The following is a 57,671-nucleotide window of genomic DNA, read 5'->3' as shown; positions in this document are numbered from 1 at the left end:
GTGCAGCTGGCTCTGCGCATGGTGAAAGCGTCCAGCGCTGGCCCAGCCGTAGGAGCCGCCGTAGATCGCCTCATTGCCGCAGCGCGCCTTGACCGAGCGCAGCTCGCGCGCCAGCAGGTCCAGGGCCACCTCCCAGCTGACTTCGACAAAGGGCTCTTTACCTCGCCCTTCTCGTGACGCCGGCCCGTGCTGGAGATAGCCGGCGCGCACCGCCGGACGGCGAATGCGCGTTTGGCTGGTCACCGCGTCGGGAAGCGACTGGCCGATGCGTGAGGGATTTTTATCCCAGGGCACCGGCTTAACCGCCACGATCTCGCCCTCACTGCTCTCCACCTGCCAGGTTCCCCAGTGCATCACCGTATAATTATGCTGTTTCTTCATAGCGCCCGCGTTCTTCTCAGCTTAAGGTTCATTACAATAAAGCGGGGAAATAGGGTAATAATCCTTACCCGGCCAGACATTGCTCTGCTAAAAAAAGCTTTAGCCCGCGCAATCTTCTTTTTTTCTCTGTAGACGCCGTATTTCCCATGCACTCACAATATTAAGAAAATTGTCTTTATCCGCTAAATAAACACGGAATAAGTCAAAAATAAAACCACAAAATAAAAAGGCCTATCCGCCATCATGAAATATTTTCAGGTTCCTCATGACAAAATAAACTTTTTCTCTGACGTTTCTGCGATATAACATTCCTGGCATAACTTAGACTTATTTTGTATTTGAGGTGGCGAGGTGCTTCTTGTCATGCTACCGGTCCGCAACCACCTTCATCACAGGATCATAATAACAATGTCGCAGAAAAGAAAATTATTGCCTGCCGCGCTGGGACTGCTTTCCCTTGCCTCGCTGAGCGTCGCTGCCGCAGACGCCCTCTCCTTACAGGGAAAAACCATTGGCGTTGCCGTGGTCGGCACTCAGCATTTCTGGGATCGCGAGGCCTTTAAAGGCGCGACAGAGGAGGTGGAGAAGCTGGGGGGCAAAGTCATTGGCGTCGATGGCGGCCGCGATAATCAGGTGCATGCCAATAACCACGATATTTTACTGTCACGCAAGGTGGACGCGGTAATTAGTATTCTCGGCGATAGCGCCGTCGAACCAAAATTTAAAGCATTGCGTGATGCCGGTATCCCGGTATTTACCGTAGATCATGTTTCTCAATATTCGGTCAACAATACTACTTCCGATAACTACACCTTAGGCTCAACCATCGGCCGCTACATGGCGGATGAATTAGGCGGCAAAGGCAACGTCGCCGTATTTAACGCGTTCTCCAGCGCGCTGCGTATTTGCGGAATTCGCTACGATCAGTGGAAATATGTCCTTAAGGATTATCCGGATATTCATATTATCCAGCCCGAGCTCGCGGAACAGTTCGCCAACTCGCCGGAAGACGCGCGCAAGAAAACCCTCGAATTACTCAGCCAGTATCCGAAAGGCAAACTGGACGCCATCCATGTCGCCTGCTGGGATCAACCGGCCATCGGCATCGTCCAGGCGCTGGAAGAGACAGGTCGCGATAAAGACGTGAAAGTGACGGCCATCGACGCCGGTCCGGAGACCCTGGAGATCATGGCGGAGCCCGGCAGCCCGTTCGTGGCTAACGTCGCGCAGCAGCCGCATCTGATCGGCCAGACCTCGGCTGACAATGTGGCCCGCTACTTTGCCGGCCAGAAACTACCGGTGCAAACCTTTATTCCGGTGGTTCCGGTGAAAGGTCCGCAGGAAGCGAAAGCGGTGTATAAACAGTTGGGATACGGCGAGCTGCAGTGATTAATCAACATCCAGGCGGGGAACGCCCCGCCGCTGGTCTGGTCATGGAGCAGATCGGTAAACGTTTTGCCAGCGTCACCGCGCTTAATGCGGTTACCCTGCGCCTCAATCCGGGGGAGATTCATGGCCTGATTGGCGAGAACGGCGCCGGTAAATCGACGCTGATCAAGATCCTCGCCGGTGTCTATCAGGCCGACAGCGGCAGCGCCACCCTCGACGGTCACCCGCTGCCCCTCGGCAATCCGGCAGCCATCGAAGCCGCCGGCATCCGCGTTATCCACCAGGAGCTGAACCTGATCCCGCACTTTACCGTCGCGGAATCGGTGTTTCTGGGCCAGGAGTATCGCACCCGCTGGGGGGCGCTGGATCACCGACGGATGAAGGCCGCCACGGCGCAATTTTTCCAGCAAAACTGGCAGCTGGCGATCGACCCCGAACGGCTGGTGCGCGACCTGAGCCTGGCCGAGCGCAAGCTGGTGCAGATTGCCCGCGCGCTGATCGACGGCGCGGCGCGGCTGGTAGTGTTCGACGAGCCCACCGCCCCCCTGGAGGCGCAGGAGGCCAGTCTGGTCTCCTCCGCTATCCTGCGCCTGCGCGACCAGGGCATTGCCATTCTGTATATTTCCCACTACCTCAATGAGATAGCCACCCTCTGCGACCGCGGCACCGTGCTGCGCAACGGGGAAGTGGTCGGCTACCCGGACCGCGACCTGCTGCAGAATACCGAAGCGCTGATCGCCATGATGGTCGGCCGGGAAATCGACCAGCTGTATACTCCGCGCCAGCGCCCGGCGGCAGACAATGGGGCAACCCCGCTGCTCTCGGTGCGCCAGCTGAGCGACGGGCGGCAGCTGCAGGATCTTTCTTTTGATATTCAGCCGGGCGAAATCGTCGGCGTCGCCGGCCTGCTGGGCGCCGGACGCGATGTGCTGGTCGACTTACTCTACGGCTTACGCCCGGCGGAACGCGGCACCATCCACCTCGAGGGCCGGCCGCGGCGCATTCGTACGCCAAAGCAGGCGATCCGCGCCGGCATGGCGCTGGTGCCGCGCGACCGCCGCCATCAGGGGCTGATCCTGCCCTTCACCACCGCCGACAATATTAATCTCGCCTCGCTGCCGGAAACCGCCACCTTTGGCTGGGAGCGGCGGGGTATCGCCGAGCAGAAAGCGCGCGACTGGATAGAACAGCTGGCGATCCGCCCGGGACGACCGGGGCTGCCGGTACGCTACATGAGCGGCGGCAACCAGCAAAAAGCGATCCTCGCCCGCTGGCTGGGGACCGATGCCCGGCTGTTTATTCTCGATGAACCCACCCTTGGGGTCGATATCGGCGCCCGTCGCGATATTTACCAACGGACGCGCCAGCTGGCCGATCAAGGACGGGCGGTGCTGGTCTCCTCCAGCGATGCCCCCGAACTGCTCGGACTATGCGACCGGATCCTGGTCCTCTGGCGCGGCGCGCTGGCGGCCAATCTGCCCACCCGCGGGCTAACGCTGGACGCCCTGCTGGTGGCGATCAACGGCGGACAGGAGCCTTCACCATGAGTACTGCTATCCAGCGTCGCGGCCGTCCGGGCCTGGCGACGCTGATTGAAAATTTCCCCTGATCCTGTTTCTGGCGCTGCTGGTATGGCTGAGCGTACAGTCGCCCTACTTTCTCAGCTGGCAAAATATCAGCCTGATGCTGGTCCAGAGCGTTCCGCTGGCAATCCTCTGTTTCGGCCTGGTCTGCGTTATCGCCGTGGGCGGAGATGACGTGGTCTCCGGCGGCATCGACCTCTCCCTGCCGGCGACGGCGGTGCTCGGCGTCGCGCTGCTCAGCCTCGGGCTGGCCGAATGGCACACGCCATATCTCCTGCTGCTGGCGCTGCTGGCGGCGGTTTGCCTGCTGTGCGGGGCGATCAATGGCTTGCTGGTGCTGGCGGCCGGCCTGCCGCCGCTGCTGGCCACCCTCTCGACCTCGGTGGCGTTTACCGGTCTGACAGATCTGTTGACCGGCCAGCGGCGCATCGCGGTCAGCGATCCGCTGATGGTCGCCTTTCGCGACAACAGCGTGCTGGGCCTGCCCTGGCCGCTGGTCTACCTGCTGGGGGTGTTTATCCTGTTCCAGTTCCTGCTCCACCACTCCCGCTTCGGCCAGCATGTGCAGGCGGTGGGCGGCAATCGCGATATGGCGCAGATGAGCGGCCTGAACGTGCGCCGCTTGACCCTGCTGGTCTGGCTGTTAGCGGGCATTGCCGCCGGGCTGGCTATTCTGCCGCTGCTCAGCCAGGGCTCCGGCAGCTCAAGCGGGACGGCCACGCCGCTGCTGCTGGAGACCGTGCTGGCGACCTTTATCGGCGCCGCCTTCTCGCGCCGTCGGGTGGTCACCATCTGGGGCGCGCTGCTGGGGGCAATCCTGGTCAACGCCCTCTCTAACGGGCTCGGCCTGCTGGGGGTCAATATCTTCTGGATGGGCGCCATTAAAGGCGGCCTGATCCTGGTGGTGCTGGCGGCCTCGGCGGTCAGACACAAAGGAGGCGAGGCATGAGTCAAATCACTCTGAAAACCTCTGCGTCGGCGGAACAGACGGCCAGCAGCCCGCTGGCCTGGCTGTCGCGGGCCGGATTTGGCGTCATCATCCTGCTGGCCATCGCCCTGTTTGGCTGGGCGAATCCGGTATTTTTAACCGTGGATAACTGGGCCAACCTGCTGCAGGGCAGCGCGATCCTGCTGATTGTGGCGATGGCGATGACCCTGATCGTCAGCGCCGGGGCGATTGATCTGTCGGTGGGCGTCGCGCTCGATTTCGGCGCCGCCTTCGCCCTCGTCGCCCTGAAAACCTGGCATCTGCCGTGGCAGGCCGCGGTGGGCTGCGCTCTGCTCGGCGGCGTGCTGATTGGCCTGCTCAATGCCTTTCTGATCCTCATCTGCCGGATCCGTCCCTTCCTCGCCACGCTCGGCACCTGGTTTATCGCCAGCAGCGCCGAGCGCATCTATACCGACGGCGGCGGCGCGATAGCCTATCGGCGGATGGCCCCGGAGTATCACGACCTGGCGGTGGGCAACCTTGGCGGGATCCCCACGCCGGTAGCGATCGTGCTGGCGCTGTGGCTGGCGGCCTGGCTGGTTACCGAGCGCACCCTGTGGGGCAAATATGTCCGCGCCATCGGTCAGAACAGCGAAGCGGCGCGTATCGCCGGGATCCGCGATCGCCTGACCATGCTCGGCGTGCTGGTGGCCGCCTCGGCGCTCTGCGCCGTCGGCGGGGTGATCCTCTCCGCCAACCTGCGGCAGTTTACCCCGCTGGCCGGGCAGTCTTATCTGATGGACGCCATTGCGGCAGTATTTATCGGCACTGCCTTTACCCGTCTGGGCCGGGTCAGCACCCTCGGCACCCTCGGCGGCGTGCTGTTCCTTGCCATTATTGATAACGGCCTGAACCTGATGGGGCTCAATTATCTGGTGAAGGACGCGCTGGTCGGCGTGATTCTGGTGGTGGCCCTCGCCCTATCCTTCTGGCAGGCGCGCCTGCGCCAAACGCATCGCTAAACGGGAGAACGATGGCAACCTTTGACGCCGTATTTGTCGGCCTGACTATTCTGGATATCGCCGGGCGCCCGGTGGTGGCGATCCCGCCGCGCGGCGGCGTCGCCTTTATTGAGCAAATTCGTCTCAACCCCGCCGGCACCGCCGCCGGGGCTAATATCAACGCCGCGAAGCTCGGGATCCGCACCGCAGCGGTGGCCTGCCTGGGCGAAGATGAAAAGGCCGACTTTATCCTCGCCAGCTATGCCCGGCTGGGCATCGACTGCTCGCTTATCCAGCGCACCGCGCTGAAGGAGACCTCGGCGACGATCCTGCCGATTCGCCCCAACGGCGAACGTCCGGCCCTGCACTGCCGGGGCGCGTCTGACGCCCTGTTTGTCAGTGAAGCGGAATTTGACGCCGTCCTTGACTGTCGTTTCCTGCATCACGGCGGGACCGGGCTGCTGGCGGCAATGGACCAGGGACAGAGCGCGCGGCTGTTGCAGGCGGCCAAAGCGCGCGGAGTCACCACCAGCTTTGACCTTATCGCCCCGAATGAAGAGACCCTCGAACTACTGCGGCCCCTGTTGCCGTCGGTGGATTATTTCATGCCTTCGCTGGAGGAAGCCGCCTTTCTCTCCGGAGAGACGCAGCCGGAGGCCATCGGCCACTTCTTCCTGGCGCTCGGCGTGGGCACCTGCATTCTGAAAGACGGCGAGAACGGCTCCTGGCTTATCGGCCGCGATGGCGGGCCGCAGCATATTGCGCCGTGGCCGGTCGAGGCGGTGGATACCACCGGCTGCGGCGACAGCTACTGCGGCGGGTTTATTGCCGCACTGGCGCGCGGACTCAGCGTGAAAGCAGCGTGTGACGTCGCCTCGGCGGTGGCCGCGCTGGTGGCGACCGGGATGGGATCGGATGCCGGGGGAGTGGACTGGGAACAGACCCAGGCTTTTATGGCGGCCCATCGCCCCTGACGATGGACCCGCGCCGCTGCAGAACGCGGCGGCGCAAGCGGCTTAACGCCACTGGTACAGCAGCGGCTCCCCGGCGACATAGCGCTGAAGATCGGCGGCAATCATCGCCGTGTGTTTGGCGATACTCTCCCGGGTGGCTCCGGCGATATGCGGCGTGATAATCACGTTATCGAACTCGATGACAAAAGGATGATCGCGCCACAGCGGTTCGCGGTGATAGACATCCAGCGCCGCGCCGCCCAGCGGGCCGTGGCGCAGGGCATCAATCAGCGCTGCCTCGTCGACCACCGCCGCGCGAGAGGTATTGATCAGCAGCGCGCCGGGCTTCATACTGTTTAACAGCGCGGCATTCACCAGCCCGTCGCTGTGCGGCCCGCTGCTCAGGTGCAGGCTGACGATATCCGCCTCGCGGAACAGCGCCTCCAGGGTCGTTTTCTGTAGCCCTGGCTCATTGATATCCTCTGCGGCGACGAACGGATCCACCACCAACACCGCCATGCCGAACGCCCGGGCGATACGCGCCACCCGGCGGCCAATGTTGCCATACCCCACCAGCCCCAGCGTTTTATTGCGCAGTTCACTGCCTTTAAACACTTCATAGGGGCTTTCCGGGCTCACGTCCCAGACCACATCCCGCCGCAGACCCTGCTGAGTGGCGGCGGCGGCATTGTCAGCCTGCGTGAATTCCCCCCGCTTCAGCGCCGCATGGGATTGCGGAATATGGCGCGCCAGGCTGAGCATCAGGCCAAGCGTCAGCTCCGCGGCGGCATCGGCATTGCGCCCCGGGGTGTAGAGCACCCGGATGCCGCGCGCCTGGGCGGCCTGGGTATCAATATTCACCGGATTCGCGCGGGTGCAGGCGATCACCTGCAGGCGCGGACAGGCGGCCATCACCGCGTCCGTCACCTCATCATAGCTGGTCACCAGCACCTCGGCGTCGTGGGCCAGCTCAATCAGCTGACCGGCGCTGAGTTTCGGTTTGCCCAGCGCCCACCCCTCCACCAGCAGCTCGCCCAGCTGGTGGAAGGCGCTAAGGTCGCCAGCATGCTCGGCGGTAAAAACGATTTTCATGGTTGTAGGTCCTGAGGAAGAGGTTGAAGGGCGGCCTGTCTGGCCTGCCATACCGGCAGCATCTGCTCGCGCAGCAGGCGGTAAACGGGATACAGCGCCGCGTAGCGGGCATGCGCTTGAGGGCGCGGCTGATAGCGGGTCTGCGCCAGCGGAGGCGTCTCGGCCAGCGCCGCGACGCTACGGGCCGCCAGGATCGCCGCGCCGCGCGCGCTCAGTTCGTTAAAGGCGCTGGAGACCACCGTGCGTCCGGTACAGTCGGCGATAATCTGCAGCCAGGTCGCCGAGGCTGCGCCGCCGCCCGTCAGATACAGCTCGCCGCCCTGCGGATAACCCTGCAGCGCATCGACAATGGCGAAGGCCAGGCCTTCAAACACCGCGCGCTGCAGTTCGGCGCGGGTGGTGTGCGGGCTAATGCCGAAAAAGCCGGCCCGCGCGTCCGGGCTGTAAAACGGCGCACGTTCGCCATTGAGGTACGGCTGCCAGAAGACGCCGCCGCTGCCTGGCTCCACCGCCGCGATCGCCTGCTCCAGGCGCCCCAGATCGGCGTCCAGCGAAATATGCTGCTGCAGCCAGTCAATGTTTGGCATACCGGCCTGCATCGGAAACAGGGAGATCACCTGTCCGGCTTCGGTATGGGTGACAAAGCGCGTCGCCTCGTTCACCGTCTGCGGGCCGCGGCAGACGATCCCGGTGCAGCAGGTGGTGCCGAGGATCGTGTAGATATCCCCTTCGTTGACCGCGCCGCAGCCCAGCGCGGCGCTACAGACATCCAGCGCCCCGGCGGCCACCGGCGTCGCGGCGGGCAGCCCGGTCAGCGCCGCCACCGCGTCGCTCAGCGTGCCGGCCGGGGCATCCGGGGCCAGCAGCGGGGGAAACAGCGGCAGCAGTTCGTTCAGCCCCATCTCGTTCATCACCACCGAGGACCAGCTGCCGGTCTGCTGATTGAGTAACGAGCTGCTGGCGTCCGTCAGCTCCAGCGCCGCCACGCCGGTCAGGCGAAAGCGGATCCAGTCCTTGGCGAAAAAAAGATAGCGCGCGGCCGCCAGCCGCGCCGGCTGATACTGTTTCAGCCAGTACAGCTGCAGGCTGGTATTGCAGGGCTGCAGGTGGGTGCCGGTATCGGCGAAATAGCGGCGGTCGAAGCCGGGTCGGCGCAGCAGGTCGCTCATCAGCTCGTGGCTGCGGGTATCGCTCCACAGGATCCCCGGGCCCACCGGTTCGCCCTGATCATCGCTGAGCCAGACCCCCTCCCCTTGCCCGGCGAGGCCGATAGCCCGCAGCCGCCCCGCCTGTAGCGCCGGATGGCGGGCAATCTGGCGCAGAATAGCCAGCACCGAATGCCACAGCTGGGTCATATCCTGTTCCGCGTAGCCATTGGCCGACAGGCGGGGTGAGGTATTTTCCGCGGCGCTGGCGCAGGCGGTGAAATGCTGATCAAACAGCACCGCTTTCACCCGCGAGGTGCCAATATCGATACCAAGATAAAAATCCATACCTGCTCCGGCTCAGGGCTCGTAGCGGCGGCGCATCAGCTCGCACTCGAACAGGAACTCCAGCCCCTCCAGTTGACGGCGGGCCTCCTGAATATCTTTCCCCCAGCAGGTCAGGCCGTGGCCGCGCAGCAGAAAGCCGTAGCGCAGCGGGCGCGTTTGCGCATAATCGGCAATCCGCGCCGCCAGGGCGTCAATATCCTGGTCATTATCGAAGATGGCGATCGGAACAGTATCGAGATGGCTATGCTGCCCGCTAAGGGTTTTCTGCATTTCATACCCCTGCAGCGCCAGCGTGTCGCTTTTTTCGATGCGCGACAGCACAGTGGCGTTGACGGTATGCACATGCAGCACCACGTTGGCTTCCGGGAACAGGCGATACACCAGGGTGTGCAGACCGGTCTCGGCCGACGGCTTCCGTCCGGAAGGCGCCTGGTTGGTGGCGATCTCAACCTGCAGAAAATCCTCGGTTGTCAGGCTGCCTTTGTCGCGGCCCGACTCGCTTAGCCAGCACCAGGTATCATCCTGACGCACCGACATATTGCCGCCGGTCGCCGGCGCCCAGCCTTTCGCGCCGATCCAATGACAGGTGGTGACCAGTTGCGCGAGTCTTTCTTGCCACATAGCAGTTCCTTAGGTTAGCGATGATTTATTTAGCCGTCTAAATGGCTATTTATCCGATACTAACACCGCTAACCGGAGGGGACAATATTTCAGGAAACACACACAAGACAAATGGTTATATCATAAAAGCATATTAAATAACCTTTATTCACAGTGATTTAACCAACCGTTTTCAGTACACCACTATTCTCCACTACTCTCTGGCCAAAAACAGGCGGATCGTCCTGGCTAAAATTCTCCTCCGGCGCCAGGGATGCGCTCACCGCCCTACTCTGCCCTGGACTGGTGCAAAACCTGGCAGGATGCACAGTAGAATGGCATTACCCCTCCTGGATCCTTCAATAACTGTGCATGTTGCACACCGCGCGCTATTCCCCGTGCCCGGTTTTCCTGGCACATCTCTTGCTACTTCCGGCTATCACCGCCCATCTACCAGCCAGAGGTTCCAGGATGTCAAACAGCAATGATTTTCCCCTCGTCGAAGCGCCCGCCGCCGGACGCAAAGGCGTATTTTCCATCGCCATGGTGTTGTTCAGCTTTACCTTTTTCACCGGCACGATGTTCGCCGGCGGTAAACTCGGCGTCTCCTTTTCCATCGTCAATCTGCTGTGGATAGCCGTCATCGGCAACGCCTTGCTGGCCCTCTATGCCGCGTCGCTGGGCTGGATCGCCGCGCGCAGCGGCCTGAATACGGTGCTGATGGGCCGCTTCTGCTTCGGGGAGATTGGCAGCAAGCTGGCCGATTTTATTCTTGGCTTTGCCGAGCTGGGCTGGTACGCCTGGGGCACCGCCACGGTCGCTATCTCGTTGGTGAAGATCCTCGCTCTGCCCGAGGCGCTAACCCAGCCGTTGATGGTGCTGTTTGGTATTCTGTTCTGCGTCACCGCGCTGGTGGGCTACAAGGGGCTGGACGCGCTGTCGCGCCTGTCGGTGCCATTGATGTTTGTGCTGCTGATGGTCTCCATGTATCTGGCGCTGCACCACGCCGGCGGCTGGCAGGCGATGACCCGTATTGCGCCGAGCGACACCATGACCTGGTCGGCGGCCATCACCATGGTCTTCGGCACTTTCGCCAGCGGCGCCACCCAGGCGACAAACTGGACCCGGCTGGCCAACTCCAGCCGGACCGCCATTCTCGCCAGCATGGGCAGCTTCCTCATCGGCAACGGGCTGATGATCGTCGCCGGCGCCTGGTGCGCTATCGTCTATCAACAGGCCGATATCGTTGAAGTGCTGATCCTGCAGGGGCTGTCGGTGGCCGCGGTGATCATGCTCTGTCTCAACCTGCTGACCATCCAGGGCCCCACCATCTATAACGTCTCCGCCGCCGCCTGCCATCTGCTGCGCAGCGAACGTCGCCGGACGCTGACCCTCGCCGCCGCCGGGGTGGGCATTGTGCTGGCCATTGGCGGGATGTACGAAATGCTGATCCCCTTCCTCGTGCTGCTGGGCAGTATTATTCCGCCCATCGGCGGGGTGATCCTCGCCGACTACTGGTTCGCCCGCGGCGGGCGCTATCCCCTGCTGCAGAACGCCCGCCTGCCGCGTTTTAACTGGCTGGGACTCGGCGCCTACGCCGCCGGCGCGGTGGTGGCCTATCTTTCGCCGTGGATCGCGCCGCTGGTGGGGATCTCCGTTTCCGCGCTGGTCTATATCGCCCTGACTCTGCTAAGCAAACGCCAGCCTGCCGCCGTCGCGGAGCAGGAGCCATGAGCCTGACGGTCAGCGAACTGCTGGCCCTTGAGGGACTCTCCGCCCTGCGTCTGCGGGCGGGAAAGCAAGGGCTGCAGCGGGCCGTACGCTGGTACTATGTGGCGGAAAATGAACATATCGCCGAGTGGATCATGGGCGGCGAGCTGGTGTTTATCACCGGCATCAACCATCCCCGGGATGAAGCCAACCTGATCCAGTTGCTGATGGAGGGCAAACAGCGCGGCATCGCCGGGATGGTGATCCTCACCGGCGAGGCCTATATCCACGCCATTCCCGCCACGCTGATCGCCCTTGCCGACGAGCTGGGCATGCCGCTGATCGAGCAGCCCTACCTGCTGAAGATGGTGATTGTCACCGAGCGCATCGGCACCGCGCTGGTCCGCAGCGAAAACGTCCTGCAGTCGCAGCGCGACATTCTGATGCAGCTGGTCACCGGCGACTATCCGGACCTGCAGATGCTCCATCAGCGCGCCCTGCACCAGCAGCTCGATTTTACCCGTCCGCTGCGGCTGGCGGCGCTGCGTCTGGAGGGGTTGTCCCGCCTGTTTCGCCAGTTCCCGCCCGAGCAGGCCGAAGCCTGGCTGCTGCAGGCCCACCGCAGCGTGCGTCAGCAGCTGCAGCAGCAGCTCAACCAGCAGGGCAATTCCTTTCCGCTGCTGGAGCGCAGCAACATGTTCCTTTTCCTGCTGCCGGATGAGGAGGGGGAAGGCTTTCAGCAGAAAAAATGGCTACAGCAGTGGCTGCAGGCGCTGGCGGACGGAGAGGAGAGTTTGTCGCTGCTCTGCGGCCTCTCCGCGCCGGTCAGGCAGCTGCAGGGTTACCCGCGGGCGCTGTCGCAGGCGCGCCAGGCGCTGGATCTGTGCGATACCCTGCGGCCAACCCAGCGCATCAGCGACTATCAGCAGCTGGGGTTTATCAAACTGCTGTCCGCGGTCAGCGACCCGGCGCTGCTCAACGATTTTATGCACGACACCCTCGGCTGCCTGATCGAGCCGGGCCGTAAAGCGCCGTGGCTGCTGCTGGAGACCCTCGAGACGCTGCTGCAGGAGAACGGCAACGTGGTGCGGGCCGCCGACCGGCTGGGTCTCCATCGCAACACGTTGCATCAGCGCATCCAGCGCATTGAAAAACTGACCGGCTACCCGGTCAGCCACCCTCAGTTTCATCTCAACGCCTCGGTCGCGCTGGTGATCTGGCGTTTATCGCAAAACCATTTACAGGACCCACCATGAAAATTATTAACGCTCGCCTGCGCCGCCAGGAGGCGCTGTTTACCCTTGACCTGCAGGACGGGATAATTCACCGCATCACCGCCCAGGCCGCGATGCAGACTGCCGACGCCGGGGCTATCGACGCCCAGGGCCGGCTGGCGATCCCGCCCTTCGTCGAGCCGCATATCCATCTTGACGCCACCCTCACCGCGGGTGAGCCGGAGTGGAACCGCAGCGGCACCCTGTTTGAAGGCATCACCCGCTGGAGCCAGCGCAAAGCGAGTATTACCCCGGAGGACACCCGCCAGCGGGCGCTGAAAACCATCGGCATGCTGCGCGATTTCGGGGTCCAGCACGTCCGCACCCATGTGGATGTCACCGACCCGTCGCTGGCGGCCCTGCAGGCGCTGCTGGCGGTGAAACAAGAGGCCGCCGATCTCATCGATCTGCAGATTGTCGCCTTTCCGCAGGAGGGAATCGAATCGTATCCCAACGGCCGGGAGCTGATGACGCGCGCCATCGAGATGGGCGCCGACGTGGTGGGCGGCATTCCGCACTATGAGAACACCCGCGACAAAGGGGTCAGCTCGGTGATGTTTTTGATGGACCTCGCCCAGCGCTACGGCCGCCTGGTGGATGTCCACTGCGATGAAATCGACGATCCGCAGTCGCGTTTCCTCGAAGTGCTGGCGGAGGAGGCGCGGGTGCGCGGCATGGGGGCCCAGGTCACCGCCAGCCACACCTGCGCGATGGGCTCTTATGATAACGCCTACTGCTCAAAGCTGTTTCGCCTGCTGAAAGCCTCGGGCATCAACTTCATCTCCTGCCCGACCGAAAGCATTCATCTGCAGGGCCGGTTTGACAGCTGGCCGAAACGGCGCGGCGTCACCCGGGTGGCGGAGCTGGATCGCGCCGGCATCAACGTCTGCTTTGCCCAGGACTCGATTCAGGATCCGTGGTACCCGCTGGGGAACGGCAATATCCTGCGCATTCTGGATGCCGGGCTGCACATCTGCCATATGCTCGGCTATGACGATCTGCAGCGCTGTCTCGACTTCGTCACCGACAACAGCGCCCGGGCGCTGTGTCTGGGCGATAACTACGGCCTCGCCGAAGGCCGCCCGGCGAACCTGCTGATCCTCGATGCGGAAAACGACTACGAGGCCGTCCGCCGTCAGGCACGGGTGCTGACCTCCATTCGCCACGGCAAGGTGATTTTGCAGCGTGAGGTGGAGCACATCCGCTACCCGGCATAGGGCGCAAGGCGCTGCGCGACGACGCCTTTCTGTGATACCTTTTCAGGCAGTGTGCGTGACCGACGCCCGCCCGGGCGTCGGCATCCTGGAAAACAGACGGCGCGAAACGACGATGAGCGATAAAAAAATGGATTAAGGCCGAGGACGTGGCCAGACTGGCCGGCGTCTCGCGCTCGGCGGTCTCCCGCACCTTCACCCCCGGCGCCTCGGTGTCGGAGAAGACCCGGCAGAAGGTGCTGAGCGCCGCGGAAGCCCTGGGCTATCAGGTGAATATCATCGCCCGGACGATGATCACCGGCAGCAGTAATTTTATCGGCATCGTCACCGCCGGTTTCGACAACCCGTTTCGCAGCAAACTACTGGCGCCGCTGGTCCATCAGCTGGCGCTCAATGGCTTTATGCCGCTGCTGATGAACGCTGACGATCCGCAGCAGCTCGCCCCCTCGCTTAAACAACTGCTGAGCTATCACGTCGCCGGGGTGATCATCACCTCCGGCGCGCCGCCGCTGTCGCTGGCGGAAGAGTATCTGGCGCGCAAGATCCCCGTCACCCTGATCAACCGCCATGCGGACCTCGCCGGCTGCGACCGGGTGTGCAGCGATAACGCCCAGGGAGCGAAGCTGGTGGCGGATCTGTTCAGCCGCCGAGGCTGGCGGCAGGTTGGCTTTATTGGCGAAAATCGCGAGAACTTCAGCACCCGCCAGCGCTATGAGGCTTTTATCGCCCGGACGTCGGATATGGCGGTGAGCAGCCGCTTCTGCGACAGCGGCGGCTATCAAGCCGGCTACCAGGCTGCCAGAGAATTGGTTGCTGAAAACCCCGGGATGCAGGCGCTGTTTTGCGCCACCGATATGCTGGCGCTGGGCGCCCAGGACGGCCTGCGGGACGCCGCCGCCCCGCTGCCGGCCATCGTCGGCTTTGACGATATCCCGCAGGCGGACTGGCAGCCCTATCAGCTCACCACCGTTCAGCAGAATACCGCCCTGCTGGCCCACCACGCGGTGGATTTGTTAATGACGCGGATCGCCCGCTTCAGCCTGCCCTCGCGCCATCGCGAAGTGCCGGTGAAACTAATTGTTCGTCATAGTGCGAAATGAAAAAATCATTTTATGCTGGAGCGATCACAGAATCTTCTGCGAAACCCGGCCACACTCATTCGGCCCTTCGGGGCTGTTTTTTTCACGCAAAATGCACACGTGTGCAAAATAGGGAGTCACTATGCAATCTCAGGAATCAGAAGCGCTACAGGCCCGCTACCGTCTGGCCTGCGAGCTGGCGAAAGCGGGGGCTGAGCTGGCGTTTGAATACTATCAACAGCGCGAGGCGTTGACTGTCGACCATAAGGGCGACGACCTGCAGGATGTGGTCAGCGTGGCCGATAAGCGGGTGGAGGCCTTTGTCAAACAGCGCATTCAGAGCGCGTTTCCGGAGGATGGTTTTCTCGGCGAAGAGAGCGGCGCTCGCCTGCCCGACGCGCGAGTGCTGTGGGTGGTCGACCCCATCGATGGCACCAGCTGTTTCCTCAACGGCCTGCACACCTGGTGCCTGTCGCTGGCGATCGTCGCCGACGGCGAACCGGTCATCGGCGTGGTCTACGACCCCAACCATCGGGAGCTGTTTCACGCCCTGCGGGGCCATGGCGCCTGGCTCAACGACGCTCCGATCCGTCCGCACCCGGCGACGACGGTCAAAGAGGGCGTGATGGGCGTCGGCACCTCGCATCGCGTCACCCCGGCGGACTTTCTGCCGTTTCTGCAGGCGCTGCTCAGCGACGGCGGCATGTTTATCCGCAACGGCTCCGGGGCGTTGATGAGCGCCTGGGCGGCGGCGGGCCGGTTGATTGGCTACTACGAGCCGCACATGAACCCGTGGGACGCCCTGCCGGGGCTGGTGCTGATGCGCGAAGCGGGCGGCGCCAGCAACGATTTTCTGGCGCAGGAGGGGATCCAGCGCGGCAATCCGCTGCTGCTGGCCAGCCCAACGCTCTACCCGCAGCTGAAAAAGATGATCCCACAACCATTACATTAACCCTTACGGGTCAGGCTATTTCTGATTATGTACTCTACACAGTAACGATAACTTCATTCACGGACGAACCACATCAATCAGTCAGGCCTCCGACCTGCGGAGAACCACCTATGTCTGGAATTATCGCTTTTTTCCGGGCGTCGCCGCCGAAAGCGGGCGCCGCGTTTGATGAACACCGTTTTCGCCGGGTGCGCTGGCAAACCTTTATCGCCATGACCCTGGCCTACGTCACCTTTTACGTCTGCCGGTTATCCTTCACCGTCGCCAAAAGCGCGCTGGTGGAGCTGGGGATCACCCCGACGGAGCTCGGCATGATCGGCTCTACCCTGTTCTTCAGCTACGCCATCGGCAAACTGGTCAATGGTTTTATCGCCGATCACGCCAACGTGGTGCGCTATATGAGCCTCGGTTTATTGCTCAGCGCCGGGATGAACCTGATGATGGGGATGACCACCAACGCCCTGCTGCTGGCCATCTTCTGGGGGATCAACGGCTGGGCGCAGTCGATGGGCGTCGGCCCCTGCGCGGTCTCGCTGGCGCGCTGGTACGGCGTTAAGGAGCGCGGCACCTTCTATGGCATCTGGTCGACGGCGCATAATATCGGCGAGGCGGTGACCTATATGGTGATCGCCGCGGTGATCGCCGGGTTTGGCTGGCAGATGGGCTACCTGTCCACCGCCGCGCTCGGCGCCGCCGGCGTGGTGCTGCTGGTGCTGTTCATGCACGATTCGCCGCAGAGCAGCGGCTTCCCGTCCATCAACGTCATCCGCGATGAACCGCAGGAAGAGGTCGAAGCCCGCGGCTCGGTGTTTAAAAACCAGCTGCTGGCGCTGCGTAACCCGGCGCTGTGGACCCTCGCCCTCGCCTCCGCCTTTATGTACATCGACCGCTACGCCGTCAACTCCTGGGGGATCTTCTTTCTGGAGCAGGATAAAGCTTATTCCACCCTGGAGGCGTCCGGGATTATCGGCGTCAACGCTATCGCCGGCATCGCCGGGACCATCATCGCCGGCATGCTCTCCGACCGCTTTTTCCCGCGCAACCGCAGCGTGATGGCCGGATTCATCAGCCTGCTGAACACCGCCGGCTTCGCCCTGATGCTCTGGTCGCCGCACAATTACTACACTGATATTCTGGCGATGATTATCTTCGGGGCCACCATTGGCGCTCTGACCTGCTTCCTTGGCGGGCTGATCGCCGTCGATATCTCTTCGCGCAAGGCCGCCGGGGCCGCGCTCGGCACCATCGGCATCGCCAGCTACGCCGGCGCCGGCCTGGGCGAGTTTCTCACCGGGATCATTATTGATAAAACGGCTATCCTTGAAAACGGCAAAACGCTGTATGATTTCAGCACGTTGGCGCTGTTCTGGGTGGGTACCGGTCTGGGTTCCGCGCTACTCTGTTTTACCACTGCCGCCATCGTCGCCCGGCGCCATGCCGTCGAACGGCAGACCTCGTTCTCCTCATAACCGATTAACGAATAAGGAAGAAGATATGATGCCTGCAAGACATCAGGGGCTGTTACGCCTGTTTATCGCCTGCGCGCTGCCGCTGCTGGCGCTGCAATCTGCCGCCGCCGCGGACTGGCAGCTGGAGAAAGTGGTCGAGCTCAGCCGCCACGGTATTCGTCCGCCGACGGCCGGCAACCGGGAAGCCATCGAGGCCGCCACCGGCCGACCGTGGACCGAGTGGACCACCCATGACGGGGAGCTCACCGGCCATGGCTATGCCGCCGTGGTCAACAAAGGGCGTGCGGAAGGCCAGCATTACCGCCAGCTCGGCCTGCTGCAGGCCGGATGCCCGACGGCGGAGTCGATATACGTGCGCGCCAGCCCGCTGCAGCGTACGCGAGCGACCGCCCAGGCGCTGGTGGATGGCGCCTTCCCCGGCTGCGGCGTCGCTATCCATTATGTCAGCGGGGATGCCGATCCCCTGTTTCAGACCGACAAGTTCGCCGCCACGCAAACCGACCCCGCCCGCCAGCTGGCGGCGGTGAAAGAGAAGGCCGGGGATCTGGCGCAGCGTCGGCAGGCGCTGGCGCCGACCATCCAGCTATTGAAACAGGCGGTTTGTCAGGCCGATAAGCCCTGCCCGATCTTCGATACCCCGTGGCAGGTCGAGCAGAGCAAAAGTGGGAAGACCACCATTAGCGGACTGAGCGTGATGGCCAATATGGTGGAGACGCTGCGTCTCGGCTGGAGTGAAAACCTGCCTCTCAGCCAGCTGGCGTGGGGCAAGATCACCCAGGCCAGGCAGATCACCGCCCTGCTGCCGCTGTTAACGGAAAACTACGATCTGAGTAACGATGTGTTGTATACCGCGCAAAAACGCGGGTCGGTGCTGCTCAACGCTATGCTCGATGGCGTCAAACCGGAGGCGGATCCGAACGTACGCTGGCTGCTGCTGGTGGCCCATGACACCAATATCGCCATGGTGCGCACGCTGATGAACTTTAGCTGGCAGCTGCCGGGCTACAGCCGGGGAAATATCCCGCCGGGCAGTAGCCTGGTGCTGGAGCGCTGGCGCAACGCGAAGAGCGGAGAACGCTATCTGCGGGTCTATTTCCAGGCCCAGGGCCTCGACGACCTGCGTCGTCTGCAGACGCCGGACGCGCAGCACCCGATGCTGCGTCAGGAGTGGCATCAGCCGGGCTGCCGTCAGACCGACGTCGGTACGCTGTGTCCCTTCCAGGCGGCCATCACCGCGCTGGGTCAGCGTATCGACCGGTCATCCGCCCCGGCGGTAGCCATGGTCCTGCCGTAGCGGCGCGGTGTTTGTCCGGGCCCGGGAAAACCTTTTTTTCCAGGCCCGGCACGACGTCCGTTATCCGTTGTCCGGCGCAAACGCCCCGGCGGCGACCTGCGCCGGGGTGACCACCCCGCTGTCCAGCACCCAGCCGCTTATCAGCCCAGCAGGCGTGACGTCGAACGCCGGATTGTAAACGGCGGCCCCCGTCGGCGCCCACTGTACCGCGCCGAAGCTGCCCGCCACTCCGGTCACTTCCGCCGCCGCGCGCTGCTCAATGGGGATCGCCGCCCCGTTCGGGCAATGGCGGTCGAGGGTGGTCTGCGGGGCAGCGACGTAAAACGGGATCTGGTGATAATGGGCCAAAACCGCCAGAGAATAGGTGCCGATTTTATTCGCCACGTCGCCGTTGGCGGCGATACGGTCGGCGCCGACCCACACCGCATCCACCTGCCCCTGCGCCATCAGGCTGGCGGCCATTGAATCGGCGATCAGCTGATAGGGCACGCCCAGCTCGCCCAGCTCCCAGGCGGTTAAACGACCGCCCTGCAGCAGCGGCCGGGTTTCATCAACCCATACGTTGGTCACTTTTCCCTGCCGGTGCGCCAGCGCGATAACGCCCAGGGCGGTCCCTACCCCGGCGGTCGCCAGGCCACCGGTGTTGCAGTGGGTCAGCAGTCGACTGCCGGGCTTCACCAGCGCACTGCCCGCCTCAGCGATGCGGTCGCACAACTGTTTATCTTCTTCGACCAGACGCAAGGCTTCCGCTTCCAGCGCCTGCGGGTAATCCTCCAGGGCCAGCGCCTGCTTCATGCGATCCAGATTATTCATCAGGTTGACCGCCGTCGGCCGCGCCGCGCGCAGCGTCTCCAGCGCCTGCTGGAGTGCATCCCGGTTCAGGCCGCGCTGGGCCAGCAGAGCCAGCAGCAGGCTGGCGGACAGGCCAATCAGCGGCGCGCCGCGCACCCGCAGGGTATGAATATGGTCCACCAGCAGCGCAACGTTATCCGCCGCCAGCCAGCGTTTTTCCTGCGGCAAGGCCTGCTGGTCGAGAATAAAAAGCTGATTTTCACTCACCCGCAGGCTGGTGGTCTGTAATGTCTGCATGTCGTTAAATCCCTGTTGCGTTGTTGTATCACATTGTGTCAGGATGGAATCCAGAAGTATAGACGTCTGAACGGCTTAATCAGAATTCGAGGATCGAGGCAATGTCGCAATACCATACCTTCACCGCCCACGATGCCGTGGCTTACGCGCAACAGTTCGCCGGCATCGACAACCCATCTGAGCTGGTCAGCGCGCAGGAAGTGGGCGATGGCAACCTCAATCTGGTGTTTAAAGTGTTCGATCGTCAGGGCGTCAGCCGGGCGATCGTCAAACAGGCCCTGCCCTACGTGCGCTGCGTCGGCGAATCCTGGCCGCTGACCCTCGACCGCGCCCGTCTCGAAGCGCAGACCCTGGTCGCCCACTATCAGCACAGCCCGCAGCACACGGTAAAAATCCATCACTTTGATCCCGAGCTGGCGGTGATGGTGATGGAAGATCTTTCCGACCACCGCATCTGGCGCGGAGAGCTTATCGCTAACGTCTACTATCCCCAGGCGGCCCGCCAGCTTGGCGACTATCTGGCGCAGGTGTTGTTCCACACCAGCGATTTCTACCTCCATCCCCACGAGAAAAAGGCGCAGGTGGCGCAGTTTATTAACCCGGCGATGTGCGAGATCACCGAGGATCTGTTCTTTAACGACCCGTATCAGATCCACGAGCGCAATAACTACCCGGCGGAGCTGGAGGCCGATGTCGCCGCCCTGCGCGACGACGCCCAGCTTAAGCTGGCGGTGGCGGCGCTGAAGCACCGTTTCTTTGCCCATGCGGAAGCGCTGCTGCACGGCGATATCCACAGCGGGTCGATCTTCGTTGCCGAAGGTAGCCTGAAGGCCATCGACGCCGAGTTCGGCTACTTCGGCCCCATCGGCTTCGATATCGGCACCGCCATCGGCAACCTGCTGCTGAACTACTGCGGCCTGCCGGGCCAGCTCGGCATTCGCGATGCCGCCGCCGCGCGCGAGCAGCGGCTGAACGACATCCACCAGCTGTGGACCACCTTCGCCGAGCGCTTCCAGGCGCTGGCGGCGGAGAAAACCCGCGACGCGGCGCTGGCTTACCCCGGCTACGCCTCCGCCTTTCTGAAGAAAGTCTGGGCGGACGCGGTCGGCTTCTGCGGCAGCGAACTGATCCGCCGCAGCGTCGGACTGTCGCACGTCGCGGATATCGACACTATCCAGGACGACGCCATGCGTCATGAGTGCCTGCGCCACGCCATTACCCTGGGCAGAGCGCTGATCGTGCTGGCCGAGCGTATCGACAGCGTCGACGAGCTGCTGGCGCGGGTACGCCAGTACAGCTGAATGCGCCTGTTTCCCTCACCCCAACCCTCTCCCACAGGGAGAGGGAGCCCCCCCTAAAAAAGTGCTATTTTCGGGGATTGCCCGGCGGCGCTGCTGGACTGACCCCATAAAGTTGGATGGTTCATATTAAGCGGCTCTCAGAGCCTGGGTTCGGTACTCTACCGGACTCAGGCCTTTTAATTTCAGGCTTATCCGCTCGTTGTTGTAGTAATGGATATAGTCCTCTACGGCTTTTCTTAGCGCACTGACACTCCTGAACTCCCTCAGATAAAAACACTCCGATTTCAGGGTCCCGAAGAAGTTTTCCATCACTGCATTATCCAGGCAGTTTCCTTTACGCGACATACTCTGCGTCATCCCATGCGCCTTTAAACGTTCCTGATAGCTCCTCATCCTGTAATGCCAGCCCTGATCCGAGTGCAGCAGCGGAGCATCTCCCGGTCTGAGCTTCGGGAACGCACCGTCCAGCATCGTATTCACCATCTCCATCACCGGCCTTTCCGACAGGCTGTAGGCGATAACCTCCCGGTTAAACAGATCGAGAACTGACGACAGGTAAAGCTTTTTTCCCTGTACCGGGAACTCTGTCACATCTGTTACCCATTTTTCGTTGGCTTTTGACGCACCGAAGTTCCGGCTCAGGATATTGGGCGCGGCCTCGCCCGTTCTCCCTTTCCAGGCACGATATTTTTTCGCCCTTATCACAGACCGGAGTGACAGTTCTGCCATCAGCCGCTGCACTGTTTTATGGTTTATCCGCAGCCCCTGTTTTCTCAGTGCGAGCGTGATCCTGCGGTAGCCATAACGACCTTTGTGATAGTGGTATATCTTCCTGATGTTCTCTTTAAGACCCGCATACCTGTCCCCTTGCTTCAGTGCATTCATATTGTAATACCACGTGCTACGGGACATACCGGCCGCCCGCAGAAGGTCCCGCAGAGCGTGTTCATGCCTTAGTTCACTGATTATCAGGGCTTTTTGCCATTTTTTTCGCTCTGAACCAAGGCTTTCAACTTTTTTAGATAGGCATTCTCTGCCCGCAGATAACGCAGTTCGGCCCTGAGTTCTTCGGGGGAGAGTTTTTCCAGCTCTTTATCTGTTAGTGGTGGGATATTTTTTGGCTTTGTCATTTTTCCGGGCCGTCCGCATTGTATGTTTAAAAGACCTTCCGCTCCGGCATCGTTGTACACGTCGAGCCAGCGCCGGACAAGTATTTCTGCGGAGAGATTAAACCGGGCAGCCGCTTCACGCATCGTCAGGCGGTCACTGATAACCGCCCGGACGACCACGAGTTTAAATTCATCGGAATAATGATTATTTTTTGCAGTCAGGCCTTCTGCACCGTGGAACTGCCATGCCCTGACCCAGCGACGGACAGATGTTCTTTCAATACCAAAAAGGTCGGCTGTACTCTGTTCTCCGTCTTTACCGGACAAATAATGATTAACCACAGCCAGTTTTGTTTCAGGGGAATACTTTGGTTTAGCCATAAAATTGCACCTTACTCAGTTGGGTGTCCAACTTTTGGGGTGCAGTCCACTGCGCTTGCCGGGCCTACAAATAGCCGCATAACGGTTTGATCTTGCACTCTTTCGTAGGCCGGGTAAGGCGAAAGCCGCCACCCGGCAGACATGCGAGTACAATTTTGCGTTTACCTTACCCTCACCCCAGATACTCAATCACCGACAGCCCGCCGTTGTAATCGGTGCTGTAGATAATGCCTTGCGCATCGACAAACACGTCACAGGACTGGATCACCCGCGGGCGGCCGGGACGGATATCCATCATTCTCTCAGGCGCAGCCGGCACCAGCGCCCCGGTCTCCAGCGGACGATACGGGTTGGAAATGTCGTAAGCCCGCACGCCGGCATTCTGATACGTGGCAAAAATCAGCGTTGAGCTGACAAAGCTGCCGGGACGATTCTCATGCAGGTTGTGCGGACCGAAATGCGCCCCTTTCGCCACATAATCCGCTTCATCCGGCGGCGGGAAGGTGGCGATGCTCACCGGGTTGGTTGGCTCGCGGATATCAAACAGCCAGATCAGCTTCTCGCCGTCCTCCTGGTTGTCGAGCACCGCTTCATCCAGCACCACCAGCAGGTCACGATCCGGCAGCGGCAGCGCGGTATGCGTTCCGCCGCCGAACGGCGGGCTCCAGTTGCGATGACTAATCAGCCTCGGCTGGGTACGGTCTTTGACATCCAGCAGCGTCAGGCCGCCGTCGCGCCAGCTGCCGTAGGCGGTATCCCCGGCAATAATGGCGTGATGCAGCGCATAGCGTTTGCCCTGCGGCCAGTCCGGTGTTTCACCGCCCGCCTGGTGCATCCCCGGCAGCCACCAGCGCCCGGCCACTTTGGGCTTACGCGGATCGGCCAGATCGATGGTCAGGAAGATGTAGTCGGTAAAACCGTCGATCAGCGCAGACACATACGCCCAGCGCCCGCCGACGTACCAGATGCGGTGAATACCGATGCCGTTAAGCGACAGGAAACTGATTTCCCGCGGCTGCGCGGGAGTGGAAATATCAAAGATGCGCAGCCCGGCGCTCCATCCCTTGTCCTGCACATCGCTGACCGTGTCACCCACCGAGCGGGTGTAGTACACCTTCTCATCAGCAAAACGGGCGTCAGCAAACAGATCCCGGGCGTTGATCACCAGCAGCAGATCGTCATGCGCCTGGAGATGCACGTTCCAGGTGCCCGGCGGCGCGGCAATATAGTTGACGGTGGTGGGCCGGGTCGGATCGCGAACATCGACCACGGAAAAACCCTGCGACACCATATGGCCGATATAGGCGAATCCGCGGTGCACCATCAGCTGCACGCCGTCCGGACGACCGCCCTGATCGCTATGGCCAATCAGCCGCATATTGCGGCTGTATTCGGGGGAAGGTAATGCTGACATAGGGGATCCCTCTCGCCCGGTGGCATGGTTTTCCCCCTCCTCCCGTACGGAGGACGGGCCGGGGCGAGGGCACCAGGCCGCCGCCCACCGCCACCCGGCTTGATTTTATTTGTTCTTCGCTTCCAGCGTCGCGAACCACGGCGCGATAAAGTCTTCGGTCTGGCCCCAGCCAGGGATAATTTTCCCCAGCGACGCCACGTTTACCGCTCCCGGCTGGGCCGCCAGCAGCGCCTGGGGAATCGCTGCCGCCTTGAAGTCGTAGGTGGCTGGCGTCGGCTCGCCGGCGATCTTATTGGCGATCAGCCGCACGTTGGTCGCGCCGATAAGCTTCGGATCCACCGCCACGCTCACCTTCCACGGGCTGCCGGCCTCGCGCATCAGCTGCAAATCCTGGTTGGAAATATCAATGCTGTAGAGTTTGATCTCGGTGCGGCCGTTCTCTTTCAGCGCTTTATAGGCTCCCTGGCTAAAGGCATCCCAGGTGCCCCAGATCGCGTCAATTTTCCCTTTCGGATACTTGGCGAGGATCGCCCCCACCTTGTTGGCAGTGTCGCCCTGCACATCGGATGACACGGCGCCGATCGACTCCAGCTCTTTAATCCCCGGGTTTTGCTTCAGCAGCGTCTGGTAAGCCGCCTGACGGCGCTCCATCGGCGGGAAGCCCGCCACCCACAGCTTGACGATATTGGCCTTACCGTTGAAGTCTTTCACCAGCTGGCCAAAGGAGAGCTCGGTCAGTGAGGCGTCATCCTGCTGGCTGACCGTCACCCCGGGGATCTCACCGCTTACCGCGGTATCGAACACCGCCACTTTGATCCCGGCGTCCACCGCCTTCTTCACCAGGGCGGTGGAATACGGGTCACGCCCCTGGGAGAGAATAATGCCATCGTATTTCTGGCTGATGGCCTGGTTGACGAAGTCCTGGAATTTGGCGTCATCGCCGTTGCTCAGGAAGGTGCTGATTTTGAAACCGAGCTTTTTGCCTTCCTGCAGCGCCCCGGCGACAAACTGGGTGGTGTTATCGTCAGACCCGAGGTTGCGGATCACGGCAATGCGGATCGGGCCGTTGTGTTCGGCAATCGCCGCCGGCACCGGCGTCGGGGCGGTGGCCAGCGCCGCCGTCGACTGCAGCAGACCCAGCGTCATCAGAGAGAGTGCGATCTTTTTCATGCGGTTTACCCTGTAAAATGTTAAGTACGGCGCTGAAAATAGGTCAGTGCCAGCGCGCCAGCCAGCACCAACCCTTTAATAATGTCCATCGCGTAATACGGCACCGAGAGCATCACCAGCCCGTTGGAGAGCACGCCGAGGATCACCGCCCCCACCAGCGTTCCCAGGGCGTTTGGTTTGCCGGAGCCCGCCAGCGAAAAGCCGATCCAGGCCGCGGCCACCGCGTCCATCAGATAGCCGCCGCCGGCGTTGACCTGCGAAGAGCCGATGCGCGAGGCCAGCAGAATGCCGCCGAGCCCGGCCAGCAGCGAGGCAATCACGTATGCTGCGACTTTGTAACGCGTGATCCGCAGGCCGGAGAGCCGCGCCGCCTCCGGGTTGCCGCCGATGGCGTACATCCGCCGTCCGTGGGTGGTGAACGACAGCGCGAGCTGGGCGACCAGCGTCACCACCAGCATGATAATGACGATGGTCGGCACCTGCCCCAGCGCGCCAAAGGCCGCCGGGATAGTACCCTCCGCCATCTCGCCGCTCGGCAGCACCATGTTTTCGGTAATCGACCCACCGTAGCTGTATGTCATTGCCACGCCCTGAATCACAAACAGGCTGGCCAGGGTGGCGAGCATGTCAGGAATGCGCAGAACCACGATCAGAAAGGCGTTAAACAGCCCCACCAGGGTGCAGAGCGCGAGGGTTATCAGAATCGCTTCGGTGGTCCCCAGGCCATGCCAGACAAACAGGGAAATCACCAGCGCGTTAGCCAGCGATGCCGTCGATCCGACGGACAGATCGAAGCCGCCGATGGTGAGGGAAATCGACACCCCAATGGCAATCACCGTCACGATGGCGATCGAGCGCAGAATGTTGATGATGTTGAACGGGTCAAGGAAGTTGTCCGAGGCGAGGCCAAAGACCGCCACCAGCAGCACCACGGTCAGCAACATGCCCCACTTATAGAGAAAATCAAAAAATCGCTGACGGCCCGATACCGTCGCGTTCACTGCCAGGGCCTTGCTCACGCTGCCGCTCCTCCGGTTGAATAATAAAGCAGTGTCTCTTCCCGGGCTTCCGCGCCGGGGATCTCCGCTACGATCCGTCCGTCCCACAGTACGCAGATGCGGTCGCATAAACCGACCAGCTCGGCGAATTCACCCGAGGCATAAATCACCCCTTTGCCTTCCCGCGCCAGACCATCGATCAGCATGAACAGATCGGTTTTCGCTTTCACATCGACCCCTTTGGTCGGTTCGTCAAAAATCAAAACGTTGGCATCACCGCGCAGCCATTTGCCAATGGCCACCTTCTGCTGGTTGCCGCCAGAAAGACGGCGCAGCGTCTGACCGGGACCGGTAGCGCGCACGCCGAGGCGGGCAATCACCTCCTCCGCCCAGCGCCAGGCCTGCCGATGGCCGAACAGGCTCCAGCGCGAAAAGCTGTTATCGGCGCTGACCGCCAGGTTCATCGCGATCGGCTCTTCAATGAAAATGCCCTCTTTGCGTCGCTCCTCCGGGACCAGCGCCAGGCCGCGCCCCACCGAGTCGGCCGGATCGCGCGGTCGCCACGGCTGGCCGTTCAGCTCGCCACGCTGCACCCGGCTTTTGCTGGCGCCGAACAGCGCTTTGCACAGCTCGGTTTTGCCCGCGCCGGCCAGCCCGGCGATACCCAGAATTTCCCCCTTCCGCAGGCGCAGCGAAATATCCTGCAGCAACGCCTCATCATGCAGACCGTCAACCTGCAACAGCACCTCTTCGCCGTGCGGCGGGCGCGGCGGCGGGAAGATATCGCTCAGCTCGTGGCCCAGCATCTTTTCGACGATCTGTTCGCCGCTCAGCGGCCCCATCGGGCCGCTCTCAATCAGCCGCCCGTCGCGCAGCACCGTCAGGGTGTCGCAGATCGCCTTCAGCTCATGGATACGATGCGAAATAAACACCACCCCGATCCCCTGATGCTGCAGACGGCGTACTACCGCAAACAGACGCTCACTTTCATGCTGATCCAACGGCGCAGTGGGTTCATCGAGGATCAAAAAGCGGCAATGGTGCGACAGGGCGCGGGCCAGCAGGATTTGCTGTTTTTCGGCGAGCGTGCAGCTGTCAATGGAGCGCCGGACGTCCAGCGCCACGTCCAGCTGCGCCAGCGCCTCGCGCGCCAGCTGCCGAACCCGCGACCAGCGGAAGGTCATGCCCGGCTCCGCCAGCCTGTCCAGCATAATGTTTTCCGCAATGCTCAGGCCCGGCACCAGCGCCACGTCCACCTCCTGCTGCACCAGGTGGATCCCCAGCTGTTTAGCATCCCGCGGCGAACGAATGGTGACCGGCAGGTTGTTGATCGTCACTTCGCCCTCATAGTGGGCGTGGGTGCCGCACAGCACGGCCATCAGCGTCGACTTACCCGCGCCGTTGGCCCCGGTCAGGGCATGCACCGACCCGCCATGGAGGGTAAAGTCCACCTTGTTCAGCGCCTGAAAGCCGGAGAAGGCCAGGCTAATGTTATGCATCTCAAGGCGATTCGTGCTCATCACTGCTCCCGTGCGGCAATTAATCTTCTGATTTAACGAATTTTTCATAGCCGCCGCTGGCTGACAACTGCGTAAAAAGCATAAGATACAACGAAATAATATTAGCCATCTGGATGTCCAGACATAACATCAGGTTAGCCCAACACCTATAAGGACAGCTTCCATGAGCAACAGCGATATCCGCGTCGTGCCCGGCCCGGCCAACTATTTCTCCCACCCCGGCAGCCTTGAGCGACTGAGCGACTTTTTCAGTGCCGACCAGCTCTCGCGAGCGGTGTGGGTCTATGGCGAGCGCGCCCTGGCCGGCGCCGAACCTTTTCTGCCGGCGGCCTTCCACCTGCCGGAGGCGAAAAAGATCCTCTTTACCGGCCACTGCAGCGAACGCGACGTGGCGGGGCTGGTGCAGGCCTCCGGTGACGATCGGGCGGTAGTGATTGGCGTCGGCGGCGGCGCGCTGCTCGACAGCGCGAAAGTGCTGGCCCGCCGCCTGGGGGTACCGCTGGTGGCCATCCCGACTATCGCCGCCACCTGCGCGGCGTGGACGCCGCTGTCGGTGTGGTATAGCGACGCCGGACAGGCCCTGAATTTTGAGATCTTCGATGACGCCAACTTCCTGGTGCTGGTCGAACCGCGCATCATTCTCAACGCCCCGGCGGAGTACCTGCTGGCAGGCATTGGCGACACCTTAGCCAAATGGTATGAGGCCGTGGTGCTGGCGCCGCAGCCGACGGCGCTGCCGCTCACCGTGCGGCTGGGGATTAACGGCGCGCTGGCGATCCGCGATGTGCTGCTGGCCAGCAGCGAAACGGCGCTGGCGGACCAGCGCCGCGGCGATCTGACCCAGGCGTTTCGCGATGTGGTGGAGGCGATTATCGCCGGTGGCGGGATGGTTGGCGGGCTGGGGGAACGTTACACCCGGGTCGCCGCCGCCCATGCGGTGCACAACGGACTGACGGTGCTGCCGCAGACGGATAAATTTCTCCACGGTACCAAAGTGGCCTACGGCATTCTGGTACAGAGCGCCCTGCTTGGTCAGGACGATGTGCTGGCGCAGTTAGTGCAGGCGTATCAGCGCTTTAACCTGCCGACCACCCTGGCGGCGCTGGAAGTCGATATCAATAACCGCGCAGAGCTGGACCGGGTCATTGCCCATACCCTGCGCCCGGGCGAGTCGATTCACTATTTACCGGTGACGTTAACCCCTGAGGTTCTGCGCGCGGCGTTTGAGAAGGTGGAATACTTCAGCCGTTAATCACCCCGACCGTCTATACCTAATGATGATGCTCACCACTCTCGCAACGAGGTCATCATGCAGATCGATTTAACAGGTAAGAAGGCGCTGGTTACCGGCGCCAGCCGTGGGTTGGGTCGCGCCATCGCGCTGTCGCTGGCGCGCGCCGGCGCCGATGTGGTTATTACGTATGAAAAATCGGTCGATAAAGCCCAGGCGGTCGCCGATGAAATAAAGGCCCTGGGTCGGTACGGCGAAGCGGTACAGGCCGACAGCGCCAGCGCGCAGGCGATTCAGGATGCCGTCACCCATGCGGCCCGGTCCCTCGGCGGGCTGGACATTCTGGTCAACAACGCCGGAATAGCCCGCGGCGGTCCACTGGAATCCATGACGCTGGCGGACATTGACGCGCTTATCAACGTCAATATCCGTGGGGTGGTCATCGCCACCCAGGAAGCGCTGGTGCATATGGCCGATGGCGGACGTATCATCAACATCGGCAGCTGTCTGGCTAACCGCGTGGCCATGCCGGGCATCGCGGTTTACGCCATGACCAAGTCCGCCCTCAACGCCCTGACCCGTGGCCTGGCGCGTGATTTAGGCCCTCGCGGGATCACCGTTAACCTTGTCCATCCAGGGCCGACCAACAGCGATATGAACCCGGAGGATGGGGAACAGGCGGAAGCCCAGCGCCAGATGATTGCGGTCGGTCACTACGGCCAGCCGGAAGACATCGCCGCGGCGGTCACCTTCCTCGCCAGCCCGGCCGCCGGGCAGATCTCCGGTACGGGGCTGGACGTGGATGGCGGATTGAACGCCTGATCGCACATTTTCTGCAAGCCTCTGTCGCCCGGCAGAGGCCTTCCCGCGCCGCCTCGACGGGTTGCGTTTTGCCTCTTACCTGCGTTTTTTCTCCGCTCTACAGTACCCCATAAGAAATTCGGAATTTATCTAATAGTCTTATTATTTCCTTATATTTTGTGTGGGCGTACAGTGGAGGGACGGATGAAAATTGTCTGGTCAAAAACGGCAGATAAGCAATTTTCTAAAATCGATACTCGGTATAAGAGCCGCATTAAATCCAGGCTGGAGAAGATGGATGATAAAGCTTCACCTATCTCGGATATCAAAAAATTGTCCTCTCCCGAAAACCACTACCGGCTGCGATTAGGTGATTACAGAGTCATCTACACCTTTGGGGATCCGCCGGGCGATACCTGCTACGTCGTGGCGGTTAAACGCCGAACCACCACCACCTACCTTCATGAGGAAGATACCGAATATGACTATTCAGTACATCAAGGATGAAGAAGGAAAAGACCAGTATGTCGTCATTCCTTACAGCGATTACTTTCGTATGCGCCTGGCTCTGCTGGAGTACGACGACGAGGATGAAAACGACTGGGAAGATATTCCTTATGAATCAGACATCTATGATAACGTCATGCTGCCTGGCGAAGTATGCGACGTGATGCATAAAGAAAACGTCAGCCTGCAGGCCGCGTGGCGTATCCTGCGCGGGCTATCCCAGCAGGAGGTCGCGGCTAAACTCGGCATCAGCCAGTCCGCGGTGTCACAGCTGGAAGCGCTGGACTCCCGTCCGCAGAAGCGCACCCGCGAAAAACTGGCGGCGATTTACGGCTGTACCCAGGAGCAAATCAGCCTCTATCTGCCGAAAGAGGGTTAACAGCACTTCGCCCCGCCCTTGCCGCCGTAGCGCGCGTCCTGGCGTTCGCGAAAGAACTCTTCATAAGTCATCGGCGTCTGATCCGGGTGGGTTATTCGCATGTGCTCGACGTAGTTATCGTAATCCGGCACGCCGATCATCATCTTCGCCGCCTGGCCCAGGTACTTACCTGCTTTGGAAAGGGTGTCAAACATAAGTCATTTCTCTTTTGTATCCCTCACCCCGAGCCTCTCCCAAAGGGAGAGGGAGGATCGGAAATGTAGGCCGGGTAAGGCGAAGCCGCCACCCGGCACACCGGTTAATGCGCCCCTTTCGCCTGGGTCTCAATCGCGTCCAGGTTTTCAGGCATTGGCTCATACGGCGTCTCTTTCGCCGTCGGTTTATCCTCTTTCAGCGCCGCCAGCGCGGTTTTAATCGAGAACAGCGCCAGCACCACCACCACAATCATAAAGAAGATGGTCAGCCCGGCATCGAGACGGTTGTTAAACACCAGCTGCGCCAGCTGTGATTCGGTATATTGCGGCGGAATGTTGCCGCTGTCGATCATCGCCTGGAATTTATTGGCGATGGCCAGGAAACCGACTTTGGTGTCCGGGCTAAACGACTTCTGCCAGCCGGCGGTCAACGTACAGATCAGCAGCCAGCTGGTCGGCAGCAGCGCCACCCACGCATAGCGCTGGCGTTTCATCTTGAACAGGACCACCGCGCAGAGCATCAGCGCCATCCCCGCCAGCATCTGGTTGGCAATACCGAACAGCGGCCATAGGGTGTTAATCCCGCCCAGCGGATCGACCACCCCCTGATGCAGGAAGTAGCCCCAAGCCAGCACGCACAGCGCTGTCGCCAGCAGGTTGGCCGGTAGCGAGCTGGTTTTTTTCAGCCCCGGGCTAATCACGCCCAGCAGATCCTGCAGCATAAAGCGCGCCGCGCGGGTGCCGGCGTCAACCGCCGTCAGGATAAACAGCGCCTCAAACAGAATGGCGAAGTGGTACCAGAACGAGACATCCATCAGTCCGCCCAGCGAGCCGTGCAGGATGTAGGCCATCCCCACCGCCAGCGTTGGCGCGCCGCCGGCGCGGGAGATAATCGACTGTTCGCCGACCTCGCTGGCGATTTGATGCAGCGTATCAGGCGTAATGCTAAAGCCCCAGCCGCTCACCACCTGCGCTGCCGAGGCGACCACATCGGTGGTACCCGCCGGCGCCAGCACCGCCATCGGGCTGTTCATCGCGAAGTAGACGCCCGGATCGATAATACAGGCCGCCACCAGCGCCATAATAGCGACGAAGGATTCCATCAACATGCCGCCGTAGCCGATAAAGCAGGCCTGGCTTTCGTTGGCCAACATTTTCGGCGTGGTGCCGGAGGAGATCAGCGCATGGAAGCCGGAGACCGCGCCGCAGGCGATGGTGATAAACAGGAACGGGAACAGGTTGCCGGTCCATACCGGGCCGGTACCATCGACGAACTTGGTCAGCGCCGGCATCGTCAGGGTCGGGCGCATAATCAGGATGCCAATCGCCAGCCCCACGATGGTGCCGATTTTCAGGAAGGTGGAGAGATAATCGCGCGGAGCCAGCAGCAGCCAGACCGGCAGTACCGCAGCCACAAATCCGTAGCCCACCAGGATCCAGGTCAGCTGTACGCCGGTGTAATCAAACCACGGCGCCCAGGTCGGGCTTTCCGCCACCCAGCCGCCGGAGATGATGGCGAACACCAGCATCACCAGGCCTATCACCGACACCTCGCCGATGCGTCCCGGACGCAGATAGCGGATGTAGATGCCCATAAAGATCGCCAGCGGAATGGTAAAGGCGACGGTGTATGTCCCCCACGGACTGTGGGTCAGCGCTTTCACCACAATCATCGCCAGGACCGCGAGGATGATCACCATGATCATAAAGCAGGCCACCAGCGCCAGGACGCCAGCGGTCGGTCCCATCTCCTCTTTAACCAGTTCGCCAAGCGAACGGCCATCGCGGCGGGTCGAAACAAACAGCACCATAAAGTCCTGTACCGCCCCAGCCAGCACCACGCCGGCGAGGATCCAGATCATCCCCGGCAGGTAGCCCATCTGCGCGGCGAGCACCGGGCCCACCAGCGGCCCCGCGCCGGCAATGGCGGCAAAATGGTGACCGAACAGCACTTTTTTGTCGGTTGGAACGTAGTCGAGGCCATCGTTATGCCGCACCGCGGGCGTCATCCGCGTCGGGTCAACGCCAAGCACGGTTTTAGCGATATACAGGCCGTAGAAACGATACGCGATCAAATAAACGCAGACCGCGGCGACGACAATCCACAGCGCGTTTATCTGCTCACCCCGGTTTAAAGCGATATAGCCGAGGGCGAAGGCTCCGATGACGGAGAGCAGCGCCCAGATAAGGTATTTCCCTGAATTATTCATTGTTGTGGTCCACCGGTAGGGTAATCAGGATGTTACATTTTGTTTCTAGATCACAACGCAGAATTTAACAACACCGAAACATCGCAGATGCCGTACACCCACAGAGATTTGTCTCACATTGCTAGCGAGATCACTTAAGGCAGGAAAATGAATGAAAGGGTTACCGTGAACGGTGCCGTTTTTTTTGTCGGGTGGCGGCTAACGCCTTACCCGACCTACAGATCCGTAGTCCTGCTAAGCGCAATGCGAGCAGGGAAACTCCCGGATGGCGGCGCGCTGCGCCTTATCCGGGCTACCCCATTGCGCCGATACGTAGCCCGGCTAAGCGTAGCGCAAGCCGGGGAAACAGCGGCTTCTTAGCCCAGCACCGCGGTGCCCAGACGACAGGTGCAACAGCGCCGCCCCTTCTCGTCATACACCACAATCTCCCAGCTCTGGCTCTGGCGACCAAGATGCAGCGGACGGCACTCGCCGCGCACTTTCCCGCTGGAGACGGCCCGGTGATGGCTGGCGTTAAGCTCAGTCCCGACGACGCACTGCCCTTCTTCGGTCATCAGCCAACCGGCCATCGAGCCCAGCGTCTCCGCCAGCGCCGCGGAAGCGCCGCCGTGCAGCAGGCCAAACGGCTGATGCGTGCGCGCATCCACCGGCATCTCCGCCTCCAGCAGCCCCTCTTCCAGTCGGGTGTAGATGATGCCAAGATGCGCCACCATGGTATTTTCGCTGCTGGCGTTCAGCGCCGCCAGCGTAAGCTCTCGCTTCCAGGCCATTTACGCCCCCAGCGTCGAGCCGCCATCAACCACGATATCCTGCAGGGTGATATGGCTGGCGTGAGAAGAGGCGAGGAACAGAATGGTATTGGCGATCTCCTGCGGGCGGGCGATTTTACCCAGCGGGATGCCGAGCTTAAACTGCTCGCCGAAGCCGCGGATCCGCTGCTGCTCTGCATCGTCGCTGACCCACAGGGTGCGCTGCATATCGGTATCGGTGGAGCCCGGCGACACCAGATTACAGCGCACCCCGCTGCCCGCTAGCTCAAGGCCGACGGTCAGCGCCAGGCTTTTCAGCGCCGCCTTCGAGGCGCCATAGGCGCTCATGCCGATACGCGGCGTGTGCGCGGCATCGGAGGCGACGGTGACGATCGCCCCGCCCCGCTGGCGACGGAACTGGGCCATCGTCTGCTGAAACAGGTTGAACGCCCCGCCGACGTTGACCGCGAAGGTCTGCTGCCAGTCTTCCGCGCTCAGCTGGTCGGTAGCGCCCATGCGCAGGATCCCGGCGGCGTTCACCAGCACATCTAAACGCTCGGTGTTCGCCAACAGCCGGCTACATGCCTCGCGTACCTGGTCGGCATCGGCGACGTCCAGCGTTTCGGTGGCAAACGGATAGCTTTCGCCGTCAAAGGCGAGGTCGAACCCGGTGACGTTGGCCCCGGCCTCGACGAAAGCCAGCGCGGTGGCATAGCCAATCCCTTTACCTGCGCCGGTCACCCACACGGTCTGACCGCGAAAATCCAGCGCCGCCATTATTGCACCTCGCGGGTGAGCAGCGCCCACCAGGCGTCGATGGTCGGGTTTTTCGCCAGCATCACGAAGTCGATATCGCCGTGCACTTTGCGCCAGCGGGCGGCCAGGGCCATCATCCGCACCGAATCCAGACCGTAGTCGATCAGGTTTTCATCATCCAGCGGTTCATCGGATTCGTCGAGCAGCGGCAGGATCAGCGCGCGCAGCGCCGCTTTGGAGACTGGGATCGGTAGCAGCTCTTCGGTCATCACCACCCGTCCGGAGCGGCCGGCGACGTATTTCAGCGCCATCAGGTGCTCTTCACGGCTGAAATCTGCCAGCGCGTCGGCGACAAAGAACGGTTTGATATCGCGCATGAAAGCATCGGTGGCGGTGGTCATGCAGCCGATATGGGCGTAAACGCCGGTGATGATCAGCTGATCGCGGCCGGTCTCTTTCAGCATCTCCTCCAGCGGCGAGCGATGAAACGCGCTGTAGCGCCATTTCACCAGCACGGTATCGTCTTCATCCGGCGCCAGCGCGGCAATCACCTGCTGCTGCTCCGGCGAGCGGGTCAGACCCGGCCCCCACATATCATTCAGCAGGGCGCGGTCTTCATCGCTCTGCTCTTTCGGCTGGGCGGTGTAGTACACCGGAATGCCGTTCTGTTTGCAGAAGTCGCGCAGGGCGGCGATATTAGCCACCACTTTCTCCATCATCGCGCTGTTTTCGCCCCAGAAGTTGAGGAAATACTCCTGCATGTCGTGGATCAGCAGCGCGGCGCGCGACGGCTCAAAGGCCCAGTTGACCTTGTTCGCCGGGATATCGCTGGCTTCCGGCAGCGCATATGCCTGTAATTTAGGGATTGCCATTCTCTGTTCTCCTTCAGCCCAGCTTGCCTTCGGCCAGCCACTGACGTAATTGTTTTTTATCGACTTTGCCCACCGGCGTCAGCGGCAGCGCGGCAACGCACTCCACGCGGTCCGGCAGTTTAAATTCCGCCACCCCCTGCTCGCGCAGGAAGCGGCGCACGGCGACGGCGCGCAGCGGCGAGGTCACCACCAGATAAGCGCAGCTTTTCTCGCCCAGCAGATTGTCTTCGATGCTGACCAGCGCGGCGTGGATCACCGCCTCATGGCGCAGCAGCAGGTTTTCGATCTCTTCAGCGGCGATCTTCTCGCCGCCGCGGTTGATCTGATCTTTTTCCCGGCCCTGGACGGTGATATAGCCATCTTCATCGATCGAAATCAGATCACCGGAGCAGTAAAATCCATCGGCATCAAAGGCTTCAGCGTTATGTTGCGGACTGTTGTAATAGCCGCGGAAGGTATAAGGACCGCGGGTCATCAGACGGCCAACTTCGCCGCGCGGCAGCGGGTTGCCGTCGGCGTCCGCCACCCACACTTCGTCGTCCGGACACATCGGGCAACCCTGGGTGTTGATAATCCGCTCCGGGCTATCGTTGAGGCGGGTGTAATTCACCAGCCCTTCCGCCATGCCGAACACCTGCTGCAGCTGACAGCCGATTTCCGCCGGAATGCGCGCGGCGAGCGTCGCTGACAGGCGCGCGCCGCCGACCTGCAGCAGCTGCAGCGATTGCAGCTGGGCGTTGCTGCCCCATTCGTGAATCGCCTGCAGCCACAGGCTGACTGCCGGCGGCACCAGCGAGGCAACGTTGATCTGATGTTTTTCGATCAGCGGGAAACAGAGCGTGGCGCTCGGGTCAGCGGCGAGGATCACCCGCCCGCCGGCGAGGAAGACGCCGAGCGAACCCGGGGAACTCATCGCATAGTTATGCGCCGCCGGCAGCGCGTTGAGGTAGCGCGTTTCAGCGTTAATCCCACAGATCTCGTTGCTGCGGCGGATACTGTAGTCGTAATCGTTATGGGTGCGTGGGATAAGCTTCGGCGTCCCGGTGCTGCCGCCGGAGAGCTGGAAAAAGGCCACTTCGTCGGCAGGGGTTGGATTGGCGATAAAGTTATCCGCCGGGCGGTTAATCTCCGTCGCCAGATCGCGCTCGCCGCCGTCGTTACGCAACAGTGCGACGCGCAGGGAAGGATGTTCCGCGATAAACGCGTGGAGAAAGCTATCGTCAGCAAACAGAGCGTGCTCGCGATCGGCAATCAGCAGCGCCGGTTTAATCTGCGCGGCGTAGGCGTTAAGTTCGCTGCGCTGGTGGCTGAACAAAGCGTTCACTGGCGCGACGCCGATGCGCAGCAGCGCAAAGAAGGTCATGTAAAACTCGGCGACATTGCCCAACTGCACCAGCGCGGTCTCCCCGCGCTTCAGTCCCTGGCGCTGCAGCGAGCAGGCGAGGTTGTCCACCAGCTGGTTAAACTGGCGGTAGCTAATCTGCCGCTCGCCATCGATAATCGCCACGGCGTCATTGTCCGCGTGACGGGTGATCAGATTGGTTAACGGCAGATCCTGCCAGTAGCCTTTTTGACGATAGCGGGCCGCAAACTCTTCCGGCCAACGGGTAAATGCAATCATCCTTGCCTCTTAGTTCAAGCCAAATACGTTAAGCATGGTGGTCAGTTTGACGCCGGTTTCGCGCCATTCGCCCAGCGGCGAGGAGGCCGGAACAATGCCCGCGCCGGCAAACAGGCGCAGCGTACGCTGCTGCAGACGCGCGCAGCGGATAGTCACCACCCACTCGCCGTTGCCTTCGTCATCGCACCAGCCGACGATGCCGCCGAACAGCTGGCGATCGAAGGGTTCCAGTTCAGCAATCAGGCGCTTCGCCGCCTGATGCGGGAAACCGCTCAGCGCCGGCGTCGGGTGCAGCAGACAGGCCAGCGACATGGCGTTTTCTTCCGCCAGCGCGGTGCCTGCGATCGGCGTCGCCAGATGCCAGAGCGTCGGGGTGGTAATCAGCTGCGGCGACTCCGGTAGCGACAGCTGACTGCTGCGCGGGCCCAGCACGCTCTTCATCGCCTGGGTCACCAGCTCGTGCTCGTGGCGATCTTTGCCGGAGGCCAACAGCCTGTTGCCTGCTTCCCGATCCAGCACATCGTCCGGCTGGCGACGGGCGGAGCCGGCCAGCGGCAGAGAGCTGAAGTGCTGTCCTTCTTTACGCAGCAGCAGCTCCGGGCTGGCGCCCAGCAGCACGCCGCCGTCGGAGAGCGGCACGTGGAAGTTAAAGCTGGCGGGGTTCTGGGCGATCAGTCGCTCCATCAGCGCGCCGCTGTCGACGCGGTCGCGGGTGGTAATATCGATAAGCCTTGATAGCACCACTTTGTCGACTTCCGGGGTGGCGGTCAGCGCGGCGGCGCGTTCCACCATGGCTAAAAACACGTCCTGCTCCGGGATCTCCCGACGCTCCACCACCTCCATCGCCTCCAGCGGCGCGGCATAGCGGGCGGAACGCTGCTTTTCCGGGCGAGAGAACGCTTCCCAGCGCTCGGGGATATAGAGCTCGGAATGCTGACAGGTGTCGAACGGGATAGCCCCGACCATCACCGGCTTGCGGATCCCCGCCGCCCGGGCCTCGGCAAAGGCGGCCGCCATCTGCTGCTGGAACTCGCCGTTCAGCGCATCGCCGCCAACGGCGGGCTGTGAGAAGCGACGGAAGCAGCCTGAAGTGGTAAAACTGCGGTACGGCGACATAAAGAAGAAGCTGTCCGGCGACAGGGTCCGGGTCGGTTTCTTTACATCCTCAGCCAGTGACGTTTCCATATCATCCTCCAAAAACGATAAAGATATTAAGAATAATTATCATTTATATTTTGGTTGGCTAACCTAAAAGGTATTGCCCGCCATGTCAACCGCGTTACGTCATGGCGCCGCCACTTTGGCTTGCATCCTGCTGACACAAAGTTGAAAATGAGACGCATTTATCACCTTTCAAATCAGGATGCGATGACGTGAACTTCTTTTCTTTCTGCCGCCGCGGTGCGCTGACCGGCATGCTGTTGCTTTTAGGAATTACCTCAGCCCAGGCGGCGGACTGGCCGCGCCAGGTCACCGACAGCTACGGGACGCATACCCTGCCGAGTCAGCCGCTGCGCATTGTCTCCACCAGCGTGACGCTTACCGGTTCGCTGCTGGCGATTGACGCTCCGGTGGTCGCCAGCGGCGCGACCACGCCGAACAACCGCGTCGCCGATAGCCAGGGCTTTCTGCGCCAGTGGAGCGAGGTTGCCAAAGCCCGCAAGCTGGCGCGGCTGTACATCGGCGAACCAAGCGCCGAAGCGGTGGCCGCCCAGATGCCGGATCTGATCCTGGTGAGCGCGACCGGCGGCGACTCCGCCCTGCCGCTGTACGATCAGCTTAAAACCATCGCCCCGACGCTGGTCATCAACTATGACGATAAAAGCTGGCAAACCCTGCTCACCCAGCTGGGGCAGATCACCGGTCATGAACAACAGGCCAGCGCGCGCATTGCCGACTTCAATAAACAGCTCGTTTCGTTAAAAGAAAAAATGAAACTGCCGCCGCAGCCGGTGACCGCCCTGGTCTATACCGCCGCCGCGCACAGCGCCAATATCTGGACGCCGGAATCGGCTCAGGGGCAGATGCTTCAACAGCTGGGCTTTAGCCTGGCGACGCTGCCGGGCGGCCTGCCCGCCAGCCATAGCCAGGGTAAACGCCACGATATCGTGCAGCTGGGCGGGGAGAACCTCGCGGCCGGTCTGAACGGCCAGAGCCTGTTCCTGTTCGCCGGCGACCAGAAAGATGCGGATGCCATCTACGCCAACCCGCTGCTGGCGCATCTCCCGGCGGTCGCAGGCAAACGCGTCTACCCGCTGGGCACCGAGACCTTCCGCCTTGACTACTACAGCGCTCTGCTGGTGCTCCAGCGTCTCTCCAGCCTGTTCGGCTAACGCGGGCTGCGCCATCAGGACGGGAACGCGGCCTGCACACCTTGCCGGGCGGCGCGGCGCTTGCCCGGCCTACTGAGCTTGCACCGGCCTGCCGTACCCCAGGCCCGGTAAGGCGCAGCCGCCACCGGGCATCAGGCCGGGAACCCGGCCTGCACACCTTGCCGGGCGGCGCGGCGCTTGCCCGGCCTACTGAGCTTGCACCTGCCTGCCGTACCCCAGACCCGGTAAGGCGCAGCCGCCACCGGGCAATCGCACCCGACTTAACTTTCGTTGACAATTTCCGGGCGCTGGAAACGGCGCAGCTCGCGTAGCAGCCCAACCAGCAGCACACCGACAAGCGCCAGCGCCCAGCCGCTGGCGCTGGCGGATGCCGCCGGCGTCATTACCGCCCCTAAGCCGCCGAGCAGCGCCGCGCCGATGGCGTCGCCGGTGACGTTTTGCGCGGTCCACAGACCGTTAATCCGCCCGAGCATATGTTCCGGCGTCTGGGTCTGAATCAGGGTGTACTGCAGCAGCGAGCTAATAGCGCTCAGCCAGCCAAACAGCGCCAGGCACAGCGCGCCCAATGCCCAGTGCGGCATCAGGCTGAACAGCGCAATGGCGACAAACGATCCCACCGTCGTCGCCAGCATCAGCGCGCCCGGCCGCACCGTCTGGGCCAGCTGGCCGCTGGTCAACGCCCCCAGCGCCGCACCGAGCGGAATAGCGGCGTACAGCAGGCCAATCTGTCCGGCCGACATCTGCCAGCTACCGGCCAGCGCCGGATAGAGCACCCGCACCGCGCTGGCCATGGTCAGCAGACCGCCAAGCAGCGCAATCCCGCCGATAAGCGGGCTCCGGCAGAGGAAGGTCAGCCCCGCCAGCAGGGAGCGCAGCGGATGCTCGCGCGGCTGCGGAGGCGGCGGCAGCTGCGGCAGACGCAGCAGGGTTAAGGTGGTGATAAAGGTCCCCGCCGCCGCCAGGCCAAAGTTCCAGGCCACGCCGCCGGTGGCCAGCAGCAGGCCGCCGATCATCGGCGAAATCACCGAGCCCAGGCGCACCGTCAACATAGTGATGGCCCCGGCCTGCATCAGGTTTTCCCGTCCCACCAGCGCCGGGGTCGCCGCCAGCAGCGCGGTCACCCCCAACGAGGCGAAGAACCCGTCCCAGATCCCCAGCAGGTAGATCGCCGCCAGCGACGGCTCCGGCAGCAGGGCGTTCAGACACAGGCCGACAAAGCCCACGCCGCAGGTGCCGCGCGCCAGCAGGATCAGGCGTTTACGTTTATAGCGGTCAGCCAGCACGCCCCCCACCATCAGACCAACAAACATCGACGCCCCGGTCAGCGTCACCGACAGCCCGACCTGCCAGGTCGAATGGGTCATCATCTGGATCTGCACCGGAATGGCCACGCCCAGCAGGCCAAGCGACAGAATAGAGATAAAGCGAGCGATAAAAACGGCGCGAAACGCCGGGTGAGTTTTCAGCAGGCTGAGATTGAGCAGCCAGGATTGTCGGTTCATTACAGCGCCTTGTCGTTATTTTTAATACCCTTTTTACTGTGGGTCATGCTACCATAGCTGAATAAAATCGATAACGATAATTACTATCATTATCATATCAGGGATGTCAGTTATGTCGTTTTCTACGACCGCGGTACGCTCTGTCGCCGTGCCCGGATTGTTGCTATTACTCGCCTTAGCCGCCGCGCTTAGCCTGACCATCGGCGCCAAATCGTTGCCGATCGGCACGGTATTCACCGCCTTCAGCGGAACCTGTCAAAGCGCTGATTGCACTATCGTGCTGGACGCGCGCCTGCCGCGCACTCTGGCCGGTCTGCTGGCCGGCGTCGCCCTCGGCCTCGCCGGCGCGCTGATGCAGACGCTCACCCGCAACCCGCTGGCCGACCCCGGCCTGCTGGGGGTCAACTCCGGCGCCAGCTTCGCCATCGTCCTCGGCGCGGCGCTGTTTGGGATCACTTCCCCGCAGGAGCAGCTGCTGCTGGCATTCTGCGGCGCGCTCTGCGCCTCGCTGCTGGTAGCCTTTACCGGCAGCCAGGGCGGCGGTCAGCTGAGCCCGGTGCGCCTCACTCTCGCCGGGGTCGCCCTTGCGGCGGTACTCGAGGGGCTGTCCAACGGCATCGCCCTGCTCAACCCGGACGTCTACGATCAGCTACGCTTCTGGCAGGCCGGTTCGCTGGATATCCGCACCCTGCAAACGCTGAAAATTGTCCTGCTGCCGGTAGTGGTGGCGGGGATCGCCGCTCTGCTGCTGAGCCGGGCGCTGAACAGCCTGAGCCTGGGCAACGATACCGCCACCGCCCTCGGCAGCCGCGTCGCCCGCACCCAGCTGATCGGCCTGATCGTCATCACCGTCCTGTGCGGCAGCGCCACCGCCGTCGTCGGCCCCATCGCCTTTATCGGCCTGATGATGCCGCATATGGCGCGCTGGCTGGTGGGGGCCGATCATCGCTGGTCGCTGCCGGTCACCCTGCTCGCCACCCCGGCCCTGCTGCTGTTTGCCGACGTGATTGGCCGCCTGCTGGTGCCCGGCGAACTGCGGGTATCGGTGGTGTGCGCCTTTCTCGGCGCGCCGGTGCTGATCTGGCTGGTGCGCCGCCAGCCGCGGGGAGGTGGCCTGTGATTGCCCCGTCCCGCCGCCTGATAGCCAGCTGTCTGCTGCTAATGGCCGCCAGCCTGCTGATTTCCCTGCTCGGGCTGGCGCAAGGCCCGGTGCCCCTGACGATTGACCAGGTGTTCTCGGCGCTGTTCGGCGATGCGCCGCGCAACGTCGCGATGGTGGTGAACGAATGGCGGCTGCCGCGGGTGTTAATGGCGCTGCTCATCGGCGCCGCGCTCGGCGTCAGCGGCGCCATTTTCCAGTCGCTGACCCGTAACCCGCTCGGCAGCCCGGACGTGATGGGCTTTAACACCGGCGCCTGGAGCGGCGTGCTGGTGGCAATGGTCCTCTTCGGCCAGAACCTGACGGCGATCGCCCTGGCGGCGATGGCCGGCGGGGTGCTGACCTCGCTGGTGGTCTGGCTGCTGGCCTGGCGCAACGGGATCGAAACCTTCCGCCTGATCATTATCGGCATCGGCGTGCGCGCCATGCTGGTGGCATTCAACACCTGGCTGCTGCTGCGCGCCTCGCTGGAGACCGCCCTTTCTGCGGGCCTGTGGAACGCCGGATCGCTTAACGGCCTGACCTGGGGTAAAACCTGGCCGTCGGCGCCGCTGATCCTGTTGATGCTGGTGGGCAGCGCCCTGCTGGTTCGCCGGATGCGGCTGCTGGAGATGGGCGACGATACCGCCTGCGCGCTGGGGGTGCAGGTCGAGCGTTCGCGCCTGCTGCTGATGCTGGTGGCGGTGGTGCTCACCGCCGCCTCGACGGCGCTGGCCGGGCCGATCTCATTTATCGCGCTGGTGGCGCCGCATATCGCCCGCCGCCTGAGCGGCACGGCCCGCTGGGGACTGACCCAGTCGGCCCTGTGCGGCGCGCTGCTGCTGGCGCTGGCCGATTACGGCGCCCAACGGCTGTTTATGCCGTGGCAGCTGCCGGTTGGCGTGTTAACCGTCAGCCTCGGCGGTATTTACCTTATTGCATTGTTGATTCAGGAGTCCCGCAAAAAATGAGTGCTGTCCCCTCCCGTTTGCGCGGCGAGCAGTTAACCCTGGCCTACGGGAACAAGACCATCGCCGAGTCGCTGAACGTGACCATCCCTGACGGTCACTTCACCGCCATTATCGGCCCCAACGGCTGCGGCAAGTCGACGCTATTGCGCACCCTCAGTCGCCTGATGACGCCCGCCAGCGGCCACGTCTGGCTCGACGGCGCGCAGATCCAGCAGTACGCCAGTAAAGAGGTTGCTCGCCGCATCGGGCTGCTGGCGCAGAATGCCACCACCCCTGGCGATATCACGGTGCAGGAGCTGGTGGCCCGCGGGCGCTATCCGCACCAGCCGCTGTTTACCCGCTGGCGCAAAGAAGATGAAGAGGCGGTGAACAAGGCGATGCGAGCGACCGGGATCAGCGATCTGGCGCTGCAGAGCGTCGACACGCTTTCCGGCGGCCAGCGGCAGCGGGCGTGGATTGCGATGGTGCTGGCCCAGGAAACGGCGATTATGCTGCTGGATGAGCCGACCACCTGGCTGGACATCAGCCATCAGATCGACCTGCTGGAACTGTTGAGTGAGCTGAATCGCGAGAAGGGCTATACCCTGGCGGCGGTGCTGCACGATCTTAACCAGGCCTGCCGCTACGCCACCCACCTGATCGCCCTGCGCGACGGCAGGATCGTCGCCGAGGGGGCGCCGAAGGAGATCGTCACCGCCGATCTGATTGAACGGATTTACGGTCTGCGCTGCACGATCATTGAAGATCCGGTGGCGCATACGCCGCTGGTGGTCCCGCTGGGCCGCCGGTAATCTCCTCTTTCCCCGGCTTGCGCTACGCTGAGCCGGGCTACCTGCTGTAGCCCGAACTCAACCGTTACCCCAGAATCTCCCTGACCACCGGACCGATGGCCTCAAAGGCCTGCGGGGAGATGATATCGACGTGGGCGCAGTTCTGGCTGAACACCTCCAGTTCCCCCACCCACGGGCCCCATACGACCTGCGGATCCATCCCCTCCTGCCGCGTCTTCTCCGCCACGAACAGCGTCGCCTTGCCGTCAAACTTCGCGCTATGCGCGGTGGTTAACAGCCGCACCGCATCGGCATAGTTGCCTTCGATGGCGCTGAACAGCTCGCCGGAGGCTTGCCCCTGCTGGGCGGCGAGGAACGCTTCGCGCTCGCGGTCGATCTCCGCCAGTACCTCGGGATCCAGCCCGTTGGCCTCTTTCTCCGCCCAGTTTTGCGTCTCCGGCGGCCAGGTATCCAGCAGGCCGAGGAAGGCCACCGCTTCGCCGCGCTGGCGCAAGCGGGCGGCAATCCCCTGGGCTAAGGTGCCGCCCAACGAATACCCGAACAGGTAATAAGGGCCGTGCGGCTGCTGCGCCAACAGCGTTTGCAGATGATGCTCGCAGACCTCGTCGAGGCTGGCGGCGCTGGCCATCGGCCCCTGCGGGCGCGGCGACTGAATACCGGTAATTGACCAGCGCGGGCTGAGATAGCGCGCCAGCACGCTGAACTGCCAGGCGAAGCCGGAGGCCGGATGGAAGCAGAACAGCGTCGGACCGTCGCTCTCGCGCAGCGGCAGAAGCGTATCCAGCCCCAGGCGCCGGGCCTGCTCATCGCTGAGATCGGCGGCCAGCAGCGCGCTCAGTTTGCCCACCGTCGAGGCCACCATCACCTGCCCCGGGGTCACCTGCCGCGCCAGCTGGCGGCTGAGCTGTGCCGCCAGGCGCATCGCCAGTAGCGAATGACCGCCAAGGGCGAAGAAATCGGCGTCGATATCGTTCACCTCGCAGCCCAGCAGCTGGCTGAAGACGGCGGCGACAAGAGTTTCCATGCCGGGCTCCGGCGGCCGACCGCTGCGCTCGCCGCCGAGGGTCGGCAGCGGCAGCGCTTTGCGGTCCAGTTTGCCGTTGGCGCTCAGCGGCAGCTCAGCGAGCTGCATCAGCACCACCGGCACCATATGCGGCGGCAGCTGTTCCGCCAGCCGCGCTTTCAGCGCCGCGGTATCCAGCGGCAGGCCGGAGTCAGAGACCAGATAGCCCACCAGCTGTCGGGCATCGCCGCCGGTCGCCGCCGCCTGGTTGAAGACGCAGGCGTGACTCACCGCCTGCCCCACGTCCGGCAGGGCCGACATCACCCGATCAATCTCGCCAAGCTCGATGCGCTGCCCGCGGATCTTCAGCTGATCGTCGCTGCGGCCAAGGTACTCCACCGCGCCGTTCGCCAGCCAGCGCGCCACGTCGCCGGTGCGATACATCCGCTCGCCGGGGGCAAACGGGTCGGCGATAAAGCGGCTGGCGGTGAGATCCGGGCGCCCCAGATAGCCCTGCGCCAGCTGGATGCCGGTGAGATAAAGATCCCCCGCCACCCCCGGCGGTACCGGGCGCATCGCGGCATCGAGAATGCGCAGCCCGGTGTTCCACACCGGCCAGCCAATCGGCACGCTGCTGCCGGTCACGGCCGCCAGCTCAGGGCCGCAGGCCGGATACCAGCTGACGTCCACCGCCGCCTCCGTCGGGCCGTACAGGTTATGCAGCGGCGCGCCGGTCAAGCGCTCCCACTCGCGGCACAATTCCGTCGGCAGCGCTTCGCCGCTGCAGAATACCCGCCGCAGCGTGCGGCAGGCAGCGACGCTGTCGGCATCCAGCGAGGCGACAAACGCCGCCAGCATCGACGGCACAAAGTGGGTGGTGGTCACGCCGTAGCGGGCGAAGAACTGCTGCATCGCCTGCGGGTCGCGGTGCGCCTCCGGCTCGGCCATCACCAGCTGCGCGCCGGCGATAAACGGCCACCAGAATTCCCACACCGACACGTCGAAACTGCACGGCGTTTTCTGCGCCACCACGTCGTCGGCAGATAACGGATAGCGATCCTGCATCCACAGCAGGCGGTTGACGATGGCGGTCTGGCCGACCATCACCCCTTTCGGCCGCCCGGTGGAGCCGGAGGTAAAGATGATGTAGGCGGTATGGTCTGGTTTTGACAGCGCCAGCGGCGCGTCATCCCCGGCGGCCAGCGGCTGCTGGTAGCAGAGGCTTTCCAGCCCCGGAATATCGCTGAAGCGGGCCAGTTGATCCTCCGTGGCGATCAGCAGCGACGGCCGGGCGTCTTCCAGCATCATCCGCAGGCGGTCGTCCGGGTAGCCGGTGTCCAGCGGCAGCCAGGCGGCCCCCGCTTCGACAATGCCGTGCAGCGCCAGGGTCAGGAACACCGAGCGCGGCAGGGCCACCGCCACGCTGTCCCCAGGCTTCACGCCGCGCTGACGCAGCAGCTGCGCGAGCGCCACCACCTGCTGACGCATCTCGCGATAGCTGAACTGCCAGCGGGCGTCCGCCAGCGCCGGCGCATCCGGGGTCTTCCGCGCCTGGTCGGCCACCAGCGCGCTGAGGGTGGTGGCAGGCAGCGGCACAGCGGTATCGTTGACCGCCGCCAGCCGGGCCAGCTCGTCGGCGGAGAGCATCTCTGCTTCGCCGCAGCGCAGCGTCGGATCGGCGGCGAACTGCGCCAGCAGCGCGGTCAGTCGCGCCATGTGGCGACGGAGCTCGGCTTCGTCGTACCGGGCCTTGTTGGCGAGGATCTCCAGCGACAGCCCGCCGGTCTCATCCGGGAACAGCGCCAGCTCGAGATCGTTGACCGGGCCGGTGGCGAGGGTGTGGGTCACTGCCTGCACACCATCGATATCCAGCTGGTAATCAAAGACTTTGACGTTCAGCACCGGGCCGAACAGCGGTTCGTCCCCTGCCGCTTTGCCGCTGTCGCGGACGATCTGCTCGGCGTCATAGCGCTGATGGCGGCGCATCTTTTTCAGCTGAGCGGCGAGGCGCATCGCCAGGTCCGCCAGCGTCTCCCGGGCGTCAATATGCACCGCCAGAGGCAGGACATTGAGCACCGGCCCTGTCGAGGTCAGCGCGGCTGAACCCATCCGACGCATAAAGATAAAGCCCGCCGCGTAGTCCATCCGGTTGCACAGGCGGCCCAGCCACAGCGTGGTGAGCGCCAGCGCCAGGTCAGCGGGCTGACACTGCGGCGCATGGCTGGCCAGGCGGCGGAAGGCGTCGGCGTTCATCTCCAGCTTCATCCGCCAGATATCGCTCCCGGCGGCGCGCCCGCCCAGCGGCGCGGCAGAGAGTGAGGCAGGCGCCGGTAACGCCTGGCGCTGGGCCTGCCAGAAAGCTTTATCCCGCTGCCAGGCCTCGCTGCCGGCGTAGCGCTGGTACTCGTCCACCACCTCGGCGAAGGGGGTGAAAGGCGACTCAGGAGTGGCTTCCCCCCGCTGCCAGGCGCGGTAAATGGCGGCGATCTGCCGGGTTATCGCCGGGAAGCTGAAGCCATCCACCAGCAAGTGGTGATATCGCTGATACCAGTACCAGCGGTCGTCGCCGACGCGCAGCAGCTGATGGCACACCAGCGGGTTGCCGCCGTCGACACGCAGATCCTGCGCCAGGTCCGCCTGCATCCGCTCCGTGGCGGCGCGATGCGGATCCGGCGCCGTACGCAGGTCAATGATCGACGGTTCGGCAAAGGTGCGGTCGGCCGCCAGCCACTGCCAGACTTCCCCCTCCTCTTCCTCAAAGCGCAGGCTGAGGGTGTCCGCCTGCTGCAGACCGGCGACAATCGCTTTTCCCAGCAGCGTCGGGTCGAGGGCGCCGCGCAGTTCAACATAGTGGGCCACGCTCCAGGCGCCTGGCAGAGTGGAGAGGCGCTCGGCCATCCAGATCCCCGGCTGCGCGGCAACCAACGGTAAACGAGTGGTCATTGTCAGCTCCTTATGACGCATGATGGGCGGGGGTCAGGGTTGACCAGTTGGCCGCCAGCCAGGCGTTGCAGGCCTCGGCCGACTGCGGGGGGCACGCCACCGTCCAGCCGGCAGGCAGGTCGCAGTGCGCCGGCCACAGGCTGTACTGCTGTTGATCATTGCGCAGAATGTAAAACTGCCCTTGCGGATTGTCGAAGGGGTTACTGAATTGCATATCAAACTCCTGTCGTAAAACGCGATGCTAAGGGTGCGACAGCAGAGGCTGCCAGAGCTGGATAAGCCCTGCCGTCAGCCCGCCGCGCCAGCAAAGCGCATCATGCCCGCCGTCAACCTGACGCCAGAAAATCGTCTGCTGTGTTGTGGTGAGTTGCGCCAGTAGCGCCTGGTTCGCGCGAAAAATGATCGGTTCGCGTTGGCCCGCTTCCAGCCAGACGCGCAGCCCGGCCGCGGACACCTCACCCTGGCGAAGCTGTTCGCCGATAAAGCCCGTCCCGCGGCCATCACGGTGCGGCCACCAGTAGGAGCCTGACTGGCTGAGCACGCAGCCAAAGCGCTGCGGCCAGTTGAGAGCGGCGAACATCGCCGCCAGACCGCCGAAGCTTTGCCCGGCCACCACCGTCCGATCCGGGCGGTCGCTGAACGGGGCATAGCCGTGGACCAGCGGCAGGAGCTCCTCCTGCACCGCCAGCCAGAAATCGCGGTGACAGGGCAGCTCAACCCCGCGGCGCTGGTTGTCGATCGCGTCGATCAGCAGGTAGACCGCCGGCGGCAGTCTCCCCTCGCGGGTCAGGGCGGCCAGCGGCGACCACACCGGCATGCTCTCGGCCCAGAACTGGCCGTCGAGCAGGATCGCCAGCGGCCGCGTTTGCGGGTCGACAGCCTCGCCGGTGGTGTAGATCCAGACCCGGCGATGGTTGCCCAGACGCGCGCTGCGCCACTCAAGGCAACGGGCGGCAGGATGCGCCTCATTAAGCGGGTCCCAGCCGGGCTGCGCGGGGGCCTGCGGCATCTCCAGGGCGGACACGCCATGGCCGCGTCCGCCCCGCCAGCTGTGCGGGTTCAGCGGATCGGCTATCGCCCGCGGCAGCAGTTTGCGCCAGCCTTCGCGTAGCAGCGCGCGGTCGGGCGCATCAGCGCTGAACACCTCAGGGGAAAAATCATCGTCACGGTCGGAGGGAATAAAACAGTAGCTGCCGCGCCAGGTCGGCGACAGCGTAGTGCGCCAGAACCAGGCGTCGGTCCCGGGGAGACGTTGCAGCGATTGCGGACGCGCATTCTGATGGTGGTCGGTCACGCCGGTGATATAGAGCCATACCCGACGATGGGGAGAGCAGGTTTCATCCCCCGCCGGGTCCCGCCACCAGAACGTTACCTCGATGGCGCCATCCACTGCGCGGCACTGCGGCCCCCGCAGGGTTTGCCACCACTCCTCGCTTCCTGTCCTTAACATTCTGTCATTAACCCTATGTATAGCGTGACTTTTTTAATTAATTGTCATTATTTATTGATAATATTATTGATAACTATTTGCATTTGCAATAGCGTATTAGCGCGCCGTGGGAAGCGCGTCTTTCATCAGAACATGTCAAATCGGGCTTATTCAGCCAGCGACGGAGTGCCTTTGCCCGCTTTTGGCAACATTTATGCCGCCTCCCCTCCCGGTGGGAAGGGGCGTTTGGGGAACGTGGCGACAAAAAGCAGGAATAACAATGAATAACAGGATCAAATCCCTGGCCTTGCTGGTCAATCTGGGAATTTACGGGGTTGCTTTTCCGTTAAGCGCAGCGGAAACCGCCACCGACGATAAAAACAGCGCCGCTGAAGAGACCATGGTGGTCACCGCCGCCGAGCAGAACCTGCAGGCGCCGGGCGTCTCCACCATCACCGCCGATGAGATCCGCAAACGCCCCCCGGCGCGCGACGTCTCGGAGATCATTCGCACCATGCCGGGAGTCAACCTGACCGGCAACTCCACCAGCGGCCAGCGCGGCAACAACCGCCAGATTGATATCCGCGGCATGGGCCCGGAAAATACCCTGATCCTGATCGACGGCAAGCCGGTCACCAGCCGCAACTCCGTGCGCCTTGGCTGGCGCGGCGAGCGCGACACCCGCGGCGATACCAGCTGGGTGCCGCCGGAGATGATCGAACGTATCGAAGTGATTCGCGGCCCGGCCGCCGCCCGCTACGGCAACGGCGCCGCCGGCGGCGTGGTGAATATCATCACCAAAAAAACCGGCGATGAGTGGCACGGCTCATGGAACACCTATATGAACGCCCCGGAGCACAAGGATGAAGGCTCCACCAAACGCACTAACTTCAGCCTCAGCGGCCCGCTGGGCGGCGATTTTAGCTTCCGCCTGTTCGGTAACCTCGACAAAACGCAGGCCGACGCCTGGGATATCAACCAGGGCCATCAGTCCGAACGTACCGGGATCTATGCCGACACCCTGCCGGCCGGGCGCGAAGGGGTGAAAAACAAAAACATCGATGGTCTGGTGCGCTGGGAATTCGCTCCGATGCAGTCGCTGGAGTTTGAGGCCGGCTACAGCCGCCAGGGCAACCTCTACGCTGGCGACACCCAGAACACCAACACCAACGACCTGGTAAAAGAGAACTACGGTAAAGAGACCAACCGGCTGTACCGCAACACCTACTCGGTCACCTGGAACGGCGCCCGGGACAACGGGGTGACCACCAGCAACTGGGCGCAGTACGAGCGCACCCGCAACTCGCGCAAAGGCGAAGGCCTGGCCGGGGGCACCGAGGGGATCTTTAACAGTAATCAGTTCTCGGATATCGATCTGTCAGATGTGATGCTGCACAGTGAAGTCAGTATCCCGTTCGACTACCTGGTTAATCAGAACCTGACGCTGGGCAGCGAGTGGAATCAACAGCGGATGAAGGATAACGCGTCCAACACCCAGGCGCTGTCGGGAGGCGAAATTCCGGGTTACGACAGCACCGGCCGCAGCCCGTACTCGCAGGCGGAAATCTTCTCGCTGTTCGCCGAGAACAACATGGAGCTGACCGACACCACCATGCTGACTCCGGCGCTGCGTTTCGATCATCACAGCATTGTCGGCAATAACTGGAGCCCGTCCCTCAACCTGTCGCAGGGGCTGTGGGACGACTTCACGCTGAAGATGGGTATCGCTCGCGCCTATAAAGCGCCGAGCCTGTATCAGACCAACCCGAACTACATTCTCTACAGTAAAGGCCAGGGCTGCTATGCCAGTAAAGACGGCTGCTATCTGCAGGGTAACGACGACTTAAAAGCCGAGACCAGCATCAACAAAGAGATTGGCCTCGAGTTTAAACGCGACGGCTGGCTGGCGGGCGTCACCTGGTTCCGCAACGACTACCGCAACAAGATTGAAGCGGGCTATGCTCCGGTCTATCAAAACAATAAAGGTACCGATCTCTACCAGTGGGAAAACGTGCCGAAAGCGGTGGTGGAAGGTCTGGAGGGGACGTTGAACGTTCCGGTGAGCGAGACCGTCAACTGGACCAACAACATCACCTATATGCTGCAGAGTAAGAACAAAAAGACCGGCGATCGTCTGTCGATTATCCCGGAATACACGCTGAACTCCACCCTGAGCTGGCAGGTTCGCGATGACGTTTCGCTGCAGTCGACCTTCACCTGGTACGGCAAGCAGGAGCCGAAGAAGTACAACTACAAGGGTCAACCGGTCACCGGCAGCGAGAAGAACGAGGTTAGCCCCTACAGCATCCTCGGCCTGAGCGCGACCTGGGACGTCACCAAATACGTCAGTCTGACCGGCGGCGTGGATAACGTCTTCGATAAGCGCCACTGGCGCGCGGGCAACGCCCAGACCACCGGGGGCGCCACCGGCACGATGTACGGCGCCGGCGCCGAGACCTACAATGAATCGGGCCGCACCTGGTACCTGAGCGTCAACACCCACTTCTGATAGCGGGTTCTCCCTCCCCCGCCCTTGCTGGACAAAGGGCGGGGGCAACCGCGGTAACCTTACCCTATGCGCCACCATCGCACCGTTTTGCCTCTGGCCGGCTATACCATCCAGCAGATCGACTTCGACCCGGCGACTTTCCAGCCTGAAGATCTGTTCTGGCTGCCCTATCACGCCAGCCTGACCGGGTGGGGCCGCAAGCGGCAGGCGGAGCACCTGGCCGGACGCATCGCCGCGGCATACGCCCTGCGCGAGGTGGGGGAGAAACGGCTTCCCGCCATCGGCGACCAGCGCCAGCCGCTGTGGCCCACGCCCTGGTTCGGCAGCATAAGTCATTGCGGCCAGCGCGCGCTGGCGGTGATCGCCGATCGGCCGGTGGGCGTCGATATCGAGCGCCGGTTTACCCCACAGCTGGCCGCGGAGCTGGAGAGCAGCATTATCAGCCCGGCGGAAAAAACGGCGCTGCTGCGCAGCGGCCTGCCCTTCCCGCTGGCGCTGACGCTGGCGTTTTCGGCAAAAGAGAGTGGGTTTAAGGCCTGCCATCCCGACGTACAGGCGGGCGTCGGTTTTAACGATTTTACGCTGGCTGCAATAAAGGAAGGAAATCTGCGTCTTCGGCTCTCCACCGTGGAGTATCGGCTGCAATGGATTCAGGCAGGGGAATACATCATCACGCTCTGCGCGCCGTAAAAAAACCCGCGCGGCATTCCGCACGGGTTATCGGTTTTAGACGGCGAAAAATCAGCGCATTTTCTGCGCCAGCTCCGCGACGGAAGCGGCATCGAAACCGTGGTGTTTACGCAGCCAGCCGCGATCTGCCGCCGCCGCATACTCACCATCCGGGATCCCCAGACGTTTGAGCGGGATACCCACCCCAGCCTCAGCCAATACTTCCGCCACCAGGCTGCCCAGCCCGCCGTTGACGTTATGCTCCTCCACCGTAATCACCGCTTTGCACGGCTTCAGCGCCGCCAGCAGCGCGGCGGTATCGCAGGGGCGAAGAGATGGCACGCTCACCACTTTGGCCTGAATCCCCGCGTCGGCCAGCATCTGCGCCGCATCGACGATCTCATGCACCGTCGAGCCGGTGGCCACTAGCGCGATATCATCGCCTTCCCTCAGCGTGACGATCGCGCCCGGTACAAAGCGATAGCTTTCATCGTGCAGTTCCGGCAGCGCCTTGCCATCGAGGCGAATATAGACCGGCCCCTGATAACCGATGGCGTAATCAATAATCTGCCGACATTCGCGCGGCGAGGACGGGGCGAAAATCTGGATATTGCCGAAGCCGCGCATCACCGCCAGATCGTCAATGGCATGGTGGGTGCTGGCCAGCGGGCCGTAGCTGGCTCCGGCGTTAAGGCCAAACAGCTTGACGTTGGTGTTGTTGTAACAGACATCCACTTTGATTTGCTCATTGGCCCGCGAGATAAGAAACGGCGCGGCGTTACAGGTCACAGCCACTTTTCCGCCCAGCGCCAGACCGGCGGCGGTGCCGACCATGCTCTGCTCGGCGATGCCGACGTTCACCAGCCGGCCGGGGAACTGTTTAATAAACGGCGCGATTTTGGCCGTTGACGTGGAGTCGGCTACCACCGGCACCAGATCGACGCCGCGCTCCACGGCGGCGATAAAGGCTTCGACCATGACGTTAGCCAGGTGTTCTGCATTACTCATCTTTCAGTTCCTCCAGTGCCAGTGCAATTTCTTCGCCTTTCGGCACCCGGTGGTGCCACTCCGGGCGCCCCTGGATAAAGGAAATACCGGCACCTTTCGTGGTGTTGGCAATAATAACGTTGGGTTTACCTTCCTGCTTCAACCCCTCGATGACCGAGACCACCGAGGCCATGTCGTTACCCTGGCATTCGCTGACTTCCATACCGAAGGCGCGCCATTTATCGGCCAGCGGATCGGTATTCATGATTTCGCGCGTCGGCCCGGCCAGCTGGAGGTTGTTCTTATCATTAATAATGACCAGATTATCCAGGCCGTAATGTGCAGCCGCCAGGGCGGCTTCCCAGTTACTGCCTTCCGCCAGTTCGCCGTCGCCGGTGATCAAAAAAATGCGGCGGGTGCTGTTGCTTTTCTTCGCGGCCAGCGCCAGCCCCACCGCAACAGGCAAACCGTGGCCCAGCGCGCCGGTGTTGAGCTCGATGCCCGGCGTTTTTTGCCGCACCGGGTGGCCGGGGAGATGGGAATTGGCATGCTGGTAGGTCTCCAGCCACTCGACCGGGAAGAAGCCGGCTTCCGCCAGGACGCAGTAGTAGCAGCCCACGGCGTGGCCTTTCGACTGGATGTAGATATCGCGCTGCGGGTCGTCGAGCCGGTCCGGCGCGACGTTAAGGACGCGGAAATAGAGCGCGGTTAACAGTTCGACCTGCGAAAGGTCAGCCCCGGTGTGGCCGCCGGCCGGACTATTGGCGTTTAAGCGCACAATATGGCGCCGCACCGCGCGGGCTTTACGCTCCAGCGTCTGAATATCATATCTGTAGGGATTCATTTCACACCTCTGAATTTATTTTCAGCATGGAATATTTATTCCAGCAAGGACTAAAAAAACCAGATATCCCTATGCCGGGTGGTAAGCCTTCTGCCACAGCGCCCTACTCAGGAACATTCTGCCTCCCGCTCCAGGCGAAGCCCGGATAAACACATTGACTCGAAATCGCCTTGAATATATATTCAATAATGATTCTTTATTCGATTATGGCCTGGCTGTTTTGTTTTTGTCCATAGTCGATTTTGAGGATTGGCAAAAGTTAGACGCCTGTCACACTTAAGTCTGATTTTTTTTCGCGTATGATAAAAGTCACTACGATAATGGCTGCAGCTAACCGCCTGAAGAAAGGCGATAAATGATTTTCGAGGATTAATATGGCTAAGCAGGATGAACAACGGCTATTGGTTAAGATTGCCACGCTTTACTATCTGGAAGGACGAAAGCAGTCTGATATCGCCCAACTTCTCTCGCTGTCTCAGTCATTTGTCTCCCGCGCCATTACCCGCTGCCAGAAAGAAGGCGTCGTCAAGATCAGCGTCGTTCAGCCGTCCAACATCTTTCTGAAGCTCGAAAAAGGGCTTGAGGACCGCTACGGCCTTAAGCAGGCGGTGGTGGTGGATACCGAGGAAGAGGCCAGCGATCATACCATCAAGCGGGCGATTGGCTCCGCCGCCGCCCACTATCTGGAAACCCGGCTGCGGCCAAAAGATCTGATTGGCGTCTCCTCGTGGAGCTCAACCATTCGCGCGATGGTCGATGAAGTTCATGCGCAAAACCTGAAAGCCAGCGGCGTGATCCAACTGCTCGGCGGCGTCGGGCCAAACGGTAACGTGCAGGCGACGATTCTTACCCAGACCCTCGCCCAGCGCCTGAATTGCGACGCCTGGCTGCTGCCGTCACAGAGCATCGAAGGATCCATGGAGGAGCGCAACCGGCTGCTGGCCAGCAAAGACGTCGCTGACGTGGTGTCGCGCTTTGATGAAGTGGATATCGCCATCGTCGGCATCGGCATTCTCGAACCCTCTCAACTGCTGAAAACCTCCGGTAATTACTATCACGAAGATATGCTGCAGGTGCTGGCGGCGCGCGGCGCGGTGGGTGATATCTGCCTGCACTACTACGACAAAAACGGCCATCCGGTGTTACGCGATGATGAAGATCCGGTGATCGGTATGGCGCTGGAGAAGGTCAAAAAATGCCCGAACGTGGTCGCGCTGGCCGGCGGTACCGACAAAGTCGCGGCCATCAAAGGGGCCCTCACCGGCGGCTACATTGATGTTTTAATCACCGATTACCCTACCGCCCGAATGCTGGTTAGCGACTAACCTGCCGCGCTGGTTGCCTCTCTGTCGCCCTGACGTGCTTTTTTAGCTTCAGGGCTGGCTCTGTTAATACATTTAAATTCAATCAGTTAATCAACCACTCCAGCCGCCTATCGCCGCTTTCGCCGATCGGCGAAATGTGATTGCCAGCACAATTGATGATTTTTCCGGTAGCCCGTCACCGGGTTTGTGGCTTAAGGTATCAAATAAATAATCACTATCGAATATATATTCAGTGATTAAAAAGATGATAATGAAATGTCACAACATGGCCTGCACAGACGCAGGAGACGGTGGGAGATATTCCTCGTCTTCGCGGTTCCAGGACACCGAGTGACCGAGGAGAGCACGATGCAGGCGACAGCAAAAGAGTTCATCATTGCCCTGGATGAAGGCACCACCAACGCCAAAGCGGTGGTGCTGGATAGCCGGGGCAAAGTTATCGTCAAATTCTCGCAGCCGCTGGCGATCCAAACGCCGCGCGACGGCTGGGTGGAGCAATCGGGCGAAGCGCTGGTTACCGCCTCACTGACGGTGATCGCCAGCGCGGTGGCCCACGTTGGCGCGGAAAACGTCGCCGCGCTGGCTATCAGCAACCAGCGGGAAACCGCCATTGGCTGGTATCGCGACAGCGGCGAACCGATTAACGCGGCCATTACCTGGCAATGCACCCGCAGCGCCGCGTTCTGCGACACGCTGCGTCACGATCGTCAGGAACAGCACATTAAGCGTGCCACCGGCCTGCCAATCGCCCCGCTGTTCTCGGCCTCCAAAATGCGCTGGCTGCTGGATGCGACTGTCGATGGCCACCTGCGCGCCGAACGCGGTGAGATTTGCCTCGGCACCATCGACAGCTGGCTGCTGTGGAATCTGACTGCTGGAGAAGCCTTCTGCTGCGACTACTCCAATGCCTCCCGCACCCAGCTGCTGAACCTGCACCGCGGCGAGTGGGACGACGAGATGCTGGCGCTGTTCGGCATTCCGCGCGCGGCGTTGCCGGAAATTAAACCGTCGAGCGGCCTCTTCGGCCATACCAAAGGACTGGCCGCCATTCCGGACGGTATTCCGATCATGTCGATGATCGGCGACTCCCACGCCGCGCTGTTCGGCCACGCGCTCGGCGAGGCAGGCTGCGTCAAAGCCACCTACGGCACCGGCTCTTCGGTCATGGCCCCGGTCAAATCGGCGCAGTGCGATATCGACGCGCTGGCGACCACCGTCGCCTGGCACGATGGCGACCAGCTGGTGTGGGGCCTGGAAGGGAATATTCCCCACACCGGCGATGCTGTCGCCTGGATGGCGGACAGCACCGGACTGAGCGAACTCTCTGCCGCCGAGCTGGCCCATGAGCTGAATACCCTCCCCGCCTCCGTCGACTCAACCCTCGGGGTCTACTTCGTGCCGGCGCTGACCGGTCTTGGCGCGCCCTGGTGGGATGACAGCGCCCGCGGCGTGATTTGCGGCCTGAGTCGCGGGGTGAAACGCGCGCATCTGATCCGTGCGGCGCTGGAGTCCATCACCTATCAGATAGCCGACGTGGTGGTGGCGATGCGTCAGCATGAGGAGTTCACCCTGACGGCGTTGATGGTGGACGGCGGGCCGACCAACAATGACTGGCTGATGCAATACCAGGCCGATCTGCTCGGCTGCCCGGTGATGCGCAGCGATGTGCCGGAGCTGTCCGCCATCGGCGCGGCGTTGCTGGCGCGCAAAGCGCTCCATCCGGGGTCGACCGCCGATCTGCAGGCCTTCTTAACCGAACACAGCACCTTTCAGCCCGACATGGCCCGCCACCAGCGTTTACAAACGCGCTGGCAGGAGTGGCGCCATGCGGTCGACCGAACATTATGGAAACCGGACTCGCCAGCCTGACCGCCAGACTGCGCGACGACACGCATTCACTTATCACAGGAGAAACCCGGCCCATAACGATATCGCTATCCCCGAATACATTAGGGGAAATTTCAGACCGTAAAAGCCTGCCCGCTCAGGGGCTCATTTGTTCGAATATAAAAATACAGGAACAGAGTCATGAAATTACGTATAACCCTTTTAACCGCTGCGACCCTGACCGCCTTCTCCTTTGCCGCGCACGCCGCGGAGAAAGGCACCATTATGATCATGGTCAACTCGCTGGATAACCCGTATTACGCCTCGGAAGCCAAAGGCGCCAGCGAAAAAGCGCAAGCTCTCGGCTACAAAACCACCGTGCTGTCCCATGGCGAAGATGTCAAAAAGCAGAATGAGCTTATCGACACCGCGATTGGTAAAAAAGTGCAGGGCATTATTCTCGATAACGCTGACTCCACCGCCAGCGTCGCCGCCGTTGAAAAAGCCAAAAAAGCGGGCATTCCGGTGGTCTTAATTAACCGCGAAATTCCGGTTGATGATGTGGCACTGGAACAAATTACCCACAATAACTTCCAGGCCGGCTCTGAGGTCGCCAACGTCTTCGTCGAGAAAATGGCGGAGAAAGGCAAATACGCCGAGCTGACCTGCAACCTCGCCGATAATAA

General features: G+C 62.2%; 50 protein-coding genes (2 of these 50 only partly in view). 26 read left to right on the top strand and 24 right to left on the bottom strand.

The window, feature by feature from the left end; translation table 11 throughout:
* On the bottom strand, positions 1–381 hold the 5' portion of the coding sequence (locus KPHS_14800) for a biotin sulfoxide reductase (protein ID YP_005225780.1). It extends 1,929 nt beyond the left edge of the window; the window shows 381 of its 2,310 coding nt (coding positions 1–381); its start codon is at positions 379–381; its stop codon lies beyond the left edge, outside the window.
* A gap of 408 nt (positions 382–789) precedes the next feature.
* On the opposite strand from KPHS_14800, the gene KPHS_14790 reads away from it, so the two are divergent.
* The 5 genes from KPHS_14790 to KPHS_14750 all read left to right on the top strand — a co-directional run bounded on the left by KPHS_14790 (position 790) and on the right by KPHS_14750 (position 6,256).
* Positions 790–1,770 (top strand): sugar ABC transporter periplasmic sugar-binding protein, encoded by a 981-nt coding sequence (locus KPHS_14790; protein ID YP_005225779.1) that lies wholly within the window; start codon positions 790–792, stop codon positions 1,768–1,770.
* Positions 1,771–1,814: 44 nt separating this feature from the next.
* On the top strand, positions 1,815–3,317 hold the full coding sequence (locus KPHS_14780) for a putative ABC-type sugar transport system ATPase component (RefSeq protein ID YP_005225778.1): 1,503 nt from the start codon (positions 1,815–1,817) through the stop codon (positions 3,315–3,317).
* A 136-nt stretch (positions 3,318–3,453) separates the two neighbouring features.
* On the top strand, positions 3,454–4,302 hold the full coding sequence (locus tag KPHS_14770; protein YP_005225777.1) for an ABC transporter permease: 849 nt from the start codon (positions 3,454–3,456) through the stop codon (positions 4,300–4,302).
* Positions 4,299–5,303, top strand: a complete 1,005-nt coding sequence (locus KPHS_14760) for a putative inner-membrane translocator (RefSeq protein YP_005225776.1) — start codon at positions 4,299–4,301, stop codon at positions 5,301–5,303. The genes KPHS_14770 and KPHS_14760 overlap by 4 nt, the downstream gene beginning before the upstream one ends.
* A gap of 11 nt (positions 5,304–5,314) precedes the next feature.
* A complete protein-coding gene (locus KPHS_14750; protein YP_005225775.1) occupies positions 5,315–6,256 on the top strand; it encodes a putative kinase in 942 nt (313 codons plus the stop codon).
* 42 nt (positions 6,257–6,298) lie between these two features.
* Here the strand turns inward: KPHS_14750 and KPHS_14740 are convergent, their stop codons facing one another.
* Genes KPHS_14740 through KPHS_14720 form a run of 3 tightly spaced genes read right to left on the bottom strand, consistent with a single transcriptional unit; the run spans position 6,299 to position 9,441 of the window.
* Positions 6,299–7,327 (bottom strand): D-isomer specific 2-hydroxyacid dehydrogenase NAD-binding protein, encoded by a 1,029-nt coding sequence (locus tag KPHS_14740; protein YP_005225774.1) that lies wholly within the window; start codon positions 7,325–7,327, stop codon positions 6,299–6,301.
* Complete coding sequence (locus tag KPHS_14730; RefSeq protein ID YP_005225773.1) at positions 7,324–8,820, bottom strand: putative carbohydrate kinase; 1,497 nt, start codon at positions 8,818–8,820, stop codon at positions 7,324–7,326. The genes KPHS_14740 and KPHS_14730 overlap by 4 nt, the downstream gene beginning before the upstream one ends.
* Positions 8,821–8,832: 12 nt before the next feature.
* Positions 8,833–9,441, bottom strand: coding sequence for a methylthioribulose 1-phosphate dehydratase (locus KPHS_14720; protein ID YP_005225772.1), 609 nt, complete (start codon positions 9,439–9,441; stop codon positions 8,833–8,835).
* Between the two features lie 450 nt (positions 9,442–9,891).
* On the opposite strand from KPHS_14720, the gene KPHS_14710 reads away from it, so the two are divergent.
* The 7 genes from KPHS_14710 (at position 9,892) to KPHS_14650 (ending at position 18,412) form a co-directional block, all read left to right on the top strand.
* Positions 9,892–11,154, top strand: coding sequence for a cytosine permease (locus KPHS_14710; protein ID YP_005225771.1), 1,263 nt, complete (start codon positions 9,892–9,894; stop codon positions 11,152–11,154).
* Positions 11,151–12,386, top strand: a complete 1,236-nt coding sequence (locus KPHS_14700; RefSeq protein YP_005225770.1) for a DNA-binding protein — start codon at positions 11,151–11,153, stop codon at positions 12,384–12,386. The genes KPHS_14710 and KPHS_14700 overlap by 4 nt, the downstream gene beginning before the upstream one ends.
* A complete protein-coding gene (locus KPHS_14690) occupies positions 12,383–13,621 on the top strand; it encodes a putative cytosine deaminase-related metal-dependent hydrolase (protein ID YP_005225769.1) in 1,239 nt (412 codons plus the stop codon). Before KPHS_14700 ends, KPHS_14690 begins: the two co-directional genes overlap by 4 nt.
* 146 nt (positions 13,622–13,767) lie before the next feature.
* Positions 13,768–14,718, top strand: a complete 951-nt coding sequence (locus KPHS_14680; RefSeq protein ID YP_005225768.1) for a putative periplasmic binding protein/LacI transcriptional regulator — start codon at positions 13,768–13,770, stop codon at positions 14,716–14,718.
* A 121-nt stretch (positions 14,719–14,839) separates the two neighbouring features.
* Positions 14,840–15,649 carry a putative inositol monophosphatase gene (locus tag KPHS_14670; RefSeq protein YP_005225767.1) on the top strand — a complete coding sequence of 270 codons (810 nt, stop codon included), beginning with the start codon at positions 14,840–14,842 and terminating at the stop codon, positions 15,647–15,649.
* A gap of 110 nt (positions 15,650–15,759) precedes the next feature.
* The gene (locus tag KPHS_14660; RefSeq protein ID YP_005225766.1) at positions 15,760–17,118 is read left to right on the top strand and encodes an MFS transporter; all 1,359 of its coding nucleotides are present in this window, start codon (positions 15,760–15,762) and stop codon (positions 17,116–17,118) included.
* 25 nt (positions 17,119–17,143) lie between these two features.
* Entirely contained in the window at positions 17,144–18,412 is a 1,269-nt protein-coding gene (locus tag KPHS_14650; RefSeq protein ID YP_005225765.1) for a putative 3-phytase, read from the top strand.
* A gap of 60 nt (positions 18,413–18,472) precedes the next feature.
* Here the strand turns inward: KPHS_14650 and KPHS_14640 are convergent, their stop codons facing one another.
* Entirely contained in the window at positions 18,473–19,501 is a 1,029-nt protein-coding gene (locus KPHS_14640) for an S-methyl-5-thioribose-1-phosphate isomerase (RefSeq protein ID YP_005225764.1), read from the bottom strand.
* Positions 19,502–19,602: 101 nt separating this feature from the next.
* Between KPHS_14640 and KPHS_14630 the strand changes: the two genes are divergently transcribed.
* Positions 19,603–20,802: a methylthioribose kinase gene (locus KPHS_14630; RefSeq protein YP_005225763.1), complete on the top strand. Its 1,200-nt coding sequence runs from the start codon at positions 19,603–19,605 to the stop codon at positions 20,800–20,802.
* Between the two features lie 126 nt (positions 20,803–20,928).
* Here KPHS_14630 and KPHS_14620 read toward each other — a convergent pair whose 3' ends face one another.
* The 6 genes from KPHS_14620 to KPHS_14570 form a co-directional block, all read right to left on the bottom strand.
* Entirely contained in the window at positions 20,929–21,714 is a 786-nt protein-coding gene (locus KPHS_14620; protein ID YP_005225762.1) for an IS3 family transposase, read from the bottom strand.
* Between the two features lie 56 nt (positions 21,715–21,770).
* On the bottom strand, positions 21,771–22,292 hold the full coding sequence (locus tag KPHS_14610; protein ID YP_005225761.1) for an IS3 family transposase: 522 nt from the start codon (positions 22,290–22,292) through the stop codon (positions 21,771–21,773).
* A 172-nt stretch (positions 22,293–22,464) separates the two neighbouring features.
* Positions 22,465–23,706 carry a hypothetical protein gene (locus tag KPHS_14600; RefSeq protein YP_005225760.1) on the bottom strand — a complete coding sequence of 414 codons (1,242 nt, stop codon included), beginning with the start codon at positions 23,704–23,706 and terminating at the stop codon, positions 22,465–22,467.
* Between the two features lie 105 nt (positions 23,707–23,811).
* Positions 23,812–24,876, bottom strand: coding sequence for a putative periplasmic binding protein/LacI transcriptional regulator (locus KPHS_14590; RefSeq protein YP_005225759.1), 1,065 nt, complete (start codon positions 24,874–24,876; stop codon positions 23,812–23,814).
* A 20-nt stretch (positions 24,877–24,896) separates the two neighbouring features.
* Complete coding sequence (locus tag KPHS_14580) at positions 24,897–25,895, bottom strand: inner-membrane translocator (RefSeq protein ID YP_005225758.1); 999 nt, start codon at positions 25,893–25,895, stop codon at positions 24,897–24,899.
* Positions 25,892–27,394, bottom strand: coding sequence for a putative ABC transport system ATPase component (locus tag KPHS_14570; protein ID YP_005225757.1), 1,503 nt, complete (start codon positions 27,392–27,394; stop codon positions 25,892–25,894). Before KPHS_14570 ends, KPHS_14580 begins: the two co-directional genes overlap by 4 nt.
* Before the next feature lie 163 nt (positions 27,395–27,557).
* Between KPHS_14570 and KPHS_14560 the strand changes: the two genes are divergently transcribed.
* From KPHS_14560 to KPHS_14530, 4 genes are all read left to right on the top strand, one after another.
* A complete protein-coding gene (locus KPHS_14560; RefSeq protein ID YP_005225756.1) occupies positions 27,558–28,646 on the top strand; it encodes a putative alcohol dehydrogenase in 1,089 nt (362 codons plus the stop codon).
* A 57-nt stretch (positions 28,647–28,703) separates the two neighbouring features.
* Positions 28,704–29,447 carry a putative short-chain alcohol dehydrogenase gene (locus KPHS_14550; RefSeq protein ID YP_005225755.1) on the top strand — a complete coding sequence of 248 codons (744 nt, stop codon included), beginning with the start codon at positions 28,704–28,706 and terminating at the stop codon, positions 29,445–29,447.
* A gap of 183 nt (positions 29,448–29,630) precedes the next feature.
* The gene (locus tag KPHS_14540; RefSeq protein YP_005225754.1) at positions 29,631–29,933 is read left to right on the top strand and encodes a type II toxin-antitoxin system RelE/ParE family toxin; all 303 of its coding nucleotides are present in this window, start codon (positions 29,631–29,633) and stop codon (positions 29,931–29,933) included.
* Positions 29,908–30,312: an Xre family transcriptional regulator gene (locus tag KPHS_14530; protein YP_005225753.1), complete on the top strand. Its 405-nt coding sequence runs from the start codon at positions 29,908–29,910 to the stop codon at positions 30,310–30,312. The genes KPHS_14540 and KPHS_14530 overlap by 26 nt, the downstream gene beginning before the upstream one ends.
* On the opposite strand, the gene KPHS_14520 is transcribed toward KPHS_14530, so the two are convergent.
* The 7 genes from KPHS_14520 to KPHS_14460 all read right to left on the bottom strand — a co-directional run bounded on the left by KPHS_14520 (position 30,309) and on the right by KPHS_14460 (position 37,899).
* Positions 30,309–30,506 carry a YbdD/YjiX family protein gene (locus KPHS_14520; RefSeq protein YP_005225752.1) on the bottom strand — a complete coding sequence of 66 codons (198 nt, stop codon included), beginning with the start codon at positions 30,504–30,506 and terminating at the stop codon, positions 30,309–30,311. The two genes, KPHS_14530 and KPHS_14520, sit on opposite strands and share 4 nt — an antisense overlap.
* Before the next feature lie 104 nt (positions 30,507–30,610).
* A complete protein-coding gene (locus tag KPHS_14510) occupies positions 30,611–32,716 on the bottom strand; it encodes a carbon starvation protein (protein YP_005225751.1) in 2,106 nt (701 codons plus the stop codon).
* A gap of 356 nt (positions 32,717–33,072) precedes the next feature.
* Positions 33,073–33,486, bottom strand: a complete 414-nt coding sequence (locus KPHS_14500; RefSeq protein YP_005225750.1) for a proofreading thioesterase EntH — start codon at positions 33,484–33,486, stop codon at positions 33,073–33,075.
* The gene (locus KPHS_14490) at positions 33,487–34,242 is read right to left on the bottom strand and encodes a 2,3-dihydro-2,3-dihydroxybenzoate dehydrogenase (RefSeq protein ID YP_005225749.1); all 756 of its coding nucleotides are present in this window, start codon (positions 34,240–34,242) and stop codon (positions 33,487–33,489) included.
* Positions 34,242–35,093: a 2,3-dihydro-2,3-dihydroxybenzoate synthetase gene (locus tag KPHS_14480; protein ID YP_005225748.1), complete on the bottom strand. Its 852-nt coding sequence runs from the start codon at positions 35,091–35,093 to the stop codon at positions 34,242–34,244. The genes KPHS_14490 and KPHS_14480 overlap by 1 nt, the downstream gene beginning before the upstream one ends.
* 13 nt (positions 35,094–35,106) lie before the next feature.
* Complete coding sequence (locus tag KPHS_14470) at positions 35,107–36,714, bottom strand: enterobactin synthase subunit E (protein YP_005225747.1); 1,608 nt, start codon at positions 36,712–36,714, stop codon at positions 35,107–35,109.
* A gap of 9 nt (positions 36,715–36,723) precedes the next feature.
* A complete protein-coding gene (locus KPHS_14460) occupies positions 36,724–37,899 on the bottom strand; it encodes an isochorismate synthase (protein YP_005225746.1) in 1,176 nt (391 codons plus the stop codon).
* Positions 37,900–38,087: 188 nt separating this feature from the next.
* On the opposite strand from KPHS_14460, the gene KPHS_14450 reads away from it, so the two are divergent.
* Complete coding sequence (locus KPHS_14450; RefSeq protein YP_005225745.1) at positions 38,088–39,047, top strand: iron-enterobactin transporter periplasmic binding protein; 960 nt, start codon at positions 38,088–38,090, stop codon at positions 39,045–39,047.
* Positions 39,048–39,307: 260 nt separating this feature from the next.
* On the opposite strand, the gene KPHS_14440 is transcribed toward KPHS_14450, so the two are convergent.
* Entirely contained in the window at positions 39,308–40,549 is a 1,242-nt protein-coding gene (locus KPHS_14440; RefSeq protein YP_005225744.1) for an enterobactin exporter EntS, read from the bottom strand.
* Between the two features lie 112 nt (positions 40,550–40,661).
* On the opposite strand from KPHS_14440, the gene KPHS_14430 reads away from it, so the two are divergent.
* From KPHS_14430 to KPHS_14410, 3 genes are read left to right on the top strand one after another with little or no spacing between them, the layout of a single operon-like run.
* Positions 40,662–41,669 carry a ferric enterobactin transport protein gene (locus KPHS_14430; protein ID YP_005225743.1) on the top strand — a complete coding sequence of 336 codons (1,008 nt, stop codon included), beginning with the start codon at positions 40,662–40,664 and terminating at the stop codon, positions 41,667–41,669.
* A complete protein-coding gene (locus KPHS_14420; RefSeq protein YP_005225742.1) occupies positions 41,666–42,658 on the top strand; it encodes an iron complex transport system permease in 993 nt (330 codons plus the stop codon). The genes KPHS_14430 and KPHS_14420 overlap by 4 nt, the downstream gene beginning before the upstream one ends.
* The gene (locus KPHS_14410) at positions 42,655–43,449 is read left to right on the top strand and encodes an iron-enterobactin transporter ATP-binding protein (protein ID YP_005225741.1); all 795 of its coding nucleotides are present in this window, start codon (positions 42,655–42,657) and stop codon (positions 43,447–43,449) included. The genes KPHS_14420 and KPHS_14410 overlap by 4 nt, the downstream gene beginning before the upstream one ends.
* Positions 43,450–43,513: 64 nt before the next feature.
* Here KPHS_14410 and KPHS_14400 read toward each other — a convergent pair whose 3' ends face one another.
* Genes KPHS_14400 through KPHS_14380 form a run of 3 tightly spaced genes read right to left on the bottom strand, consistent with a single transcriptional unit; the run spans position 43,514 to position 48,845 of the window.
* Positions 43,514–47,395: an ATP-dependent serine activating enzyme gene (locus KPHS_14400; protein ID YP_005225740.1), complete on the bottom strand. Its 3,882-nt coding sequence runs from the start codon at positions 47,393–47,395 to the stop codon at positions 43,514–43,516.
* A gap of 10 nt (positions 47,396–47,405) precedes the next feature.
* Positions 47,406–47,609 carry an invasin-like protein gene (locus KPHS_14390; protein ID YP_005225739.1) on the bottom strand — a complete coding sequence of 68 codons (204 nt, stop codon included), beginning with the start codon at positions 47,607–47,609 and terminating at the stop codon, positions 47,406–47,408.
* A 27-nt stretch (positions 47,610–47,636) separates the two neighbouring features.
* Positions 47,637–48,845 carry an enterochelin esterase gene (locus KPHS_14380; protein ID YP_005225738.1) on the bottom strand — a complete coding sequence of 403 codons (1,209 nt, stop codon included), beginning with the start codon at positions 48,843–48,845 and terminating at the stop codon, positions 47,637–47,639.
* A gap of 259 nt (positions 48,846–49,104) precedes the next feature.
* On the opposite strand from KPHS_14380, the gene KPHS_14370 reads away from it, so the two are divergent.
* A complete protein-coding gene (locus KPHS_14370; RefSeq protein ID YP_005225737.1) occupies positions 49,105–51,333 on the top strand; it encodes a ferrienterobactin receptor in 2,229 nt (742 codons plus the stop codon).
* A 66-nt stretch (positions 51,334–51,399) separates the two neighbouring features.
* The gene (locus tag KPHS_14360; protein ID YP_005225736.1) at positions 51,400–52,023 is read left to right on the top strand and encodes an enterochelin synthetase component D; all 624 of its coding nucleotides are present in this window, start codon (positions 51,400–51,402) and stop codon (positions 52,021–52,023) included.
* Between the two features lie 51 nt (positions 52,024–52,074).
* Here KPHS_14360 and KPHS_14350 read toward each other — a convergent pair whose 3' ends face one another.
* Together KPHS_14350 and KPHS_14340 are read right to left on the bottom strand one after the other, a co-directional pair.
* A complete protein-coding gene (locus KPHS_14350; RefSeq protein YP_005225735.1) occupies positions 52,075–53,010 on the bottom strand; it encodes a putative transketolase C-terminal subunit in 936 nt (311 codons plus the stop codon).
* Positions 53,003–53,833 (bottom strand): transketolase domain-containing protein, encoded by an 831-nt coding sequence (locus KPHS_14340; RefSeq protein ID YP_005225734.1) that lies wholly within the window; start codon positions 53,831–53,833, stop codon positions 53,003–53,005. The genes KPHS_14350 and KPHS_14340 overlap by 8 nt, the downstream gene beginning before the upstream one ends.
* A gap of 374 nt (positions 53,834–54,207) precedes the next feature.
* Between KPHS_14340 and KPHS_14330 the strand changes: the two genes are divergently transcribed.
* The 3 genes from KPHS_14330 to KPHS_14310 form a co-directional block, all read left to right on the top strand.
* The gene (locus KPHS_14330; RefSeq protein ID YP_005225733.1) at positions 54,208–55,158 is read left to right on the top strand and encodes a putative sugar-binding domain protein; all 951 of its coding nucleotides are present in this window, start codon (positions 54,208–54,210) and stop codon (positions 55,156–55,158) included.
* Between the two features lie 348 nt (positions 55,159–55,506).
* Positions 55,507–57,027, top strand: a complete 1,521-nt coding sequence (locus KPHS_14320) for a Carbohydrate kinase, FGGY-like protein (protein YP_005225732.1) — start codon at positions 55,507–55,509, stop codon at positions 57,025–57,027.
* A 159-nt stretch (positions 57,028–57,186) separates the two neighbouring features.
* Positions 57,187–57,671: the 5' portion of a sugar ABC transporter periplasmic sugar-binding protein gene (locus KPHS_14310; protein ID YP_005225731.1), read on the top strand. 451 nt of this gene lie beyond the right edge of the window; the window shows 485 of its 936 coding nt (coding positions 1–485); the start codon lies at positions 57,187–57,189; its stop codon lies off the right edge, out of view.

This window comes from Klebsiella pneumoniae subsp. pneumoniae HS11286, from assembly GCF_000240185.1.
Lineage (GTDB): Bacteria > Pseudomonadota > Gammaproteobacteria > Enterobacterales > Enterobacteriaceae > Klebsiella > Klebsiella pneumoniae.
This window is presented reverse-complemented; position numbering and strand designations above follow the sequence as displayed.

Bases quoted from the DNA above. Each gene is read 5' to 3' on its own strand.
- KPHS_14530 (YP_005225753.1), top strand. From the start codon at position 29,908: ATGACTATTCAGTACATCAAGGATGAAGAAGGAAAAGACCAGTATGTC.
- KPHS_14570 (YP_005225757.1), bottom strand. From the start codon at position 27,394: ATGAGCACGAATCGCCTTGAGATGCATAACATTAGCCTGGCCTTCTCC.
- KPHS_14750 (YP_005225775.1), top strand. From the start codon at position 5,315: ATGGCAACCTTTGACGCCGTATTTGTCGGCCTGACTATTCTGGATATC.
- KPHS_14660 (YP_005225766.1), top strand. From the start codon at position 15,760: ATGTCTGGAATTATCGCTTTTTTCCGGGCGTCGCCGCCGAAAGCGGGC.
- KPHS_14590 (YP_005225759.1), bottom strand. From the start codon at position 24,876: ATGAAAAAGATCGCACTCTCTCTGATGACGCTGGGTCTGCTGCAGTCG.
- KPHS_14520 (YP_005225752.1), bottom strand. From the start codon at position 30,506: ATGTTTGACACCCTTTCCAAAGCAGGTAAGTACCTGGGCCAGGCGGCG.
- KPHS_14510 (YP_005225751.1), bottom strand. From the start codon at position 32,716: ATGAATAATTCAGGGAAATACCTTATCTGGGCGCTGCTCTCCGTCATC.
- KPHS_14320 (YP_005225732.1), top strand. From the start codon at position 55,507: ATGCAGGCGACAGCAAAAGAGTTCATCATTGCCCTGGATGAAGGCACC.
- KPHS_14360 (YP_005225736.1), top strand. From the start codon at position 51,400: ATGCGCCACCATCGCACCGTTTTGCCTCTGGCCGGCTATACCATCCAG.
- KPHS_14730 (YP_005225773.1), bottom strand. From the start codon at position 8,820: ATGGATTTTTATCTTGGTATCGATATTGGCACCTCGCGGGTGAAAGCG.
- KPHS_14720 (YP_005225772.1), bottom strand. From the start codon at position 9,441: ATGTGGCAAGAAAGACTCGCGCAACTGGTCACCACCTGTCATTGGATC.
- KPHS_14480 (YP_005225748.1), bottom strand. From the start codon at position 35,093: ATGGCAATCCCTAAATTACAGGCATATGCGCTGCCGGAAGCCAGCGAT.
- KPHS_14390 (YP_005225739.1), bottom strand. From the start codon at position 47,609: ATGCAATTCAGTAACCCCTTCGACAATCCGCAAGGGCAGTTTTACATT.
- KPHS_14640 (YP_005225764.1), bottom strand. From the start codon at position 19,501: ATGCAGACATTACAGACCACCAGCCTGCGGGTGAGTGAAAATCAGCTT.
- KPHS_14550 (YP_005225755.1), top strand. From the start codon at position 28,704: ATGCAGATCGATTTAACAGGTAAGAAGGCGCTGGTTACCGGCGCCAGC.
- KPHS_14630 (YP_005225763.1), top strand. From the start codon at position 19,603: ATGTCGCAATACCATACCTTCACCGCCCACGATGCCGTGGCTTACGCG.
- KPHS_14700 (YP_005225770.1), top strand. From the start codon at position 11,151: ATGAGCCTGACGGTCAGCGAACTGCTGGCCCTTGAGGGACTCTCCGCC.
- KPHS_14760 (YP_005225776.1), top strand. From the start codon at position 4,299: ATGAGTCAAATCACTCTGAAAACCTCTGCGTCGGCGGAACAGACGGCC.
- KPHS_14430 (YP_005225743.1), top strand. From the start codon at position 40,662: ATGTCGTTTTCTACGACCGCGGTACGCTCTGTCGCCGTGCCCGGATTG.
- KPHS_14350 (YP_005225735.1), bottom strand. From the start codon at position 53,010: ATGAGTAATGCAGAACACCTGGCTAACGTCATGGTCGAAGCCTTTATC.
- KPHS_14710 (YP_005225771.1), top strand. From the start codon at position 9,892: ATGTCAAACAGCAATGATTTTCCCCTCGTCGAAGCGCCCGCCGCCGGA.
- KPHS_14410 (YP_005225741.1), top strand. From the start codon at position 42,655: ATGAGTGCTGTCCCCTCCCGTTTGCGCGGCGAGCAGTTAACCCTGGCC.
- KPHS_14500 (YP_005225750.1), bottom strand. From the start codon at position 33,486: ATGGCCTGGAAGCGAGAGCTTACGCTGGCGGCGCTGAACGCCAGCAGC.
- KPHS_14770 (YP_005225777.1), top strand. From the start codon at position 3,454: ATGCTGGTCCAGAGCGTTCCGCTGGCAATCCTCTGTTTCGGCCTGGTC.
- KPHS_14790 (YP_005225779.1), top strand. From the start codon at position 790: ATGTCGCAGAAAAGAAAATTATTGCCTGCCGCGCTGGGACTGCTTTCC.
- KPHS_14740 (YP_005225774.1), bottom strand. From the start codon at position 7,327: ATGAAAATCGTTTTTACCGCCGAGCATGCTGGCGACCTTAGCGCCTTC.
- KPHS_14560 (YP_005225756.1), top strand. From the start codon at position 27,558: ATGAGCAACAGCGATATCCGCGTCGTGCCCGGCCCGGCCAACTATTTC.
- KPHS_14330 (YP_005225733.1), top strand. From the start codon at position 54,208: ATGGCTAAGCAGGATGAACAACGGCTATTGGTTAAGATTGCCACGCTT.
- KPHS_14470 (YP_005225747.1), bottom strand. From the start codon at position 36,714: ATGATTGCATTTACCCGTTGGCCGGAAGAGTTTGCGGCCCGCTATCGT.
- KPHS_14670 (YP_005225767.1), top strand. From the start codon at position 14,840: ATGCAATCTCAGGAATCAGAAGCGCTACAGGCCCGCTACCGTCTGGCC.
- KPHS_14650 (YP_005225765.1), top strand. From the start codon at position 17,144: ATGATGCCTGCAAGACATCAGGGGCTGTTACGCCTGTTTATCGCCTGC.
- KPHS_14340 (YP_005225734.1), bottom strand. From the start codon at position 53,833: ATGAATCCCTACAGATATGATATTCAGACGCTGGAGCGTAAAGCCCGC.
- KPHS_14460 (YP_005225746.1), bottom strand. From the start codon at position 37,899: ATGGAAACGTCACTGGCTGAGGATGTAAAGAAACCGACCCGGACCCTG.
- KPHS_14780 (YP_005225778.1), top strand. From the start codon at position 1,815: ATGGAGCAGATCGGTAAACGTTTTGCCAGCGTCACCGCGCTTAATGCG.
- KPHS_14600 (YP_005225760.1), bottom strand. From the start codon at position 23,706: ATGTCAGCATTACCTTCCCCCGAATACAGCCGCAATATGCGGCTGATT.
- KPHS_14490 (YP_005225749.1), bottom strand. From the start codon at position 34,242: ATGGCGGCGCTGGATTTTCGCGGTCAGACCGTGTGGGTGACCGGCGCA.
- KPHS_14370 (YP_005225737.1), top strand. From the start codon at position 49,105: ATGAATAACAGGATCAAATCCCTGGCCTTGCTGGTCAATCTGGGAATT.
- KPHS_14400 (YP_005225740.1), bottom strand. From the start codon at position 47,395: ATGACCACTCGTTTACCGTTGGTTGCCGCGCAGCCGGGGATCTGGATG.
- KPHS_14380 (YP_005225738.1), bottom strand. From the start codon at position 48,845: ATGTTAAGGACAGGAAGCGAGGAGTGGTGGCAAACCCTGCGGGGGCCG.
- KPHS_14540 (YP_005225754.1), top strand. From the start codon at position 29,631: ATGAAAATTGTCTGGTCAAAAACGGCAGATAAGCAATTTTCTAAAATC.
- KPHS_14440 (YP_005225744.1), bottom strand. From the start codon at position 40,549: ATGAACCGACAATCCTGGCTGCTCAATCTCAGCCTGCTGAAAACTCAC.
- KPHS_14610 (YP_005225761.1), bottom strand. From the start codon at position 22,292: ATGGCTAAACCAAAGTATTCCCCTGAAACAAAACTGGCTGTGGTTAAT.
- KPHS_14620 (YP_005225762.1), bottom strand. From the start codon at position 21,714: ATGTCCCGTAGCACGTGGTATTACAATATGAATGCACTGAAGCAAGGG.
- KPHS_14690 (YP_005225769.1), top strand. From the start codon at position 12,383: ATGAAAATTATTAACGCTCGCCTGCGCCGCCAGGAGGCGCTGTTTACC.